Annotated in this window: 44 protein-coding genes and 2 pseudogenes (1 of these 46 running past the window's edge); 21 read left to right on the top strand and 25 right to left on the bottom strand. The window is 44.3% G+C overall.

Annotation, left to right across the window (positions count from 1 at the left end):
* Positions 1–315, bottom strand: a pseudogene (istA, locus tag OCV19_RS09600) (IS21 family transposase) (it extends 1,217 nt beyond the left edge of the window).
* A 109-nt stretch (positions 316–424) separates the two neighbouring features.
* Positions 425–1,564, bottom strand: a complete 1,140-nt coding sequence (locus OCV19_RS09595) for a hypothetical protein (protein WP_209441417.1) — start codon at positions 1,562–1,564, stop codon at positions 425–427.
* A gap of 305 nt (positions 1,565–1,869) precedes the next feature.
* On the opposite strand from OCV19_RS09595, the pseudogene OCV19_RS09590 reads away from it, so the two are divergent.
* A pseudogene (locus OCV19_RS09590) lies at positions 1,870–2,900 on the top strand (IS110 family RNA-guided transposase).
* Positions 2,901–3,281: 381 nt separating this feature from the next.
* On the opposite strand, the gene OCV19_RS09585 reads toward OCV19_RS09590, so the two are convergent.
* On the bottom strand, positions 3,282–4,373 hold the full coding sequence (locus OCV19_RS09585; RefSeq protein WP_065677646.1) for a methyl-accepting chemotaxis protein: 1,092 nt from the start codon (positions 4,371–4,373) through the stop codon (positions 3,282–3,284).
* A 686-nt stretch (positions 4,374–5,059) separates the two neighbouring features.
* On the opposite strand from OCV19_RS09585, the gene OCV19_RS09580 reads away from it, so the two are divergent.
* The 4 genes from OCV19_RS09580 (at position 5,060) to OCV19_RS09565 (ending at position 11,126) form a co-directional block, all read left to right on the top strand.
* Positions 5,060–6,997, top strand: coding sequence for a metallophosphoesterase family protein (locus OCV19_RS09580; protein WP_167352294.1), 1,938 nt, complete (start codon positions 5,060–5,062; stop codon positions 6,995–6,997).
* Positions 6,998–7,262: 265 nt separating this feature from the next.
* Complete coding sequence (locus OCV19_RS09575; protein WP_065677905.1) at positions 7,263–8,294, top strand: IS110 family RNA-guided transposase; 1,032 nt, start codon at positions 7,263–7,265, stop codon at positions 8,292–8,294.
* A gap of 956 nt (positions 8,295–9,250) precedes the next feature.
* On the top strand, positions 9,251–9,907 hold the full coding sequence (locus OCV19_RS09570; protein ID WP_048607150.1) for a 2OG-Fe dioxygenase family protein: 657 nt from the start codon (positions 9,251–9,253) through the stop codon (positions 9,905–9,907).
* Positions 9,891–11,126, top strand: coding sequence for a cysteine desulfurase-like protein (locus OCV19_RS09565; protein ID WP_065677395.1), 1,236 nt, complete (start codon positions 9,891–9,893; stop codon positions 11,124–11,126). The genes OCV19_RS09570 and OCV19_RS09565 overlap by 17 nt, the downstream gene beginning before the upstream one ends.
* Positions 11,127–11,282: 156 nt before the next feature.
* Here OCV19_RS09565 and OCV19_RS09560 read toward each other — a convergent pair whose 3' ends face one another.
* Positions 11,283–11,957 (bottom strand): type 1 glutamine amidotransferase domain-containing protein, encoded by a 675-nt coding sequence (locus OCV19_RS09560; protein WP_065677394.1) that lies wholly within the window; start codon positions 11,955–11,957, stop codon positions 11,283–11,285.
* Positions 11,958–12,190: 233 nt separating this feature from the next.
* Between OCV19_RS09560 and OCV19_RS09555 the strand changes: the two genes are divergently transcribed.
* Together OCV19_RS09555 and OCV19_RS09550 are read left to right on the top strand one after the other, a co-directional pair.
* Positions 12,191–13,075, top strand: coding sequence for a LysR family transcriptional regulator (locus OCV19_RS09555; protein WP_065677393.1), 885 nt, complete (start codon positions 12,191–12,193; stop codon positions 13,073–13,075).
* Between the two features lie 350 nt (positions 13,076–13,425).
* On the top strand, positions 13,426–14,676 hold the full coding sequence (locus OCV19_RS09550; RefSeq protein ID WP_065677392.1) for a sensor domain-containing diguanylate cyclase: 1,251 nt from the start codon (positions 13,426–13,428) through the stop codon (positions 14,674–14,676).
* Positions 14,677–14,827: 151 nt separating this feature from the next.
* On the opposite strand, the gene OCV19_RS09545 is transcribed toward OCV19_RS09550, so the two are convergent.
* Complete coding sequence (locus OCV19_RS09545) at positions 14,828–15,652, bottom strand: DUF2797 domain-containing protein (RefSeq protein ID WP_065677391.1); 825 nt, start codon at positions 15,650–15,652, stop codon at positions 14,828–14,830.
* Positions 15,653–15,956: 304 nt separating this feature from the next.
* Here OCV19_RS09545 and OCV19_RS09540 point away from each other — a divergent pair, with 304 nt between their 5' ends.
* Positions 15,957–17,252 carry a GGDEF domain-containing protein gene (locus OCV19_RS09540; RefSeq protein WP_065677390.1) on the top strand — a complete coding sequence of 432 codons (1,296 nt, stop codon included), beginning with the start codon at positions 15,957–15,959 and terminating at the stop codon, positions 17,250–17,252.
* A 250-nt stretch (positions 17,253–17,502) separates the two neighbouring features.
* Here OCV19_RS09540 and OCV19_RS09535 read toward each other — a convergent pair whose 3' ends face one another.
* The 3 genes from OCV19_RS09535 to OCV19_RS09525 all read right to left on the bottom strand — a co-directional run bounded on the left by OCV19_RS09535 (position 17,503) and on the right by OCV19_RS09525 (position 21,732).
* Positions 17,503–18,873, bottom strand: coding sequence for an SLC13 family permease (locus OCV19_RS09535; protein WP_050635108.1), 1,371 nt, complete (start codon positions 18,871–18,873; stop codon positions 17,503–17,505).
* A 197-nt stretch (positions 18,874–19,070) separates the two neighbouring features.
* Positions 19,071–19,871 (bottom strand): SanA/YdcF family protein, encoded by an 801-nt coding sequence (locus OCV19_RS09530; protein ID WP_065677389.1) that lies wholly within the window; start codon positions 19,869–19,871, stop codon positions 19,071–19,073.
* Between the two features lie 172 nt (positions 19,872–20,043).
* Positions 20,044–21,732, bottom strand: coding sequence for an NAD-dependent malic enzyme (locus OCV19_RS09525; protein ID WP_019821850.1), 1,689 nt, complete (start codon positions 21,730–21,732; stop codon positions 20,044–20,046).
* A gap of 184 nt (positions 21,733–21,916) precedes the next feature.
* Here OCV19_RS09525 and OCV19_RS09520 point away from each other — a divergent pair, with 184 nt between their 5' ends.
* Positions 21,917–24,295, top strand: coding sequence for a helicase-related protein (locus OCV19_RS09520; RefSeq protein ID WP_065677388.1), 2,379 nt, complete (start codon positions 21,917–21,919; stop codon positions 24,293–24,295).
* A 202-nt stretch (positions 24,296–24,497) separates the two neighbouring features.
* Positions 24,498–24,875: a transporter gene (locus OCV19_RS09515; protein WP_065677387.1), complete on the top strand. Its 378-nt coding sequence runs from the start codon at positions 24,498–24,500 to the stop codon at positions 24,873–24,875.
* Between the two features lie 174 nt (positions 24,876–25,049).
* Here OCV19_RS09515 and OCV19_RS09510 read toward each other — a convergent pair whose 3' ends face one another.
* The 7 genes from OCV19_RS09510 to OCV19_RS09480 form a co-directional block, all read right to left on the bottom strand.
* Entirely contained in the window at positions 25,050–26,153 is a 1,104-nt protein-coding gene (locus OCV19_RS09510; RefSeq protein ID WP_017055177.1) for a phosphoribosylaminoimidazolesuccinocarboxamide synthase, read from the bottom strand.
* 310 nt (positions 26,154–26,463) lie between these two features.
* A complete protein-coding gene (locus tag OCV19_RS09505; protein WP_065677386.1) occupies positions 26,464–26,871 on the bottom strand; it encodes a SulA-like leucine-rich domain-containing protein in 408 nt (135 codons plus the stop codon).
* Positions 26,872–27,263: 392 nt separating this feature from the next.
* On the bottom strand, positions 27,264–27,452 hold the full coding sequence (locus OCV19_RS09500) for a hypothetical protein (protein WP_017059767.1): 189 nt from the start codon (positions 27,450–27,452) through the stop codon (positions 27,264–27,266).
* 165 nt (positions 27,453–27,617) lie between these two features.
* Positions 27,618–28,703, bottom strand: coding sequence for a tetratricopeptide repeat protein (locus OCV19_RS09495; protein WP_065677385.1), 1,086 nt, complete (start codon positions 28,701–28,703; stop codon positions 27,618–27,620).
* 157 nt (positions 28,704–28,860) lie between these two features.
* Positions 28,861–29,526, bottom strand: a complete 666-nt coding sequence (locus tag OCV19_RS09490) for an OmpA family protein (protein WP_048607125.1) — start codon at positions 29,524–29,526, stop codon at positions 28,861–28,863.
* Between the two features lie 113 nt (positions 29,527–29,639).
* Positions 29,640–30,329, bottom strand: a complete 690-nt coding sequence (locus OCV19_RS09485) for a DUF2786 domain-containing protein (RefSeq protein ID WP_017059769.1) — start codon at positions 30,327–30,329, stop codon at positions 29,640–29,642.
* 208 nt (positions 30,330–30,537) lie between these two features.
* Entirely contained in the window at positions 30,538–31,221 is a 684-nt protein-coding gene (locus tag OCV19_RS09480) for a DUF3334 family protein (protein WP_017059770.1), read from the bottom strand.
* A 222-nt stretch (positions 31,222–31,443) separates the two neighbouring features.
* Between OCV19_RS09480 and ydiJ the strand changes: the two genes are divergently transcribed.
* Both ydiJ and OCV19_RS09470 read left to right on the top strand, forming a co-directional pair.
* A complete protein-coding gene (gene ydiJ / locus OCV19_RS09475) occupies positions 31,444–34,479 on the top strand; it encodes a D-2-hydroxyglutarate dehydrogenase YdiJ (RefSeq protein ID WP_065677384.1) in 3,036 nt (1,011 codons plus the stop codon).
* Positions 34,480–34,545: 66 nt separating this feature from the next.
* Positions 34,546–35,007, top strand: a complete 462-nt coding sequence (locus tag OCV19_RS09470; RefSeq protein WP_065677383.1) for a methyltransferase family protein — start codon at positions 34,546–34,548, stop codon at positions 35,005–35,007.
* A gap of 100 nt (positions 35,008–35,107) precedes the next feature.
* On the opposite strand, the gene OCV19_RS09465 is transcribed toward OCV19_RS09470, so the two are convergent.
* The 6 genes from OCV19_RS09465 to hutC form a co-directional block, all read right to left on the bottom strand.
* A complete protein-coding gene (locus OCV19_RS09465) occupies positions 35,108–35,833 on the bottom strand; it encodes a DUF3581 domain-containing protein (RefSeq protein ID WP_010438254.1) in 726 nt (241 codons plus the stop codon).
* A gap of 226 nt (positions 35,834–36,059) precedes the next feature.
* Positions 36,060–37,592: a histidine ammonia-lyase gene (hutH, locus tag OCV19_RS09460; RefSeq protein WP_065677382.1), complete on the bottom strand. Its 1,533-nt coding sequence runs from the start codon at positions 37,590–37,592 to the stop codon at positions 36,060–36,062.
* A gap of 14 nt (positions 37,593–37,606) precedes the next feature.
* Positions 37,607–39,301 (bottom strand): urocanate hydratase, encoded by a 1,695-nt coding sequence (gene hutU / locus OCV19_RS09455; RefSeq protein WP_019821879.1) that lies wholly within the window; start codon positions 39,299–39,301, stop codon positions 37,607–37,609.
* 66 nt (positions 39,302–39,367) lie between these two features.
* Positions 39,368–40,396 (bottom strand): formimidoylglutamase, encoded by a 1,029-nt coding sequence (gene hutG, locus OCV19_RS09450; protein WP_065677381.1) that lies wholly within the window; start codon positions 40,394–40,396, stop codon positions 39,368–39,370.
* On the bottom strand, positions 40,383–41,633 hold the full coding sequence (gene hutI, locus OCV19_RS09445) for an imidazolonepropionase (RefSeq protein WP_065677380.1): 1,251 nt from the start codon (positions 41,631–41,633) through the stop codon (positions 40,383–40,385). Before hutI ends, hutG begins: the two co-directional genes overlap by 14 nt.
* 113 nt (positions 41,634–41,746) lie before the next feature.
* Complete coding sequence (hutC, locus tag OCV19_RS09440) at positions 41,747–42,460, bottom strand: histidine utilization repressor (protein WP_065677379.1); 714 nt, start codon at positions 42,458–42,460, stop codon at positions 41,747–41,749.
* A 447-nt stretch (positions 42,461–42,907) separates the two neighbouring features.
* Between hutC and OCV19_RS09435 the strand changes: the two genes are divergently transcribed.
* From OCV19_RS09435 to OCV19_RS09405, 7 genes are all read left to right on the top strand, one after another.
* Positions 42,908–43,651 (top strand): sporulation protein, encoded by a 744-nt coding sequence (locus tag OCV19_RS09435; RefSeq protein ID WP_065677378.1) that lies wholly within the window; start codon positions 42,908–42,910, stop codon positions 43,649–43,651.
* A gap of 377 nt (positions 43,652–44,028) precedes the next feature.
* Entirely contained in the window at positions 44,029–45,957 is a 1,929-nt protein-coding gene (gene thrS / locus OCV19_RS09430; RefSeq protein ID WP_016768282.1) for a threonine--tRNA ligase, read from the top strand.
* Positions 45,954–46,511: a translation initiation factor IF-3 gene (infC, locus tag OCV19_RS09425; RefSeq protein WP_425598744.1), complete on the top strand. Its 558-nt coding sequence runs from the start codon at positions 45,954–45,956 to the stop codon at positions 46,509–46,511. The genes thrS and infC overlap by 4 nt, the downstream gene beginning before the upstream one ends.
* A gap of 104 nt (positions 46,512–46,615) precedes the next feature.
* Positions 46,616–46,810: a 50S ribosomal protein L35 gene (gene rpmI, locus OCV19_RS09420; protein WP_004738430.1), complete on the top strand. Its 195-nt coding sequence runs from the start codon at positions 46,616–46,618 to the stop codon at positions 46,808–46,810.
* 42 nt (positions 46,811–46,852) lie between these two features.
* The gene (rplT, locus tag OCV19_RS09415) at positions 46,853–47,206 is read left to right on the top strand and encodes a 50S ribosomal protein L20 (RefSeq protein WP_004733517.1); all 354 of its coding nucleotides are present in this window, start codon (positions 46,853–46,855) and stop codon (positions 47,204–47,206) included.
* A gap of 210 nt (positions 47,207–47,416) precedes the next feature.
* Positions 47,417–47,731: a N(4)-acetylcytidine aminohydrolase gene (yqfB, locus tag OCV19_RS09410; protein ID WP_004733516.1), complete on the top strand. Its 315-nt coding sequence runs from the start codon at positions 47,417–47,419 to the stop codon at positions 47,729–47,731.
* Between the two features lie 68 nt (positions 47,732–47,799).
* Complete coding sequence (locus OCV19_RS09405) at positions 47,800–48,249, top strand: hypothetical protein (RefSeq protein WP_065677377.1); 450 nt, start codon at positions 47,800–47,802, stop codon at positions 48,247–48,249.
* A 141-nt stretch (positions 48,250–48,390) separates the two neighbouring features.
* Here OCV19_RS09405 and OCV19_RS09400 read toward each other — a convergent pair whose 3' ends face one another.
* The 4 genes from OCV19_RS09400 to OCV19_RS09385 all read right to left on the bottom strand — a co-directional run bounded on the left by OCV19_RS09400 (position 48,391) and on the right by OCV19_RS09385 (position 53,886).
* Complete coding sequence (locus OCV19_RS09400; RefSeq protein ID WP_065677376.1) at positions 48,391–49,629, bottom strand: leucine-rich repeat-containing protein kinase family protein; 1,239 nt, start codon at positions 49,627–49,629, stop codon at positions 48,391–48,393.
* A gap of 115 nt (positions 49,630–49,744) precedes the next feature.
* Entirely contained in the window at positions 49,745–51,319 is a 1,575-nt protein-coding gene (locus OCV19_RS09395; RefSeq protein WP_065677375.1) for an ABC-F family ATP-binding cassette domain-containing protein, read from the bottom strand.
* A gap of 555 nt (positions 51,320–51,874) precedes the next feature.
* Positions 51,875–52,453, bottom strand: coding sequence for a TetR/AcrR family transcriptional regulator (locus OCV19_RS09390; RefSeq protein WP_019821901.1), 579 nt, complete (start codon positions 52,451–52,453; stop codon positions 51,875–51,877).
* A complete protein-coding gene (locus tag OCV19_RS09385) occupies positions 52,450–53,886 on the bottom strand; it encodes a coniferyl aldehyde dehydrogenase (protein ID WP_065677374.1) in 1,437 nt (478 codons plus the stop codon). Before OCV19_RS09385 ends, OCV19_RS09390 begins: the two co-directional genes overlap by 4 nt.
* A 561-nt stretch (positions 53,887–54,447) precedes the next feature.
* On the opposite strand from OCV19_RS09385, the gene speA reads away from it, so the two are divergent.
* Entirely contained in the window at positions 54,448–56,355 is a 1,908-nt protein-coding gene (speA, locus tag OCV19_RS09380; protein ID WP_065677396.1) for a biosynthetic arginine decarboxylase, read from the top strand.
* Positions 56,355–57,281 (top strand): agmatinase, encoded by a 927-nt coding sequence (gene speB, locus OCV19_RS09375; protein WP_017105806.1) that lies wholly within the window; start codon positions 56,355–56,357, stop codon positions 57,279–57,281. The genes speA and speB overlap by 1 nt, the downstream gene beginning before the upstream one ends.
* Positions 57,282–57,671 lie beyond the last annotated feature (390 nt).

Raw genomic sequence — 57,671 nt, 5'->3', positions numbered from 1 at the left:
ATGATACTCCTGCCAGAGCAGCATCTTTGTCATACCTTTACGCCTGAGTTCGACTGCGTATTGAGTGAAGTCTGGCATAACTTTATCTCGACTGACTTTCTTGCCGTGATACAGCGCCTGTGTGAGATCTGCATCGCTGCAACTGTCGGGTAGAGGCCAACCAAGTTGGCTTTGTTTAAAGCGAGTAAGGAGTTCTGATACGGTGGACGGGCCGAGTTTAAGGCAAGAAGCGATACCACGATTTGAGAGACCGCAGTCGTATTTAAGGCGTAATACCTCTTTGATTTTGTTCATTGGAGTTCTCTTTTTGGCCATTGTCGCTTCCTTTCCTTCTTGTTTAAGAAGTAAAGAATAGCGAGCTATTGATTTAAAAGAGAAAAAGGAAGGATTTCGGCCATTACGATCGCGGTTTTCGCTATTCCGATCACCGATTTCGGAGTTTGACTAAAAGTGATCGGATAATCGCGGAATCAGTGATCGGTTTAAACCGAAATGGGTGATCGGATAATCCCGAAATGACTGATCGGAATGCTCCGAAATATGCAATAACTCCACCACCAAATTCTTCCATTGGTGATGATGCTGACCACTCCTGCTCAAAGACCCTATTGTAAAAGCCAGTATTAAGTCCTTCTTTAAAGAGAAAGTCTTTAGCTTCGTAAGGACTCCAGCCTTGTTCTTTTGGCACTTCCTTTGGTTTTTTCTCAGCAGACCTAACTTTAAATATGTATTTGAAGGTCTCCAATAGTTCAGAGTGTGATTCTATATTTACTCTGCCAACTTGATTTGACCATCGTTCCAGCGAGCTAAGTTGAACATTAAACAATATTAAAGCGTAGAGTTTAGCAATCCACCTATGAAATCCACTTTTTATTTTTGAATTAAGGCTAATGAAAACTTTCTCGTATGTCGTATAAACAAGGATGACGTAAATAAATGGCAAATAACAAAGAGTCAACAAGGGGGGAACGAAGAAATCATACGCAGTTTTCTCTTTGCTAAACTCACCAAAGTTGGTCGTCAACATGTACAAAGTGTAAATGATTAAAACGACTCCAAATAAAGATAGGCAACGTTCAAGCAGAACCTTTACTTGATGATGCTTTTTATCGGTTTCAGCAATAGCTAACATGGCTACAATTAATGCTAAAACTGGAGCTAACAGAACCTCAACCCAGAGAGAGAAAGTATATACACCAACGATAAATTGAAGAATCGCTAGTAGTTTTAAGTTGTCTATGACTGACTGTTTTAAGAAACTTTTATCCTTTTTGAGCTGTTCAAGTTTAAACAACGACATGAACCCTACGGAAGCGCACCAAAAAACGGTGTTTTTGAGCTGTTCTGCATTCCATAGACCTAAATCGGAAAGCCAAGAAATGACAATCGCCATATAAGCGATCATTAAACAAAGGACAGTAATTATTTGTTTTACAAATAAAGCTGACAGCACCTCTTTAAAGCAGCTCCTGACCTCTGCCATTCTAGAAGATGACGATATGTAAATCGTAATTGCCAACAGCCACAACGAAATTGCAATTTCTCGATTGTTAAGTATATCCACGAGCTTCCTTTTGAATTTGACGCTTTCTAGGGGGCATTTCTCTACATGTGCCTTTGTTCTATCTTCCTCGCCATAGGCAAGCAACTCAAGGATTATTAGCAAGTTATGTGAGTATTGTAAGGGTGTAAGAGGTAGATTGCAGAAAGGTTCCGTATAATCCTCTTCCGCCATGCCATTACTTCTAGTAAGACAAAGAGTAATGAACAACATGTAAATGAGCTTTTACTCTAAACTGATGTATGGAATCCACTCCCTCCTCTGCCAATCTAGACTTAGGAGAGTGAGACAAATCTGAGGGTTCCAATATGTTGACTAAAAATGTTATCGCCATCGACTTAGCAAAAAATGTTCTCCAAGCCTGTCATATCAGCATTCATGGTGAGCTATTGTCCAATAGACCTCTGAGTCGCCAGAAAATGAAAGAGTTTCTGGTAAAGGCTAAGCCTTCGATTGTCGCTATGGAAGGCTGTTGCGGTTGCCACTACTGGGGACAATTAGCAGAAAAATTTGGCCATGAAGTCCGAATTATTAACCCTAAGAAGGTGAAAGGATATCTAGAAGGTCATAAAACGGATCATAATGATGCTCTCGCCATCGCTAATGCCGCAATGCAAATTGGTATCAAGTTCAGCCGTCCAAAGTCATTAGAACAACAGTCTATGCATTCTTTAGAAACCAGTCGTAGATTCTTATCTCGTAGTGTGGTTTCCTAGCGCTTCACATTCGAGGAACGATTTTGGGCTACGGCATAGCAAACCCTAGAGGTGAAAAAGGTTTAAAGGCGTCGGTTCAAACAGTGCTTGATGGTGATACTTCAATACCCGCTAATGTTGTGTCCGTTCTGTCTATGCTATGGGAGCAATATAAAGAAATGAAAGCAAAACTCATTGCATTCGAGAAAGAGAAAAATGCTTTAACGCGTCAGATAGAACCATGCCAACGATTGTTGGAAATTGAAGGTGTTGGTGAAACAACGGCCGCGATGCTCTATACAACTCTTGGTGATGGAAAGCAGTTCAAGAATGGAAGGCAAGCTTCCGCGTTTGTTGGCCTTACGCCCAAACAACACAGTTCAGGTGGTAAGGTATTTATGATTGGGATCGATAAATGCGGTGGTGTGAAGGAGCTACGCTCCCTTCTCTATCTTGGTGCAATGTCTTACGTTGGACGGCTGCCTGAAAAGCCAAGAACTCAGAAAGATGCTTGGTTGAGGAGCATCATTGACCGTATTGGCTTCAAGAAAGCCTGTATTGCATTGGCTAACAAGGTGGTACGAACTGCCTGGGCAATGCTTCGGTATGAAACTGAATACAGACCTGTTTTACTCACCGATTAATTAATAACAAATTCATAAATTTTACAAAATGATGAAGCATAAAAGGTAAGACCAACCTGCTGAAAACCTGACCATTCTGTCATGCTAAGCAAGCTGCTAACACGATAAGGACAGTAGGTGCGCAAAACATCAAAGGCTAGAAGGTAGCTCCTTCAATAAGAAGCCGAATATACGACCGCATCTTAACTTTTATTGCCAAATTACTTTGTAAATACGTGGATTCCATATACGAAATGGGGCAAAACCTTGCCAGTGCCTTTTCTAAATTAGAAAACCATCAATAACTACAGGTATGGCAAATTTACTTGTGAAGTGCTAGTGCGGTGAGTAGCATCGCGCTAGCAAAAGTATTGGGTTAGGTTAGGTGCGCACTAAGTGCCGTTACGTTAAATCACCAATAATCTCATTCATTAAATTGTCAATTTGTTCCACTACTTGTTCGCTGGCGTCTTCCATGGCGTTAATTGCAGTCACCATGCCTGCCATGTTGTCAGATTTGGCTTGACTCATTGCTTCACGTCCACCGTCATGCACGCCTTTGTGTGGTTCTTCAAGCAATGCATAGCTTCTTAAGTGGCTGTAAGCCTTGCCATCGCCGCGGTAGTACCACTGCCCCAAGCGACACTCAGAGTGGCTATTAACGGTTTCACCGAACAAGCCTTTTTGTAGGAGACGATAGATATTGTTCTTCCAAATGGCGTGGTCGAGTTTGACCGTATCCAAGAAAGCGCGTGTGGAAGCAACATGGATTACCTGTTGCATGTGTTCCGATTTCACGACCACTTCGTTGACAATAGAACCAATCTGCGCAGAAGAGGCAGACACTTCCTCAGCACAAGTTTGGTTTTTATCAATCGAGGTTTTAATCGCGTTCACTTGCGTTAGTACTTGGTTTACCAAAGAATCAATCTGCTCACTGGCTTCGCTGGCTTTGCCTGCAAGGTTTCTTACCTCATCTGCCACCACGGCAAATCCGCGGCCTGCTTCACCAGCTCGTGCTGCTTCAATCGCTGCATTTAATGCCAACAAATTCGTTTGATCAGAAATCTCTTGAATAGTCGATACAAGAAGGGAAATAGAAATGGCAGTTTTATCTAATATTTTAACAGATTCAATGCTTTGTGAGGCTTCCGTACTGATCTTCACGGCTCGGTTATCAAGACGAGCAAGAGCTTGATGAGTCTGCTTAAACATTTCATCTAGTTGTTGCAGCTCTTGGTTTTCATGCGCCATAGATTGCGCATTCTCCACCATCTCTGTTCGAATGGTTTGGAGCATATCTCCACCTTTCAAACTGTTCGACATCAACTCATCACTATAGTGGTGTTCCTGTTGAGCGGAGCGAACAAGCTGCTGAACCTCTTGGAGCTGATTTTCCAGAGCGGCAACGTCAGTTTGGTACTTCTGTTTGAGGTCTGCTAATTCTTGCTTTAGCAGCTCATTTTCTGATTTGATTCGTTTTAATCCAAACATTTAATACGACCTCGTTAATTTATGCAGCACTACAGCTTTGTTGTATGAACATATCGATTTCTAATCCGAAACCTAATCATTCTCCACTAAATGATGTACAACACCTAACAATCTGTAGCTACAGATTATTAGGTGTCGATTATTCCTATTATGTAAAATCTGTGGGTTTCCTATCAGAAACAGCCCTTAAAGCACGTCAAACGCTTTTAGCTAAGATTTTAGACGCTTAATCAAGCGATACAATTCCATACTGTCTTAAAAGTTTATAACGATTTCAGAGCGATTTATAATGCAAAAATCAGCGTGTTCATTTGGGGCAAGAATAGCACAATGCCCCCCATTTTTCGTACTTTGTGAGTTTTGGGTGTCAGATTAGTTATATTTGGTCAAAATTCACTCAATCGATAGCGTGGTTTTTTTGGCGAAACCAATAATGGGGCAAATTCCAAGTCAAGAATGGAAAAATCCCCATTCAGCTGGCGCGACAAAATGTATCAAAAAAAACCACCGTATTGATCAAGCTTGAAGAACCTCTTCAGGTGAATCATCAGGAAATCAGCGAGCGCCAATATAAAGTATAACTCACATCTATCACTTTGAAATATAAGATTAATAAAATATGAGCTTGGATGAAATATTTTATTTTTATTATACTTCTTTTGGATTTTTATATAGTAAATTTTATTGTGAAGAAACTACTTTTACCTCTGTTAATTGCGGGCGTACTTACCGGTTGCAACTCAAACTCTAACTCACCTTCCACTTCTATTCCTCAACCTCAGCTCAAAGTCGGTATTCTGCCTGATACTCAAGCAGACGGTGTCCTAGTCGCAGAGCATGCAATGAGAGCTGTACTCGACAAGCATTTGGAAAATAACGTGGATGTGGTTATTGCCGTAGGTGATTTGGTCGATAAAGGCACAAAAACCGAGTTTGAAAGCTGGACGTCGATTGCTCGCGAATACCAAGCAAAAGGCATCGAGTTTTTACCGCTCATGGGTAACCATGAAGAATCGTTCAGTTTTACAATTGATTGGATTGACTACATGTCAGAGTTCATTCCTGAAGATGCGGTACACCAACCTAAAAAAGAGTGGGTAAACTATTACGTTAAACGCGATAACGCATTATTAATTCAAATTTCCTACTGGGAGCTTGCTTTCGCATTTGAATGGATAAAACAAGTGGTCAATGAGCATCGTGATGATGTTGAACATGTTTTTATTAGCAGTCACGATGGCCTTGTCGGTGCAAAATACGGACAAACGCGAGAGCTGATTGTGGAAGGCAACAAATCAGATGTTCGAGGGCAAATGCTTGAGGAATCTTGGGATGAAATTAGAGAGTTCTTCTTCCAAAATGATGTCATTTGGAATCAAGGTCATGAGCACCTATACCAGCGTTCAACGATTAACGCACCAGAATACCTAATACCGCAAGGGTCGACTCCAACTGGTGGTAACTATCGCCTACCTATTTACACGCAAGTTATAGCAGGAAATGCATCTTATAAGGGCTATGATTTCCGATATGGCGAACGTGATTTTGTACAAAACATTATTCAGATGAAAATGGGTACCTTAGACAATGACACCTCATATCATTTAGATGTTAATGCCGCGCAATATTCTATCGATGGAAACCGCATTCGTTACGAATCGTTTGCTGCCCCGCACACCGTAGAAACGAATGAACAAGGCCCTCAAGAGTTACAGAACCCTGATTGGATCATGATCGATATGTTCGACCGCACAACAAACCGGTGTGAGAAAATCGTTGATGCAACAACGATTGCGGCCAAGATTGAGACCGGAGATGCCCGACCGGACGGCCATGATTACTCATTTAGAACAGCCCCTTGTATCGACTCAAACCAGCTTTATGCTCGAATTTTAGGCGGAGAAAATCAACTTTATAACCGCATTCAAAATGTCGAACGAACTATGGGCTGGAACAAAGACAAACGCGCGGAAGATCCGAGTGCTTTTTGGGCTCGAGCACACAATTACCTTTATCAAGGGCATGCCGCATGGTCACCTAATTTCAATGCAAAAGAGCGTGTACTGCAAGATGGGAGTAATGAAAATAACTTTATCATTCCTGTGACTTCTATGGACATGAAAAAGCACGTGACCTTAAGCTGGGATCACCAAACTTCGTCAGATATGCTGTCGGATATCTTAGTGATCTCAGGGATGACAACACATACAGGAACTTACCAAAATGCAAATGGTGGTGAGCTCGACATTGAGGTGGATGATGGTGTCAAAACCGCTGAAAACGACTGGGAAAAACCAGTAGAGCTTAATTTACCAAGCCATGCGACCAAAGAGTGGGATATAACGAAACAGGCAGCGGTCAGCTACGCCATTGAATTTGACTTACCCGAATTGGAAAGCTTAGACAGCGTCGCTTTGCACATCAAACTAGCTGATCAATGGCAAGCCATGTCTTCGGCTGAATGTATTATCAATGAAGCCTATGACGAAAGCTTCCTTGAAGCGTTAACTATGTCCGACACTGGATGCAACTCTGATGACTATATCGTAGGTTATGACGAGGATAAGCATGCATTTTGGGCGGTGTTGCATGATGATGCCGAGCTTGTGCTGATGAAACAATAAGCAAGTAATACGATTTCAAACCTCATCGCAATAAGTTAATTAGGCAACAAGCAGGGATGAGTTTCACGTAACATCGGGATTGCCATATAAAAGGGCTAGAAAAGTAATTTCTAGCCCTTTGTTGTTTCTGGATTTCGCTATCTAGAGCCGGAAATCATAACCAAAGCTTATCAACAAAAACATACGTCTTAAATGATGTATGGAATCCACTCTCTCCGCGGCTAACTACACTTTAGCCAAGGTGTTTAATAATGAGGCTTCCAGCATGCTAAATAGTAACGTGATCGGTATAGACCTAGCGAAAAATGTCTTTCAAGTTTGTCATATCAGTATCCATGGAGAACTACTGAGTAACAAAGCTATGAGCAGGCAAAAACTAAAAGAATTTTTGGCAACGGCTAAGCCTTCTATTGTGGCTGTTGAAGGATGTGCTAGCTGCCATTATTGGGGACGTTTCGCTGAACGGTTTAGTCACGATGTACGAATCATTAACCCAAAGAAAGTCAAAGGCTATCTTGAAGGTCATAAAACTGACGCGAATGATGCGTTAGCTGTAGCGAATGCCGCACTACAAATTGGTCTTAAGTACAGTAAGCCCAAAACAATTGACCAGCAAGGACTTCATTCTCTTGAAACAAGTCGTCAGTTATTAACTCGTTCTATGGTTTCCATAGGCCAGCATATTCGTGCGGTCATTCTTGAGTATGGTGTTGTTAATGCTAAAGGAGAAATCGGTCTAAAAAAATCAGTTACCTCAGTCCTTGATGGACAGGCCGAAATGCCAGCACCATTGGCTACAACGATTACAATGATGTGGCAACAATACCTCAATCTAAAATCAGAGTTGAAGAAGTTAGAAAAAACCAAAAACGCTCTTACTCGACAGATTGAACCATGTCGTAGGTTAATGGAGTTAGAAGGGATAGCTGAAACAACAGCGTCAATGCTGTATGTCACATTAGGCAATGGCGATCAGTTTAAAAATGGTCGGCAAGCCTCAGCGTTCGTTGGCTTAACTCCAAAACAACATAGCTCTGGTGGTAAAACTATAATGCTTGGGATTAACAAAACTGGTGGAGTAAAAGATCTACGCTCATTACTCTACTTAGGTGCGATGTCCTATCTTGCTAGACTTCCTGAAATTCCTACTACCCAGAAACAGGCTTGGTTAATTGAACTGGTCAAGAGGATTGGCTTTAAACGAGCCTGTATTGCATTAGCAAATAAGACGGTTAGAACCGCGTGGGCAATGCTTCGCTATGAGACAAAATATCAATCAATACCAGCAACAGTTTAAGTTTAACGCAGTACCAAATTTTACAAAATGATGATGCATAATAGGTAAGACCAACCTACTGAGAACCTGACCGAAGTGTAATGTTTTCTAAAACTGCCTAACTGAATAGGTCAGTAGGTGCGCAAACATCAAAGGTTAGGGGGTAGCTCCCCCAACAGAAACCGAATATACGACCGCATCTTAACTTTTATGGTTCGTCGCTTTGTAAATACGTGGATTCCATATACACTTCGGGGCATAAACGTGTTAAGGAAGGACGCCTTGCATTTGTAAACATATGCCTCTGTCTAGATGTTACATCCGTAACTATGTCCGATTTCAAATGCTTCATGCTCAGGCTTTCAGATACGAATGAGCAAATCCCACCCGCAACATCCTACTTCAAGCACTTTCGAAACTGAGAGAACAATCAACTCGCTCCCTCAAAAAAGCAAATTGATTTGAGGGCGGCCGAGTTCCCCCCGAACTCGACCTGTTCCAGACGCGCAAGCAAAGGCGTTTGGTTTCTGGCGTACTCATAAATTAACCAATTTCAGTTTGTTGTGTAAATAATCAATAGCTTGCCAATTGATAGGTAGGTCGTATTTCGTTGTGCAAAAGCATAGAAATGAATGATGGCGAGCGTGGTGCTTGAGTTCATGCAAGGAGGCTGGCGTATTAAAGGGCAAGGGCTGGCACAATATGAAACCTGGCTTGGTAGTTGATAATATCGTTAAATTTAAATTTGTAGGTATTTATAACTGGCTAGTGGAGTGTGCTAGTTTTAAGAGTTGGTCATCTTTTATTCTGGTGTTATACACTGCTTTTTATTTCTAGATTGGATTTAGTGTCTGAATTATTAAATCTGACGGGATAAATGATTGTTTAATGTTGATTTGGCAAGATCTTCAAGTATCCTTTATGTAAATAAAACGTTAAATATCGAAAGTTAATTAACAATCATTAAGGAGTCGATGATGTTACATGCTCACGAAAATACCCTACATATTACCCACCTCAGTAACCATGCAGTTAAGGAGTTGTCACCTTCATTCTCTAAGCTACCAAGCACAGAGCATGCAGATGGCCAGTTCCGATTGAGAAGGTACTCAGTGGTTGAATTCAGTAATGGACAAGTCGTTGAGCTAGACAAACATAACTTTGTTCAGTCTGAAGACATTAATCACTTTCAAGGTGACGTTGTTCGTCAGTTCGAGCCGATTGAAGCACAAATCCTAAGCAGCGAAGGCATGCAAGAGATGTGTGAACTGTTTATTGAAACCAACGGGCTTGAAGACGGACAAGAAATCGAAATCCATCAAATCCGCATTGCCGCTATTTTTGAAGAAACTCAGGTTGCACCAGAAGGTGTTCACCAAGACGGCTTCGACCACATCGCGATCATTGGTGTTACTCGTCACAACATCGTTGGTGGTGAAGTGATGCTTTATCAAGATAGCCACGAAGCACCGTTCTTCAGAAAAGTGTTAGGCGATGGCGAAGTGGCAATGCTTGCTGATAGTAAGCTTTGGCACAATGCACAACCGATTCGTACCATAGACCATGGCGAGATGGGCTACATGGATGTGTTTGTATTAACGGCTAAGGATGCGCGCAATGTCCTTCACTCTTAATGATGTGCGCCAACAGTTTAGCGCGTTAGGCCAATATCATAATGGCAAGCCAGTCACTTTCTTTGATGGGCCGGGTGGCTCTCAGGTGCCTGAGAATGTTTTAGCTTCAATGACCGAATACCTAGGGCATTTCAATTCAAACCTAGGTGGGCACTACTTTTCTAGCCAAAAGACCACAAGCTTAATGCAGCAAGCGCGAGAAGCGGCGCAAGCACTGCTTAATGCGGAGTCTTCTGGCAACGTTGTGTTCGGTGCGAACATGACATCGCTGACCTTCCAACTTAGCCGAGCGATCAGCCGAGATTGGAAAGAGGGCGATGAAGTTATCGTCACGGCTTTAGATCATTATTCGAATGTATCGAGCTGGCAGCAAGCGGCAGACGACAAAGGTGCGATTGTTCGCCAAGTTCGTGTAGACGAATCAGATTGCAGTTTGGATATGGCGCATTTTGAATCGCTGCTTAACGAGAAAACCAAGCTTGTCGCGGTGACGTTTGCCTCGAATACGACGGGCTCTATTGTCGACATGGCAAAAGTTATTGAGCTTGCACATCAGCATGGTGCTCAGGTTTATGTCGATGCCGTGCATTACGCGCCGCATCATTTGATTGATGTTCAGCAACTGAATTGTGATTTCTTAGCGTGCTCAGCTTATAAGTTCTTCGGCCCGCATGTGGGCATTGCTTATGTTGCACCTCAATGGCTACACACGTTAAAACCTTACAAGGTAGAGCCTGCAACCAATATCGGCCCAGGTCGTTTTGAAACAGGTACGCAAAGTTTTGAAGGCCTTGCCGGTGTGATTGCAGCGGTCGATTACTTAGCGCAGTTCGGTGATCCAACCGACTCATTGCGTTCTCGTTTAGAGCAAAGCTACGCGCTGTATAATAAGCACGAGAGCCAACTTAGTGAGTACTTCCTTAAACGCTTGTCTGATCTTGAAGGGGCAAAGCTTTATGGAAAAACCGAGTTTGACTCGAACCTAAGAACGCCAACCTTTGCGGTTACCTTTGAAAACCATTCTCCAGAGTTCATCGCCAAGAAGCTGGGTGAGCATAATATCTGTGTGTGGAATGGTCACTTCTACGCGCTAGGTTTGGTGAAGCAGCTGGGTATCGAAGAGCAGGGCGTGGTGCGTATTGGTTGTATGCATTACAACTCGATTGAAGAGATCGACTTGCTGTTCAATGTGCTTGAAGGGATCTTGCGAAGTAACTAGCCACTAGCACTTAATAGCGACAGAATTAGAAAAGAGCATACTTCTCTCATGAATATTGAGGTGTAAGTATGCTCTTTTTTGTTTCACCGCGCTTATTACTTATTTGCGTAACGCCAGTGATTCGATTAAGCCCTTGATTTAGCTAAGAGACTGATTTTAATAAGAGAGCTGCTTAACCAGAGCTGCACCTACAGCGTGTGCGCTGGTTGGGTTCTGGCCTGTAATCACTCGCTCATCAACAATCACAAGTTCTTGCCAAGGCTGAACTTTGTTGAAACGCGCAGCGCTGCGAGCAAGCGACTCTTCCAGTAGGAATGGAATGTCGTTGATGGTGCCAAAGTCGATCTCTTCTTCACGTGTAAAGCCAGTCACCGATTTAGAACTTAGTAATTTTTCACCGTTGCTCAGAACAATCGGAAGCAGCGCCGCAGGGCCGTGACATACTGATGCGATCACACCGCCATCTTCGTAATGTTTAGCCGCAATAGCTGCGAATTGCTCGTTGGTCGCTAGGTCTGAAAGCAAGCCGAATCCACCTGGGTAGAAGATAGCATCGTAGCTTTCTGCATTAATTTGGCTTACAGGAATCGTATTGTTGATGCGGTTCTGGAAATCATCATCAGTCAAGATCTCGGCGTTTACTGAATCCCCTTCAATATCGGTTCCATACAACGGGCCTTTACCACCCTTGATAGAAGCGATGTCGTACTCAAAACCCGCAGCAATGATCTCTTTCAGAGCATGAGTCAGTTCAGGCGCGTAAGTCCCGTTCGCTTGGTCTGTATCGCCTAATGTTGCGTGATTAGTTACAGGTATTAGTATTTTTTTCATGATTCGTCCCTTTGAGCACGTTTGTTGGGGTTCAGCGTCGTTGTTTAGACATCCGCGTTTTTAAGACAGACATCAGTGTTTTTAATAGAGATACCGCTGTTTCGTTACCTGTAATACTAGTAGTAAACCATTTGAGTGATAATATGCCGAATAGGCAAAACATTATTGCTATATAGCAATAGTCAGATGTGAATTAGTCGAATGTGAATTCGTTAGACGTTAACAGGTGAAGTATGGATAGCTTTGAAGGGATTAATGAGTTTGTTGCGGTAGCCGAATGTCACGGCTTTTCTGCAGCAGCAAAACAACTGGGTTGCAGTACCAGTCATGTCAGTCGCCAAGTTTCAAGGTTAGAAGAGAGAGTGGGTGTGGCACTGCTTGCTCGCTCTACACGAATGGTGAGCCTGACCGAATCGGGTCACGCCTATTATCAGCAGTGTAGAGATTTGGTCATTGGGCTTCAGCAAGCGAACGAACAAGTGACTTCTCAGCAGACTCAGCTGAGCGGTACTTTACGTGTCAGTGCGGCGGGTGCGTTTGCAGAGAATCATGTTGCAGCAGCTTTGATGGAATTTGCGAAAGACCATCCTGATCTGACTATCGAAATGAACTTCAATACCAATATGGTTAACTTCATCGAAGATGGTATTGATTTCGCGATTCGTTATGGCCGACTTGATGATTCGGGTTTGGTGGCAAGGAAGCTTGTCGATCGCCCGATGGCAGCGGCCGCGAGTCAGAACTACATCGATCAGTTTGGTTCTCCTACACAGCCTGAACAGTTGAAGTTGCACAGCTGCATTATCGCCAACAGTGATCAGTGGCTATTTGAGAAAGAGGGCAAGCCGTTAAATGCAGTGCGAGTGCATGGGCGCTGGCGCAGTAACAATTCGAGCGCAGTACTGAAAGCATGCGAAGAGGGGCTTGGTGTTGTTTACCTTCCCAAAAGCAGTTTCAATGGCGGTCTGACTAATGGAAAGCTTGTCCCGGTGCTTGAAGAGTATTGGGGAGCGGGAACCAGCAGTTGGGTCGTATATCAAAACCGTCGTTTTTTACCCCAGAGAGCACGGTTAGCGATCGACTTCTTAGTCGCTTATTTTTCGGATTGGAATGAGTAACCGAAGAGGTTTTAAGCGAACAGCCAACATGCTAGAAGTGAATAATGAACGGAATTGAAAAGAGTCGTGATTAGCGCTAGCTACCTACTTTAAGGTCGAAAACAGAAAAGCTAATTCTTACATAGATATACGTTATCTTTTTTTGTTTTTTGACGCGAGTAATAGGAATGAGAGACTTGTCTACTTTTGATAACTGGTGTTAGCGATTGAATTGTAGAGAAGCTCGCAACAGTACGATATACTAGATACCATATTAATGTCCCTAACGCGTGATAGATTCTGTGGAAGCGTTGGCAGGATTTGTTGTTATGCTCCAGTTCATGAAGTGTAGCTAGAGTGCGGAGTTGGCAATGTCTTCAATAAATTTCGAATCCACGTACGGTGTAATAACTATTCAAGATATGAATGTAGTGAGTGTTGACGCTAACTATGCTCGCATCTATGGATACCAATCGCCCGAAGAACTAGTTTCTAATATCGATAGCTTTCTAGATTTAATCTCAGAAGATTACCATGTTTTAGCTTATCAAAATTACCTTGAAACGGTCAGTGGTCAACGCGACCCTCAGGTTCACACCTATACCAATGTTGATCGTAATGGCAGAGAGTTCACCGTGTTTTCTATCGACCATGTGACGGAGTGGCAGGGAAGACCTGCACTGCAAGTCACGGTTATCGATCTTTCCCCTGCGATTCAGCTGCAAAAAGCGGTGCTTGAGCAAGATAAGATGTATCACGACATGATCATGCAATCTGGGCAGGGCATCTTGGTTCACCGAGGTTTCAAGCCGCTGATGGTTAATCAATCTTGGGTCAATATGCAAGGCGCGGCTTCCATCGAGCAAGTATTAGAGCTGGACTCTATCCTTGAACTGGTACCAAAACAGAATACCGATGGCATCAGCAAGCACTATCACGCGATCGTGTCGGGTGAGTTGTCAGGTACTAGTACCGTGGTTGAAAATATTGGCTTTGACGGCGTTCATCGGTTCTTCAATATTTACGACAATGCGATTACTTGGAAAGGTCAGCCAGCCGTTCAGGTTGTGCTCGAAGATGTGACGCAAAAGGTGATGTTGGAAAAGCAGTTGGTTCACCAAGCGAACTACGATGAAATGACCGACTTACTAAACCGCAGAGCGATTTATGAGTGGTTGAGAGAGCATATGTCATCTAATAGCTACCTTGTGTGTATGTTGCTAGATATCGATGATTTTAAGTCGACTAATGACACTTACGGTCATATGGTTGGTGATGAGGTCATTTGCGCTTTGGCTAATATTACTAAGCGCAGTGCCGAGAAAGTCGGCGGAGTAGCAGGCCGTTGGGGTGGTGAAGAGTTCATTATATTTATCCCAAATGCGTCTCTTGAAACAGCACTCCAGGTGTCAGAAGAGATTCGCCAACAGTTCAATCAAGTTGAATTCAGAATCGATGAACAGTTACGGTTTAATTCGAGTGTCAGTATCGGAATCAGTGATAGTCGAGCCTGTGAAGATGGTGTCACGATTGATGCACTCGTGAATTTAACCGATCAATCTCTCTATCGCGCGAAAGCCAACGGCAAGAATTGTGTAGACGGAGATGTGGTTGCGCTCTAACGCCTAAAATCGTCACCGAAAGCGAATAGAATCGACAACAAAAAATGCCCTCAAGTCATCACTTGAAGGCATTTTAGTTTTTGGCTATTCACTAAGCGCTTCTCACTATAAGAAACGCCTCTAACTATAAGAAACGTTTAAGTTCTACAAGTTATGCAGACACTTCCACTTCGTAAGAACCAAATTTACGGATGTTAATCACACCAGTATCCAGGATAAGGTATTGACCTTTAATGCCTTGAAGTACGCCTGTCACTTCAGGGTTCTTATCAAAGTTATGCGACAAAATCTTCACTGGGTGCTGCTCAACTGGGTAGCTCAGTGAAGTGATGTTTTCGCTCAGAATCTCGATAGCATCGTCACCAAACTTCGCTCTGATCTCTTGGATTTTATCTTCAACCAATGGCAACAGTTCTTTGGCTTTTTCTACCAACTCCATATCGTCGCCGTCGCCTTTAAGCAGCGTGCGCCAGTTGGTTTTGTCAGCAATGTGCTTTGCCAACTCTACTTCGATCAGGCCAGAAATCTGACGTGTTTTTACCTTCAAGATAGGCAAACCTTGAGTCGCGCCTTGATCAATCCAACGGGTAGGGATTTGAGTGTGACGAGTGATACCCACCTTTAGGCTTGATGTGTTCGATAGGTAAACGAAGTGATCAACCATGCAGTTCTCTTCACCCCATTGAGGCTCACGACAAGTGCCTTCATCGTAGTGGCAAGTCTCTGGCTTCATGATGCACATGTCGCAACTTGCTAGCTTTTTCATGCACACAAAACAGTGGCCTTGAGAGTAGCTTTTCTTGGTTTTCTTACCACACGAACAACAAAAAATATTACCGGTGTGAGTGAGGTTGATGGTTTTACCAATCAGAGGGTTTAGCTCTACAAACTCTTCACCGACAGGTAAACGGTAGGTAACCGCACCATCGAGCGAAGCACTCATTTTCTTGAGTGTACCTTTTGCTAATAAAGACATGACATTACTCGTTGTATTTTGATTATTATTTCGTCCACTCGCTCGCCTTGTGAACAGGCGATACGGTTAACGATGATTATGCGATGAGTATAACAAATAGGGCCTGTTTTTATACGCAATATTACTTGATTATTGCGATGGATAATTGATGAGCAAACACTCGCTCAAAATTATGGTATGACATTTTGTTCAGGCGTGATATAACGTTTTTTAGTAAATTATTGGAATTAAGATCACTAATTTACCTAACTTATTTTCTATCGTGAAATCCCAACTATAGGGACCTTAAGCCGGAAGCTTAGATGTGAAGTGGATCCATAAAATAGTCATCTTTTTAGTTATCACGACGCTGGCGATTGTCCAGTATTACCGTGTGAGTGGAAATCGTGTGATAACGGCAATTACCCCTGATAAATATGAGTTTATCGCGACCAGCGATCAAGCGGATAGAGGCGTCAGTACGTCCCAATTATCTTATCAAAATGGCCAGTATATTCTCGACTGTGAGCTTAAAAAGTCTGAGTATCCGTGGCCTTATTGCGGCCTATCGATTCGTATCAACCCAGACATTACCACTGGCCTTGACCTTTCTCAGTACCACACCTTTAGAGTCAATATTGATTACCATGCGGAGGCCGATTCTAGCGGTCGTTTGCGAACTTACCTGCGTAATTATAATCCTGCTTATTCGGTTCCTGATGACGAGTACACGCATAAATACAACGGGATGGAGTTTTCTCCAGGCGTTGATGGTGGTGTGATTGAAATCCCGATCAAAAACCTGCAAGTAATGACATGGTGGTTAGCTGATAACGACATCGCGTTAGAGCATTCGGCCCCTGAGTTTTCGAATGTGAATATGGTTGAGTTTGCTACTGCGTCTGGGGCGAAGCTTGGTCATCATAGAATCGTCATCCGCAGTATTGAGTTCGAAGGTTCGTATATCACCGCAGAAAGCTTGTTCATGATCCTACTGTTTGTGTGGGTGGGCACGGGCACCGTATTCTTGCTGTCAGAGTTAAACCGTTCAAGAAAACGCATGGTGATCGCAGAGAAAAGACATCACCACTTAAAGAACGTCAATCGCGCACTGAGAGAACAGAATTTTGAGTTTTCAGAGATGGCCCATCGTGATGAGTTAACCGGAATACTAAACCGACACGCGATTCGTGATTGGTTGAAAATGCAGTCACAACATGTGAAGCAAGGACATGGCAAGCTGGGCATGTTGTATCTCGATATCGACTACTTCAAGAGCGTGAATGACAAGTACGGACACCAAATGGGTGACCATATTCTACGTGAGTTCAGCATGGTGGTGGGCAGTTCGATCAGCGCTACCGACAAGTTGGTGAGGTGGGGTGGTGAAGAGTTTATTGTTTTTTGCCCGGAGACTGATCTTGGCGAAGCACAAAGAAAGGCTGAGAAAATCCGACTCTTAGTTAGCCAGCACCTTTGGGTTCATGGCGATCCACTGACATGCAGTATTGGTATCGCTGAGATGAAACAAGAGCGGGTGACTGAGACCATAGCTCGTGCCGATGAAGCTTTATATCAAGCGAAGCATTCAGGTCGAAATCAGGTGATCTTGAGTCACTAATCTGAAAATTGTTTTGATGAGTTTATAAGCCACATGTGCATATGTGGCGTTTTTATGGTTCTTCTCCCAAAAGCCAAAAACAAAAAAGGTAGCGCGGGGCCACCAAAAGGGAAAAGCGTTTCTTGTTTTTATGTGCCCGTTCAGTGCTTGCTTACGCTGAACGGGCATTTTTGTCTTGGTTGAACCGGGGGAAGTTCAACCAGTTTAGGGGGAGCATTCCTGTAAGTATGCGCTTATAGGACGTTCGTGCTTACCAGAAGATCCAAGCGAACAGAGTCAGAACTAGGATACAAACTAGGTTCAACACCATACCGATTCGCATCATCTCTTTCTGCTTGATGTGACCCGAGCCAAACACGATTGCGTTAGGTGGTGTCGCAACTGGCAGCATGAAGGCACAAGATGCAGCAACCGCAATCAGCGCAGACAAGATAACCGGCGACATACCCAGCGCTTCAGCAATGGTCGCGAATACAGGAACAAGCAATGCCGCACTCGCTGTGTTACTCGCAAATTCCGTAAGGAATACCACGAACGCTACCACGGCTAGAATCGTAAGCAGTACGCCAGCTGTTTCTAAAAATCCGCTTAGTGAGTGTGCTAGGAATACGCTGGTTCCTGTCGCTTTCAGAATGTTACTTAAACAGATACCGCCGCCGAACAGGATAAGTACACCCCAGTCCGTTGTTTTCTCAACGTCTTTCCATTCTACCGCTCTAGAAGCGCCAAGCAGTACAATTGCGCCAATCGCTACTAAGCTATCAAATTTAGAGAATCCGCCAATCATTGCGTTGATTGGTTTACCGAATATCCAAAGCGTTACGGTTAGAAGGAAGATAGACAGTGTGATTTTCTTGCTGTTTGTCCACTCAACTGGGGCATGGTCTAGCTCGAATTTGTGGTCAAGCTTCGGCTTAGTCATCACGTAAAGAATAATCATCGCGATTGGCAGTAAGATCATTGAGATAGGTAGGCCAAGTGCCATCCACTCTGTGAAGCTCAAACCAACTTCTGCCGCTGCAATTGCGTTTGGTGGGCTACCAACCAAGGTTGCGATACCACCGATTGAAGCACAGTAAGCGATACCCAATAGTACGAACACGTAGGTGTTGCGGTCTTTACTTTGGTCAACTTTGTTCATGATGCCAAGAACAAGAGGAAGCATCATTGCTGTGGTGGCTGTGTTTGAGATCCACATCGATAGACCCGCGCTCACACCGAACAACATGAACACAGCGACCGACATTCTGCCTTTTGCTATCAGCAGCACTTTGTCAGCTATCGCTTTATCTAGCTCTTGCTTGTTCAGTGCAGCGGCTAATGCGAAGCCACCCATGAATAAGAAGATGATCGGGTTTGAAAAGTTAGCCAGCGCTGCGGGCGTGTTGAATACACCAAACAAGACAGCCAGTAGGGGAACGAGTAAAGCGGTGATGCTGACGTGGATAGCTTCTGTTAACCATAGAATGGCAACGAACACGAGAATACTTAAACCTGTATTCACTTGCGCTTCGAATGGCAGGGTATTGAGCAAAACTGCAAATAGCGTGAAATTACCAATTAATATCATGCTGTTGCGGGTAAACAACCAGTGTTTCAGTGTAGTAACAAGTGCCGTCATAAGACGCTCCTTTTGTTTATCCTCGTTGTATTGGTGCACGACTTCATTGAGTTGTGCTTATTATTTTCGAGGTATATAGCTTGATGTAGGGTCAGACTTTGTTGGAAGAATGTTACTCAAGTTAATAAAGGAGTGTTGGTGTGTTTTTGCTTAACAATGGGGAAGTGTGAGGCAACAAATTCAAAATGTGTAGTTTTCTACACATCGGTCTCTGCTGGGTCTGCAATCGGGCTTGTTGTAGGGTCTACAGCAGGGTTTACAGTGGGGTCAGTCATAGGGTTTGGGATCGGAAATGATTCCGGTTTTGGACTGGGTTGAATCGGCTCTTTAGGTCCAAGGAACTTTGGCGTTGTCCCCATAATATACAGATCAAGGAATGCTTTGGTGCGCGCAAACACTTCACGTAAACGTATTGAGGTTCCCGAATGGTGGGTTGGCCCTGAAACTGCCAAACACTGCGCATGAATATCGTAAGAATTGGCGATGAAGAGCGCTCTTTCACAGTGGAATTTCTGAGTGATGATCAGAAAATTATCAGTATCGAATATCTTTTTAGCGCGAACAATCGAGTCCAAGGTTCTAAAACCTGCGTAATCTAGATTGATGCGTTCATCGGGGACACCCGCTTTCAACAAGTCGCGCTTCATCGTCCACGGCTCATTGTAAGAGCGATGAGCGTTATCGCCACTTAACAGAAACTGGTCGACTTTTTCACGGTCGAAGAGCTCAATCGCGGCTTCGATTCGGTGCTTATAATAATCGTTGAGTGTACGACCCAAATATTTGCTCGTGCCAAGCACAACGGCGACCTCAAGCTCGGGCACTTCATCAATATCGTAGATGATGCGATCTTCCGCTTGCCATGAAACCCAATAATCGATTGCAATAACCGCAGCGCTGCCTACTAAGAACACGAGGAAAGCGCCAAACAGAAAACCTTGCAGTTTTTTGTAAGCTTTATTTAAGTAGCTACGGATAATGTGAGAATCAAATTTCACTCTCGGTATGGTCCTTTGACTGAGCATTAATTTTTGAGTGCTCGATAATACCAAATAAAAATGAGAAAAATCAGTTAAAAAGACAAGACAGTGTAAAGAAAAAAGCCCCTGCAATGGCAGAGGCTCTTAGAAGAGGAGTTAACGCTCTTTATTCAAAGTACAGCACGCTTTATTAGAATGCCGTGCGCTTGTAGCGACGGTAAACTGGCTGCCAGAAGTGCTGGTCAATCGCTTGTTGCAGTGCTTCTTCAGTGATCTCTAGAGCAACGCCCTGTTCAATCGCCTTCTTACCAACAGCAAGAGCAATCTTCTTCGATACCGTGTGGATTTCTTCTAATGGTGGAAGTAGAGCGCCTGTGCCATTGATTGCTAGTGGAGAACACGTTGCAAGTGCACGGCTTGATTCCATTAGCATTTCGTCAGTGATGCGTGAAGCATTCACAGCTAATACACCAAGGCCAATACCTGGGAAGATGTAGCTGTTGTTACACTGAGCGATTGGGTAAGTCGTGCCATTGTGAACTACTGGCTCAAATGGGCTACCTGTCGCAACAAGTGCTTGGCCATCAGTCCAACGAATAATGTCGTTTGGTGTCGCTTCAACACGGCTTGTTGGGTTAGACAGTGGGAACACGATAGGGCGTTCACAGTGCAGGTTCATCTCTTTGATGACTTCTTTACTGAATAGACCTGGAGCACCAGATACACCAACCAATACGGTTGGCTTCGCGTGGCGAACAACGTCCAGTAGAGAGAAACCAGTGCCGTCGCTTTCCCAGTCTTTAGTGTTTTCGTTGGTTTGAACAAGACGCTGTTGGAAATCAAGTAGGTTTTGCATGCCTTCCTGTAGCAGACCCCAACGGTCAACCATGTAAACTTGAGAGCGAGCTTGTGCATCGCTGATACCTTCAGACACCATTTGAGCAATGATAGCTTCAGCAATACCACAACCTGCAGAACCCGCACCTAAGAAGGTAATACGCTGATCTGACAGTTTGCTGTTTGCTGCTTTACATGCTGCAAGTAGAGAGCCAACCGTTACGGCTGCAGTGCCTTGGATGTCATCGTTGAAACAACAGATGCGATCTTTGTAACGCTCAAGCAGTGGCATTGCGTTCTTTTGTGCGAAATCCTCGAACTGAACTAATGCATCAGGCCAACGGCGTTGAACCGCTTGGATGAACTCTTCAACGAATGCATCGTAGTCAGCACCTGTGATACGAGGGTGACGCCAGCCCATGTACATTGGGTCAGCAAGACGTTGAGGGTTGTTGGTACCCACATCGAGCACGATTGGTAGCATGTAAGCTGGGCTAATGCCGCCACACGCTGTGTAAAGTGCTAGCTTACCAATTGGAATACCCATGCCACCGATGCCTTGGTCTCCCAAACCAAGAATGCGCTCACCATCCGTAACCACGATAACTTTAACGTTGTGGTTTGTCGCATTATTCAGTAGATCATCGATACGGTCACGGTTCGGGTATGAAATAAACAGACCACGACCACGACGGTAAATATTTGAGAAGTTCTCACATGCTGCGCCAACCGTTGGCGTGTAAATGATAGGCATCATTTCAGAGATGTGGTTTTGAACTAAACGATAAAAAAGCGTTTCATTAGTGTCTTGGATGTTACGAAGGTAGATATGCTTATCCATATCACTTTCGAAGTTACAATATTGTTTGTATGCACGTCCTACTTGCTCTTGGATTGTTTCGGTTGTTTCCGGTAACAAACCTTCAAGGTTGAAAGAACTGCGCTCTTCAGCAGAGAATGCGCTGCCTTTGTTTAGAAGAGGGGTACTTAGTAGAGCAGGACCAGCATAAGGGATATATAGAGGGCGTTTATCGTTGTTCATTGGATGCCTAATATGGGAGAAAGAGTAACTGAAAAATGATAACGGTTTAGTTATTCAATTGTAAATAGTTTCTCCGCGATCTGAGCAAACAAAATGATATTCTTACCTCTGCCCCACACTTATCGAATTTCAACACGATAATTCGTTATACTTTGCTCACACTTTTTCGCGACGCTCCCTTTTTATGTCATTACTTCCCATCGATGCTTATCAAAATGTATTCCACCAACAAATCGTTAATTCTCACCTTGTAGTAGAGGCTGAAACCGGATCAGGTAAATCTACGCGGTTGCCAATTTGGGCTTCCCAACATGGGCGAGTTCTGGTGGTTGAACCAAGACGCATCGCGTGTACTTCACTGGCTAAATATCTCGCACAACAATCGGGCGAGAAGCTTGGTAGCAAAGTGGGCTATGCGATTAAGCTCGAATCGGAATATAACGAGCAAACTGACGTTGTTTTTGTGACACCCGGTATCGCGCTGCGTTGGTTATCAGAAGATGGACTCGCTGGCTTTGATGTAATTGTGGTGGATGAGTTTCACGAGAGGCGCTGGGATATCGACTTGCTGGTGGCGATTCTGAAACAAAAAGCGAGTCATCGTTTAGTGATCACATCAGCAACCATTGAGGGTGAGCGCCTTGCTCAGTATTTGGATGCGAATCGCATAAGCTGTGAAGGGCGTACTTATCAAGTGGAGATTGAGCACCGAGCGAATGAATCCAGAACACTGCCTGATAGTCGACATCTAGAACAGAGCATCGCGGAAGAAGTGAATCATCAACTGATTGCTTCACATGGCGATATGTTGGTTTTTCTGCCGGGTAAAAAAGAGATCGTGCAATGTGAACAAGCCTTGGCAAAGAATCCAGATATCCAAGTCGTTAAATTGCATGCGTCGGTCAGTGACAAGGAGCGAGATTTAGCGTTATCGGGTCGGAATACCAATATTGAAGGTGATGGTCTGAGAAAGGTCATCCTTGCTACAAACGTTGCGGAAACCTCATTAACCATTCCTGATATTGGCGTGGTCATAGATTCAGGATTGGAAAGACGCACCGTTCAACGCAACGGCAGAACCACCTTAATGTTGAAATCCATATCACGCGCTAGTGCCAAACAACGCGCGGGTCGTGCGGGTAGGGTAATGGACGGCGTTTGTGTCCGTTTGTATGGCGAACACGCAGCGTTAGAATTGGTTACGCCTCCTGAATTGCAGCGTGAAGAGCTGACCGAACCTATGTTGGCGGCCGCATGTTGTGGTGCGACTCTTGAGAGTCTGTCTTTCCTCGATCCTATGCCTGAGAAGTCGCTAAACAGCGCAACTCAAATCTTGCTGACGATGGAAGCGATTAACGCCGACCATCAAATTACCGAGCACGGCAAAAAGCTGTATCCACTGCCGATTGATGCTTTGTATGCAGACATTGTAACTCGCATCAAAACCAAAGCACTCAAAGAAGCGATGGTCGATCTCACAGCGGCGTTGTCTGTGCCTGCTCGCTTATATCAGTTATCAAACAATGCAGAACATCTAGAAGCACTGGCGCAACAAGAGAAGGAAGGGTGTGATTTAAGCCTGTTGATTCAGATTGTGCGTGGTCGCGAATATCCGCATCTAGAAATAGATCAACAAGCACTGAATGAAGCTCAAGGATTGGCGAAGCAAATGCGTGAGGTGTTTGAACTCCCTCAGTTAGAAGTCGCGTCACGTTTCCAACGCATTGAGCTGCTTAAGACTATTGTAAATCTGCATCCTGAATTGGTGTTTGTGCGCCGACTGAAAAGGAAAGAAGCGTTTGCTAATGGAGCGTTAGAGGTAGTACTTGGTCGTCAGAACCGTTTCCCAGACAATGCACAAGCGATGTTGGTGCTTGATACCCACAGCTTGCCGGGAAGAGGTGTTAAGCAGACACTGACCTTAGCGACGGTCACGGCCCCCATTCCTCTTGAGCTTATAGTAGATGCTCAGCTAGGAGAGTGGGAGCAAGGTGAAACAGTAGTAAATGACGATGGCGTATTTACCGAGATGGCGTTGGTGTACGCAGGCCGTACGATTACAACCAAGCTTGTCGCGGCTGAAGGGCAATTATCGTTAAAACCTATCGTCGACCTCGTGTTAAATGGAGACCAGCTTCCCGGTTTTGCAAAGGCTCGCACTCAAGAGATCAAACACTGGCAGCTGTATGTGAAACTCGGTCTCGACGAGCAAACACAATACACACCAGAAATTGAGAACATTAACTTTGAGCTATGGTTTATAGAGCAGCTTGAAGTGTTAGGGGTTACTGATGTCAGTGAATTGGAAATGTTTGACCACGCAGACATACCGTTCGATGGCATTCCAACTTGGCTCTATTCAGAATTTTCGGAAAAATATCCGTTTGCATTGAGCCTTGCCGACTTGCAACTCGATGTAGAATACTTGCCCGCGAGAAAGCTGATTTACGTTCACTATCAATCGGGTAGTCGAAAGTTATCGCCAAAACGTTGGGAGCTGCCGACATGGTCAGGCTGGCGTATTCAGTACAAAAAAGCGAGCCGAATAATTGATATCAAATAGATGGATAAGTTTTATATCTAAAATATTAATCAAATAGGTGCATATATGATTTTTCAGTGCTTATTTTGTTACAAATTTGATTTTTATATGCCTTTTAACCAATCAAAAGGTCATAAAAGACTATTCTTCTATATCCTATTGCTATAAAGAAAGAGTTGATAGATATTTAGTATATTGTGTTGCCAAAGTGTCGGGGGACATCATGGATAAACAGGAAGAGACGCGTGTAGAGTTCGATTACACAACATTTCTTGGCGCCTCATGCAGTAAAAAATGGACTTTTCTGGAAGCACTTACCACCATTGCGCCAGTGTTCAGTACCGTCTGGCGAGATAGCATTAAAGAGCTAGCAAGCCCTGAAGATCGTTTATGGCAGATGGCATTGAAATCAATGTCGACGCGTAAAAGTGATGAGTCGAACATTGTTACCTTACTCAAGCTTGCTAAGCTGGAAGGGATCAATGAGCTTAAAGTAGTGATGCCATATTCACTTGAAAAAGATCAGATCGAGTATATTGAATCGCGCAGTCATTTAGTGATTGCGGGTAATTCTGGAGAAGAGTTCACGATTAGGCTGTAACTTCAGTTTCGCCGATAGCCTCTCTCAGGAATAGTAAAAACGTACACGTAAAAAGGGCCTCAAATATTGAGGCCCTTTTAGTATCTAAAACTTGAGTCTACGAGCTTATTAGCTTTCTAGCTTTCTAGCTTTTTATTTTGAGATTAAGCGAATAAGCAATTAGCAATAAAGCGACTAGTCGATTAGACCGTAGTCAGCGCGTAGTACATCGATGATCTCTTGCTTAGGATTTTCGCTCAGTACGATCTCCGCACCTGTGATTTTTGCAGCAATATCAAGGTAAGTGCGAGACAAAGACATTAGCGAATCCAGTGGAAGCTCATTGTCACGAGCTAGTGCTTCACGCTCTGGCATACGTTCTTTGTTCAAAAGAATGTCGGCATCAGGGAAGTAGTTAAGCAAGAACTGACGGAAGCCTTCTTTTGAATTCTCAACGATGTTGCCGTTGTTGTATTCCTGAGTATCCCAAATGCGAGATGAATCTGGAGTACCGACTTCGTCCATGTAGATAAGCTTTTCTTTGCCTTGAGCATCGTTGACGTAGCCAAACTCAAATTTGGTATCAACAAAGGTTTGGTCTACTTTTGCTAGCGCTTGGCTGATTACGTTGAAGCCTTCTTTAAGAAGTTTTTCGTAATGCGCGATGTCGCTTGCTTGAGTAAAGTTGAATGCTGCGAAGTTATCTTCGATGTTGTTACGTGTGATGTTCACATCGTCAGCTTCTGGAACGCCAGGAATACCTTTCAGAATCCCTTTTGTTGAAGGCGTGATCAGTAGCTCAGGCAACTTCTTGTCTTTCTCAAGGCCTTCAGGCATCTCGATACCACAGAACTCACGTTCGCCGTTTGCGTATGCACGCCACATTGAACCTGTGATGTATTGACGACAAATCGCTTCGATCATGACTGGGCGAGCTTTTTGTACAATCCATACGAACGGGTGGGGGATATCAAGAATATGACTGTCAGCAAGTCCGTTGTCTTTAAACAATTTGAACCAGTGGTTAGAGATAGCATTCAGAGCCGCTCCCTTACCTGGAACACCTTTAAGATTCCCTTCACCACGCCAGATACAATCAAATGCAGAGATACGGTCACTGATCACCATGATTGCTAAAGGCGCATCTGGCGCTACATCGTAGCCTTTCTCTTTAATTAGTCGTTGGCTATCTTCTTCAGTTAACCAGTAGACCGAACGAACCTTGCCACTGTGGACAGGTTTATCAGTACGGATTGGTAGGTCATCATTTACGGCAAGAACTTGATCAGCAAGGCTCATTTAGACATTCCTATTTTTTATCAAACGTCATACAGAGAAGTGCGGTGTGCACATGATTAGACGGGCATTATACCCAATCTACTATTTGCTTCCAGAGAAAAAGCAAACGATTGCTAAATCTGTTGTTGAAATAAAAACCCCCGCCTAACAATCCGCTAAAAATTTGGCGAATTGTAGGGCAGGGGAAGGCAGTATATTTGGACTGTGTTATGGAGCTATGCTGTTAAGTTAACTTAAGTTTGTTAGCTAAAAGATTAAGCTATGTTTGTGGACCGTGTTTTTGAGCCAAAATGTTATTAAGCAATATGGCTTAGTGAATACGCTCTGAATTTGCATTCATAAAGAAGACTTCACATTGAAAGCGTAACCCTAATGTTCTTAGGTACTGTTGACTGAACTGATCAATCGATGCACTTGCAACAATCGCACTCGCATTCTTAGAACGGATTGCTTTCTCAACAGTTTCTACCTCAGTCATTTGATGAGAGGCTTTCATGTGAATAACACGGTCGCAGCACACGTTATGTTGCTTAAGCTGCTTTGCCGATGGTCTTGGTGTTTGAGCCGTAAACAGTAACCACTGATGTTGATTGGACAGCAACGCCATTCTTGCAAACAACGCTTCCTCGTTTGAATTTTTGCTTTTACGAGAAACTGATGTAAATGCGCAGTGAACTAGCGGGCTAGAGTGTTGTGCTTTAACGTGTGCTTGAATCATTTTGCTGTCCTTATATACATGCTGTATGTGTATACAGTAGTTTTAGTTGCTTATAAGATCAAGCGTTTTTTGCGGGATTATTGGACGATTTCGTCTGAGGTTATGGATGGCAAATGGTTAAGTTATTGAAAATATTCGATAAATTAAATTTGAATGAATTTGCTATTTTGTCTCATAAGTTGAAAAAATGTGAGCTTTATACAGGTGTATACAGTGGTTTTGACAGAAAAGTACTGTATACACCTGTATAGAAGAGAGAAGAGAGAAGAGAGAAGAGAGAAGAGAGAAGAGAGAAGAGAGAAGAGAGAAGAGAGAAGAGAGAAGAGAGAAGATCTAAAACCGCAGGCACAAAAAAAGCGCCTTAAGCGCTTTCTTATATTTCACGGTGTTGCTTATCTCAATGTCGCTTGGGAGAGTTTTGCTCTCATTTCCATTTCACCAATATTGAACTGGCGAACATCAATGGTTGCAATATCATTGCACTCGTTACATGCATGATGACACTTACCATCTAGGTAGTCGTGCTTTTTAACTAGGCTTGGCTTTTTGCACCAATCACAAACGCCTTCTATTGTGAACATATTCTCTCCTCACCTGTTTAAGTCAGGTGTATTTTCGGCGCAGATTATGACACAAGTAAGACCCATTAGTTAATAGTTTGTTACCCGTTTTTGAGAGGGGGATCGATTGCAACACCAATAAAATCGATATCTTTGAGACCTTGAAAAATGAAGATGTGTTTTTATTTACGGGTTTGTAACATTTTGTAAAATGGTTTTTAGCGCATTGTTCAAACGTTTCATTTCTTCGTCACATCCGTGACCATCTGGATGGTAGATCTTTGATAGTTGTTTGTATCGGATCTTGATGCTTTTCTGGTCGGGGATTGAGCTAGGTGTGTAGCCAAATAGCGCGCAGGCCACCTGCAAATTACTCAGACCTTTGCTGTTTTTCTGCTTTTTCAATTCGTGGAACATAGTGTGCAGCTGGCGTTTTTGCTGCTTAATCGTAAGGTCCTTCGAGCTAAGCTGCGCTTCAAGTGATTGTTGTTGCTGTCGCGAATCACCCGACTTTAGAGCTTGTCTTTTTCTTGAGATAACGAGCGTCGCAATGATGCTGACCATTGAAATCAACACGGCTAAGGCTGTGCTAATCAGATAGTCTGAATGCGTTAGGTTAGAACTGGAGAGGTTAGAGCGTGATGCTTGGTTAGATTGAACGTGCTTAGATAACCCCTGACTGGTGTCTATTTCAGAGTCGATGCTGTCATCGAGCTGTTCTATTGAAGAGATCTGTTTTGCACGTTGCTGGTTGAATTGTGCTTCCAAAATGCGGTTGTAGCCATCTTCTGCTTGTGGATTATCTTTTAAGGCTGCTTCATACCATAGCTGCGCTTTATCTAATGGTTGAAGGAGGTTTTGTTCTAGCGAGGATTCGTAGAGTTTTGCGACCTCGATAGGCGCGCGCTGGTTATCTTGCAACGCTGCTTTAATAAACCATTCCAAAGCAAGCTTGTTACTTTGTTCAACACCTGTACCTGCCAAGTACCATTCACCCAGTCTAAATTGCGCGTTTGGGTTGCCGTTTTCTGCTGACTGCGTGTACCAATACAATGCATCACTGATGCTAACAGGAACGTCGACACCCGATTCATAAGCTTGAGCCAATTGGTATTGAGAAACTGGATCTTGAGGTTGTGATTCTAGTGAAAATTCATCACTGCTTGCTGCGTGCACGAAATGTGTGGTGAACAACGGTATCGTGGAAAAGATGAGGGCTAGAAATAGAGTTCTAAGAAGTGATGATGGCAGAATGTTGGATAGGATCAGCAAAAGATAAGTCTCGTAAAAAAGCCCAGAATCGATATGTCAGTATGAATACGCTTTATGGTCGTTGATTATTATTATCACGTTAAATGAGTAACATAACTGATAATCAACTATATAGAGGTTATTTCAATAGATAAAGACGGACTGGGCTTTAATCGTGCTACTTAAGCGGCAAGATTTGAATTTCTACGCGACGGTTACAAGCACGACCTTGAGAGGTGTTGTTGTCACACAGAGGGTAACGCTCACCGTTACCACGAGCAATTGCACGACCTGCAGCAACGTCTTGAGAGATCAAGAATGCACGAACAGATTCAGCACGACGCTCAGAAAGGATTTGGTTCGTCGATTCGCTGCCAGTGCTGTCAGTATGACCTTCAATCACTAGGCTAGTGTCTGGGTATTCAACGAGGATGCGAGCCACGCCGCGAAGGGTGTTGTGAATGCTTGATTCCAAAGCGTACGAGCCAGAATCAAAACCGATGCCGTTTTCTAGGCGAAGTAGAAGTTGGTTTTCACCGACACGTTCAACTTGAACGCCTGAATTCATTAGCTCTTCACGGAGGGCTGCTTCTTGTCGGTCAAAGTAGTAGCCAATACCACCACCAACAGCGGCGCCACCGGCAGCACCAATAAGTGCACGTTTACCACGGTCTTTAGAGTCACCAGTTGCAGCACCAGCAACGGCACCAGCGAGTGCACCAATTAGAGCGCCTTGAGTTGCAGAGTTAGTCTCAGATTCGCCAGTTGTCGCGTTTTGGCGTTGAGTTGCCTGACAACCCGTTAAAGCGATAGTAAGCGCTAGGGCTAGTGTGATTTTTTTCAACGTATTTTCTCCATCATGTACTTCTGTCAAACGAATGAATTCGAGTGACAAACATAGTCCTGTAAATCTTATTGATGGTTTTTATCAATACGTCGAAGCAATGTAAAGTGGCTCTATGATTTAGTTATCTTTTTAGCTGCCTGGGTACCGCCAACTGGTCGGTTAACAGACAATTTACGACCTTTCTTCAAACCAACTTCATAATCGGCGGTGAGGTTTTTCATCGCTTCCCTCAGTTGCTGTTTGAACGTTTCACGGTCGATATTTTTGAATTCTTTATCAATGTAGTTATTGATCTTGTTGTTCGACTCGTCGTCTGGAGTAATGGTTGGTAGCTTTTCAAGTGCCCCTTCAACCCAGCCTGAAACAAACGAGTTCACACGGCGTGTCACTTCTAATGACCCTGTGCCAGAGCCAGCAAAGCTATTTCTGAATTGGCCTGTGTGCTCATTCAGTTCACGATAAATGATATCGAAAGCGAAGGCTGCGAAGATCGCGCGGTCGGCTTCACCAATGAACTCAACACGCTTGAGGCCTTTGTGATTCAGCAAAACGGCTTCTACGCCAAATTTGGTGTTGATACCGCGAATAACACGCAGCAGTGTAGAACTGATATTTGCAGGTAACAGGTGACTGGACTGAGTTTTCCCCATCTTGATAAATTCAATATCGTCTTTTTCGAGACCATATTTCAGCATCAAGTTATGCGCCATTTTTATCGCATTGGCAGCTTCATTGACGTTCGCAGAATTTCCAAGCTCAAGACACTTGGCAATTTTCTTTAGGGCTTTTTTCTTATCCATCGACAATTTAATCAGTACCACAAATTTTTAAAAGTCCAACATTTTACATGTTTTCGCGGGTAACAGAAAGGCAAAACTGGTTTGATGAACAAGTGAGGCGGTGAACATTGGACTGCATGAGCGACTTAGCAAAAAAAACAAAAACGCCATCAAGCGTATTGATGGCGTTAGTGACAAGATTTTTTAGAGTGATTAGAGCATTCGCAAACTAGATACCCAGTTCATCGAGTAGATCTGCTGCAGAATCATTGCCTGAGCTTTGAGCTGGCTTGTTCGCTTCTTGCATTTTTTTCTGAGTCGCTTCAAGAATGCTGTCTGGACATTCGTCTTCTGCTATTTCAAATTCTTCCAATTGAATGAATTCAGTCTTATCCATCGCAAGCTCAAGGTAGAAGATGTTGTTATTAGCGGTAGAGAAGGTCACACGACGAGCTTGTGGACGATCGAGATTAGTATCAACAGAAAGGTTAACTTGCTTGTTCAGAGCCAGCATTTTCGGTTGGTTTTGTGTGATGTTGGTTTGCAGCTCTTTGCGGATTTTGTTGGTGAAATCGCCAACCAATTGGTTCATCAACTCACCTAATACATCGCCCACTTCGTCTGAAGTATGAAGCACAGCAAGCTCGTTTTCAGGCATGCCCATATTACGCATGTAATTGGTGTAGATCTCTAGCGCTGCTTTGGACGTAAAATTGATAACAACAAGACCAGAAAAGCCGCCGTCAAACAGAACGAAGCAACCAAAATCTGGCTTTAGGCTTGTCTTGTTGATCTTTTGAACCATGGCTGAATAGGACACCTGAGAAGCCGTCGCTGAAGTCAGTACGCTTGAGACTGATTGGCATAGTTTAAGAAGGATATCTTCAGTTGTGACTGTTTTGTTTTTTTTCATTGTGATGTGCTCGTGGAGATGTCTTAAACAAAATGTTATTCAGTATATTGCTACTGAATTAAGACGAAAGTGACTATTTCTCCATTCTTGCACTGAGATTCTGATTTGATCACCTTTTTATATGATCTTAATAGTAGTAAAGTGACGAAATTCAAAGAAAATTATTAAAAATCTCAGATAACCCAATGCTGATAGGATCAGCGAAGTAGGGGCAGGAAGCAAATGTTACCAAGACTTCAACTCAATGCAGATGTCGATCCAGTTGTCGTACGCTTTTTAGATGAACTAAAAACAGCGGGCTTTACTGGCGACATTGAATCTCAATATTCTAGCCGTTTGGCTGTGGCGACTGATAACAGTGTCTATCAGCAATTGCCGCAGGCGGTCATCCTTCCTAAAACAACGCAAGATGTTGTGCTTATCGGTAAAGTGGTTTCTAAATCCGCTTACGAACGCGTGACTTTTTCCCCTCGTGGCGGCGGTACCGGAACCAACGGACAATCTTTAACAAAAGGTGTCGTGGTTGACCTGTCGCGATACATGAATAAGGTTCTTGAGATTAACGAGAAAGAAGGCTGGGTAAGAGTTCAGTCTGGTGTCGTTAAAGATCAATTGAACGACGCTGTTCGCCCTTATGGTTACTTTTTCTCTCCAGATCTTTCTACCAGTAACCGAGCAACCTTGGGTGGTATGATCAATACCGATGCTTCGGGTCAAGGGTCATTGAAGTACGGTAAAACCTCAGACCATGTATTGTCGCTGCAAGCGGTGTTCGCAGATGGTTCATGTCTAGAATCTGATTTATCACACGGCTTACCTGTTGAGGGTGAATTGGCTCACCATGCACTTGCGGTGACAGAGGCGGTTTGTCGAGACAAACGCGCTCAAATCTTAGATAAATTCCCTCCGCTGAATCGCTTCTTAACAGGCTATGACCTAAAGAATGCAATCAACGAACAAGATGACAGCTTTGACCTGACTCGCGTTCTATGTGGCGCTGAAGGCTCGTTAGCATTCATCACAGAAGCAAAGTTAAACCTAACCAAGATTCCAAAAGCGCGCACACTGGTTAACGTGAAATACAACACGTTTGATTCTGCGTTGCGTAATGCGCCGTTCATGGTGGAAGCGAAAGCCCTATCTGTTGAAACGGTGGATTCAAGAGTATTGAACCTAGCGAAGCAAGACATCGTTTGGCACACCGTGAGCGACCTGCTGACTGATGTTCCTAATAAAGAGATGCTTGGCATCAACATGGTTGAGTTTGCAGGCCAAGATGAAGCAGAAGTTGAACAGCAAGTTCAAGCGCTGACTGCACGCCTTGAAACCATGGTTGAAAGCGAAGAAGCCGGGGTGATTGGTTTCCAAGTGTGTAGCGACTTGGCGAGCATTGGCCGAATCTACAATATGCGTAAGAAAGCGGTGGGTCTGTTAGGTGCGGCGAAAGGCCGAGCTAAGCCCGTCGCTTTTGCTGAAGATACTTGTGTACCACCGGAAAACCTCGCGGACTTTATCTCTGAATTTAGAGTGTTACTCGATTCAAAAGAGTTGAACTATGGCATGTTTGGTCACGTGGATGCAGGCGTATTACACGTTCGTCCAGCTTTAGATTTGTGTGACCCTATGCAAGAAGCCTTGATGCATGAAGTCTCTGATGAAGTGGTTAAGCTGGTGGCGAAATACGGCGGCTTAATGTGGGGTGAACACGGTAAAGGCTTCCGTTCGGAGTATGGCCCAGACTTCTTTGGTGAAGAGCTGTTTACCGAATTAAGACGTGTTAAAGCAGCATTCGACCCGCACAACAAGATGAACCCAGGCAAGATCTGTACGCCTTTAGAAAGTGACGCTGAATTGGTGAAAGTCACCGATACCAAGCGTGGTTTCTACGACCGTCAGATCGACGTACAAGTGCGTGACAGCTTCAAGCAAGCAATGGAATGTAACGGTAACGGCTTGTGTTTCAACTACGATACTAGCTCGCCAATGTGTCCTTCAATGAAAGTTACGGCTGACCGACGTCACTCACCCAAAGGCCGCGCAGGCTTGGTAAGAGAGTGGTTGCGTCAACTGACTGAACAAGGCGTTGATATTCTCGACCTTGAGCAAGAAGCGTTGAAAGACAACACACCCGTTAAGACTATGATTGAGCGTGTTCGCAATACGATGAACAAACGCCATGAGTACGATTTCTCGCATGAAGTTCATGAGGCGATGAACGGTTGTTTGGCGTGTAAAGCGTGTGCGAGTCAATGTCCGATCAAAGTCGATGTACCAAGTTTCCGTTCTCGATTCTTGAACATCTACTACTCGCGTTACCAGCGCCCTGCAAAAGATTATCTAGTTGCCAACATTGAAACCATGCTGCCGCTGATGGCGAAAGCGCCAAAAGTAGTCAACGCTGCATTGGGTCAAAAGTGGATCCAAACGGCAACAGCTAAAACGGTCGGTTATGTTGATGCACCATTGATGTCGGTGCCTACGCTCAAAAATCGTCTAGCGAGTAAAGAGCTGCAACTCTTCGATTTACAGTATTTAGAAGGCTTGTCTTCTGAACAGAAGAAACAGCATGTGCTGATCGTTCAAGACCCGTTTACCAGCTTCTATGATGCCGAGGTGATTGAAGATTTCGTCACTCTGGCTCAAAAACTTGGCAAAACTCCGGTACTGCTGCCGTTCAAACCGAATGGTAAAGCGTTGCACATCAAGGGCTTCTTAAATCGTTTTGCACGTGAGGCGAAATCGACTTCGGATTTCTTGTCGATGGTGGCGGATATCGGAATTCCTTTGGTCGGTGTTGATCCTGCTCTTGTGCTTTGTTACCGCGATGAATACGTCGAGATCTTAGGTGACAAGCGCGGCGACTTTGATGTACTTACTGTGCATGAATGGTTAATGCCATCGCTAGGTGAGTTCGAAGCACGCTCAGCAAGTGAAGATATGTGGTACTTGTTTGCTCACTGTACTGAGAAAACCAAAATGCCGAACGCTGAAAAAGAGTGGGGTACTATCTTCAAACACTTTGGCGCGGCGTTAACCAGCGTTCCTGTCGGCTGTTGTGGTATGGCGGGAACTTTCGGCCACGAAGTCGATAAGCTACAAATGTCGAAAGACATATATGGTTTAAGCTGGAAGCCTCAAATGCAGGACTTACCAAAAGATCGTTGCTTGGTGACGGGCTATTCTTGCCGCAGCCAAGTGAAGCGTTTTGAAGGTGAGAAGCTTGCTCATCCATTACAGGCGCTAGCAAAAATTCTCTAATACATTTAGCCCAGCAATTGCTGGGCTTTTTTCTAAACTAACAAAGGAATGTTAATAAGGAAAAGTATGAAATTTCTAGAATTAAAAGTACCACCAGTTGCACTGTTCATTATTGTATTCGTAGCATCATACTTCTGCGCTCAACAGTTGAGCCAAGGGACACTGGCATTACCTTATGGAATGATTGTGTTAGGTATCGGGGTCACATTGAGTGGTGTGATTGGAGTATCAGGGATATTGGAATTTCGAAAACAGAAAACCACCGTTAACCCGATCAAAGTCGAAACCGCTTCAGCCGTCGTGGACAGTGGAATTTTTGGCTACACGCGAAACCCAATGTACTTAGGGTTGTTCATCCTGCTATTTTGCTTTGGTTACTTCTTCCAGAATATCTTTAGTGTATTACTCAGCTTTGGCTTCGTTATCTACATGAACCAGTTCCAAATTAAGCCAGAAGAACGCGCCCTAGAGCAATTGTTCGGTGCGGAATATGTTGATTACAAACAAAAGGTTAGGCGCTGGATTTAGTGATGATTTGAGAGCAGGCTTTAATGGCTTAGTAATCGAAATAAAAAAGCCCAGCTTGAGATTATCAAGCTGGGCTTTATTGATCTTGTTCTAGAGCTGATTAAGCAGCGGCTGCGAACTGAGCTAGAAACATTTCTTTGCGCTCGTTGAAGCGGTTTACTAGGTCGTCTACAGAAGCTTGGTCGTATGGCTTAAGGCCACTTGCTACCATGCGCTTCACGCCTTTACCTACTACTTCGCCGTCTTCTTTGAAATCGAAGTTCAGGGTCACGATGCCACGTTTGCCTTCAACATCAAAAGTCGCGCCAGAGAATTCAACTTCTGGGTGAGACAGGTCTAGGCGAGTAAATTCAACTTCCATGCTCTCGTAAATCACAAGAGGACGTTGACAGTTGATCATCATTTGTTGTTCTTCCATAAGAGGAACCATGATGTGTGGGAAGTTCATGCCAGAGAACTTAACGTAGTTTGTTACTACGTGCTCGATGAATGCTTGGTCGTGGCTCTTTTCACCTTCACAAGACATGTGTAGGTACTCTTTGCCTTTCTCGTCAACCAATGAGCTTTCTTTCTCACATTTGTTGTCAACGCTTAGCGCAATACCGTTACCAACCATACCTGAAAAATCAAAACGCATTTTTTGGCTGATGCCTTCTTTCTGCAGAAGAACTGCAAACAAAAGGTCGCCAGGCACGCAGAAGCGCTTGTTGTCTTCATCGTGAATTGGGTTGAAGTCAGCGGCTACTTTTTTAGCAAAGTGGCTAGCTTGTTCACGAGTGAATTGAAATTGATTGTCTTCAGTAGAAAAGTAAGGTGTCAGAAACATAGTATCGCTATTAGTCATCAAATCTGGGGTGGATTATAGCTAACTAACTTCGCTCTAATGGTCTATCCAGTTAACTTTGCTTATATATCAATCGATTAGATAAATACGTTGGATGGTATGTGACGATTTTAAGGGGGATATGGTCTTTTGCTCAATGCAACAAGGGCTAATCAATAGCCCTTGTTTATATAACACTCTAGTGGGTGTTGTTCAGATAGTTTCTCTCTTAAAAGCTACACAGAATACCTTCAGGCATTAGGTGATTGTGCACTGATAATTTGAGCAATAGGTTCGCTTGCTCGATATCTGGTGAGAAGTAGCGGTCTTTGTCGTAGAAGCTGACTTTCTCGCGCAGTATCTGTTTTGCTTCTTCTACCCGAGGAGAAGAGAGTTTTGGTGCTCTAAAATCCAAGCCTTGTGCTGCTGCTAAGTATTCAACAGCCAAGATGCCACGGGTGTTTTCTGCCATGTCACGCAGTCGACGACCCGCAAAGGTTGCCATAGATACATGATCTTCTTGGTTTGCCGATGTTGGAAGGCTGTCTACTGAAGCTGGGTGTGCCAGTGTTTTATTCTCGCTTGCCAGAGCAGCAGACGTTACTTGAGCAATCATAAAGCCTGAGTTAACGCCGCCGTTATCGACCAAGAAAGGTGGAAGTTTGCTTAGTGCGCTATCAATCAGTAGTGCCATTCTTCGTTCAGAAAGGCTACCAATTTCTGCAATCGCAAGTGCTAGGTTATCCGCTGCCATTGCCACAGGTTCTGCGTGGAAGTTACCACCTGAAATAATGTCGCCGTCTTCAGCAAATACCAATGGGTTGTCCGATACCGAGTTCGCTTCAAAGTTTAATGTTTCTGCTGAATTACGAATTTGCTGTAAACAGGCACCCATCACTTGAGGCTGACAACGTAGCGAGTAAGGGTCTTGAACCTTTTCACAGCAAGTGTGTGATTCACCAATCTCACTCTTTTGATCAAGCATATGGCGATAAGCAAGCGCGGCATCCATTTGACCACGATGACCACGAACGCGGTGAATTCGAGGGTCAAACGGGCGACGACTACCCAGTGCGGCTTCAACAGACATTGCACCACACACAGTCGCAGAAGCGAACAAGTCTTCTGCTGCGAACAGACCTTCTAATGCAAAGGCAGTCGATGCTTGTGTGCCGTTTAACAGCGCTAAGCCTTCTTTCGGCGCAAGTGTGATTGGTTCAAGACCTGCGATCTGCATTGCTTCTAAGCCAGTGATGAGCTTGCCGTTGTGGCGTGCTTGGCCTTCACCTAGCAAAACGGTACTCATGTGGGCGAGGGGAGCAAGATCTCCAGATGCGCCTACTGATCCTTTTTGTGGAACACACGGGTAAACCTGTGCGTTCACAAGATCGATAAGAGCATTAATCACTTTGAGGCGGATACCCGAGTAACCGCGAGACAAGCTGTTAATCTTCAATACCATCATCAAACGCACGGTTTCATCAGACATAAATTTGCCAATGCCCGCTGCGTGAGAAAGTACGATACTTTTCTGTAGAACTTCGAGGTCTTCAGGGGCGATTTTGGTATTTGCTAGTAAGCCAAAACCCGTGTTGATGCCATACACAGTGCGGTCTTCAGCAATCACTTGCTCGACAACCTGCATGCTCGCTTCAATATCAGGGATTGCTGCAGGATCCAGCGATAGGTTCACAGGGCTACGGCTGATTTTACGCAGTTCAGATAAGCCTAGTAGTCCTGGCTTAAGTAATAAATTCAACATGTTCTCTCCAGACATTAAAGGCGACGAAGTTCTTCGTTTAGCATAGGTAAATCAAGCTTCTGCTCTTTGGCACACTGCTTGGCAATATCGTAACCTGCATCAGCATGACGCATAACGCCGGTTGCTGGGTCATTATGAAGTACACGAGCAATACGCTGTGATGCATCTTCACTGCCGTCACAACAAATCACCATTCCTGAGTGTTGCGAGAAGCCCATACCAACGCCACCACCATGGTGCAGAGAAACCCATGTCGCGCCGCCTGCAGTATTTAGCAGAGCGTTCAATAGAGGCCAATCTGATACGGCATCTGACCCGTCCATCATGCCTTCTGTTTCGCGGTTCGGGCTTGCCACTGAACCTGAATCTAGGTGGTCACGACCGATAACAACCGGCGCTTTCAGTTCGCCATTTTTAACCATTTCATTGAATGCTTGGCCTAAACGTTCGCGATCTTTCAAGCCAACCCAACAAATACGAGCCGGTAAGCCTTGGAACTGAATGCGTTCACGCGCCATATCTAGCCAGTTGTGTAGATGCGGGTTATCTGGAATCAGTTCTTTTACTTTTTGATCTGTTTTGTAGATGTCTTCAGGATCGCCAGAAAGGGCAGCCCAACGGAAAGGTCCGACGCCCTCGCAAAATAAAGGTCGTATATAGGCTGGAACGAAGCCTGGAAAATCAAACGCGTTTTCCACACCTTCTTCCAGTGCCATTTGGCGAATGTTGTTGCCGTAATCGACGGTCGCAGCGCCACGGTACTGAAGATCTAGCATAGCTTGTACTTGAATGGCCATGGACTGCTTAGCGGCTTTCACTACTTTAGCTTCATCAATGGTTCGTTCTTGTGCTGCTTTCTCCATCGTCCAACCTTGAGGCAAGTAGCCGTTCAGCGGATCGTGGGCAGAGGTTTGGTCGGTCACCACGTCAGGCGTGATATTACGTTCAACAAGCTCTGGGAATACGTCTGCGGCGTTACCTAATAAGCCAACAGAGATTGGCGTGCCTGACTCTTTAATCATTGCCATCGCTTCATCTAAGCTGGTGGCTTTTTTGTCTACATAGCCAGTACGTAAGCGGTAGTCGATTCGTGATTCATCACACTCCACGGCGATCATTGAGAAGCCAGCCATCGTTGCAGCAAGAGGTTGAGCACCGCCCATGCCACCAAGACCACCCGTTAGAACCCATTTACCGTTCGCTTCACCTTGGAAGTGCTTCTTCGCAATCGCGACAAAGGTTTCGTAAGTACCTTGAACGATGCCTTGAGAGCCAATGTAAATCCAGCTGCCTGCTGTCATTTGGCCGTACATCATCAAGCCTTCTTTATCGAGCTCGTTGAAGTGCTCCCAGTTAGCCCAATGTGGAACAAGGTTCGAGTTAGCGATCAGAACGCGAGGTGCGTTTTTATGAGTCGGGAACACGCCTACAGGTTTACCTGATTGAACAAGTAACGTTTGGTCGTCCTCTAAACGCTCCAATACTTCCACAATCTTGTCATAACATTTCCAATCACGCGCAGCGCGACCAATACCGCCATAAACAACCAGTGCATGCGGGTGTTCTGCCACATCAGGGTCTAGGTTGTTCATCAGCATACGCAGCGGTGCTTCTGTTAACCAAGATTTAGCGCGCAAAGTGGTGCCATGAGGTGCGCGAATTTCGCGAGTCGTGTCGAGACGAGGGTCACTGTTGTGGTGTTCCGTCATTTTGGAATTCCTTCTGTTTCACGTTATATCGTTGTAGTTGTAGTTGTAGTTATCGGTATAGCTGGATTAGTCGCTGGCCATTGCACTGGCTATATCCCAACATAAACGAGCCGCCAATCGAGCCGTTTGGCCATCAACGTCATAGTCTGGGTTGTATTCCGCAATGTCCGCGATAATGAGTTTTTCACTGTGTTGGAAAATCTGTTCTAGAAAAGGAGCGAGCGCTTCATAGCTCACGCCTCTTGCCGCTGGTGCACTGACGCCCGGCGCAGTAGTTGCGGGGAAAACATCGAGGTCGATAGTAAGATAGAGGTAATCACACTCAGCGATGAATTGTTGCAACTTAACCAGTTGATCGACTTGATTCACTTGAGTCATGTTGCGGTCGTGTTCATACCACACGCCCAGTTGGTCAGCTTTGTGAAACAGCGCTTTGGTATTACTAGCCGCGCTAACGCCAAGACAAGCGTAATGAAACGGCCATTGATGTATGTGGCAGTAATCACTTATCTGGTTAAAAGGCGTGCCTGAGCTCGGTTTAACATCGGCGATGTCGCTTTCAAATTCACGAAGATCAAAGTGAGCATCAAAGTTGACGATGCCGATCTTAGGTTTGTGTTCTGATTGAATGTTATTTAGGTGCTCAGCGAGACCTTGAAAAGATGCCCAAGCCACTTCGTGACCACCGCCAAGGGTAATCACTTTGTTAGTTGATAGAGCATTGGCAATCACAGATGCACACTGTTTTTGGCTTACTTCTAATTGATCGTCATTGCATTCGATATCACCGAGATCGGCGATGCGTGCGTCACTATGCCAAGCCATATTCGCCAGAGCTTGGCGTATCAAGTTAGGTGCTTGTTTCGCGCCTACGCGTCCTTTATTTCTTGCAACACCGGCATCGCTGGCAAAGCCAACCAAGGCGATAGCGCTGTCAGTCAGCTCGTCACTTAAGCCACTACTTTGTACTTGCTTGGTAATGTGATGAACGCGAGTACCGAGTGCGCCATCTTCAAGATCATTACGCCCTGTCCACACAAAGTTATGCATGGTTGTTGCGTTCTCTTGGATACCGTTGGATTTAGATTGAGTCATGACACACCTCGCCATTAACAATGCGTTTATGCAGATGAGGAACACCGACTTGATAGCTTAGATCGGCAGGGTGGTCGATGTTCCAGATAGCCAAATCTGCGGCATAACCGATTTCGACTTTGCCTTTGGTTTGTGACTCACCAATGGCAGCGGCAGCGTTACAAGTTACACCGCGTAGCGCTTCTTCAGGCGTCGTACCAAACAGGGTGCAGCTCATGTTCATCATCAGCGTTAAGTCAGCAAAAGGGGAGGTGCCGGGGTTTAGGTCGGTCGCGATCGCCATTGGGATTTTGTGTTCACGAAGTAAAGCAACAGGTGGCTGTTGAGTCTCTTTCAAGAAGTAGAAAGCACCGGGTAATAAGGTGGCGACTGTGCCTGATTCTGCCAGTGCTTTTACTCCGGTCTCATCAAGATATTCAACATGGTCGACAGAGAGTGCACCGTATTTAGCTGCAAGTGTGCTGCCACCCATATTTGAAAGTTGTTCAGTGTGGCCTTTAATCGCTAGCCCATGTGCTTTGGCAGCTGCAAAGACATGTTCGGTTTGTTCTAGGTTGAAGCCGATAGATTCGCAAAACACGTCAACGGCATCGGCGAGCCCTTGCTCTGCAGCTTTAGGAATGATCTCTTGGCAAACCAGATCTATGTAACGATCTGGTTGTTCTTTGTATTCTGGCGGTACTGCGTGTGCTGCAAGGAGAGTGGTGGTGATCTTAATTCGGCGATGATTCTCTAACGCTTTGGCTGCACGTAACATCTTGAGCTCATCTTCAAGCGTTAAACCATAGCCAGATTTTACTTCGATGCTGGTTACGCCACTTCTTAATAGTCCATCGAGTCTAGGTAGTGCCATTTCAACCAGTTCAGATTCTTGGGTTGCGCGTGTTGCAGTGACTGTCGCCAGAATCCCACCGCCTTGCTTGGCGATATCGGTGTAAGACACACCATTCAAACGCTGTTCAAATTCGTTGGCGCGATTGCCTGCAAATACGAGGTGAGTGTGGCAATCAATCAGACCTGGGGTAACGAGCTTGTTTTTGCAATCATAGGTGATGTAATCCGCAGAGTTATCAGTGCTCGGTTGTTCTACCTCATAAGCATGAGCCTCATGGTTTGAACAAGAGATAGACACGATCTTACCGTCTTCGATAACGATATCTTGAGGGGAAGAGGGCTGATAACCGTCGGCTCCCGAACTCATGGAGACCACTCGTGCGTTTTTGAGGATCAAATTCATAATCACCTAGATCTTTGCTAAACATTAAATGTATATACAAATAAATAGGCTAAACGCTGATCCGAATCAAGTTGATGTTGCAAAAATGTGATCGGCGATCAGGATGATGTTCTTTAATCTAGACGTATCTTGGAGCTTAATTTGTACTTAGAACCAGGATGGTAGAGCAATGCAAAGCTGATGAGACGTTCTTTGCTCCATGTTCTTCTATTCAAAAGTAGGCAAGGCTCTGATTCAGAAAGTTTTAGTGACGTTCTAATTTGAGAGTCAGGAATAATGGCTTCAACCGTATGCTCGATAGCACTCAACGGGCAGCTTTTTGAAAGGTATTCATTGGGGGTAGAGGTTGAAAAGTCTTGCTCTAGGTATTTTGGAACGGCTTGAGAATTCACCCAGCGCGCTTCCAATTGTATCGGTGTGTTGTCAGCAAAGTGTATGATTTCACTATAGAACACCTCTGCGTTAATCATCACACCTAACCGTGTAGCCGTGCTTTCATCAGCCTTGATGCTATCGTGCTTGATAACTTGACTAGTATACGTTTGGCCGCGGTCTTTGATCTCTTGCGCGATGTTGTTGATATCAAGCAGCGGAGATTGCGCCTTTTCATCTGGTTCACAAACAAAAGTGCCAAGTCTTGGCTTCCTGATGAGCTTGCCTTCAGACACAAGATCGCGAATGGCTTTATTGACTGTCATTCTACTCACATTGAACTGCTCAGTGAGTTCAAGTTCGGTGGTGATTTGATAACCCACCGGCCAGTGACCATTGGTAATTTTGTCATCTATGAACTGTTTTATCTGAAGGTAGAGCGGCGCTTTCGACATAATGAAACCTTATTTGACTATACAAATAGAGTAACGGATTTTTTCACGATTTCAACATTTCCTCGGGCAATGTGACCTTATTCAACATAGATGGGGCAAATTGCTTGATTCTGTGAGGCAAGTGTCGCAAATTGTCACGCAATAACTAGTAGGGCATGTTGATCTTTCGAGCTGGTTTTTGCAGCGAGTTGCTGGGTATTTATACAAGGCAGAGGCTTTGATGTGTAGCTAGCCTACATGAGAAGCCGATAACGCAGTAGAAATGACCAGCAAACGCTGCCCGAAGGGTTCGGCTAAAAGCGTTTTACTCTTTGTTGAGGGAGATTTGCTTAGAATGACTAGGCTACTTCTCCCTCGCCGCGATTAAAACGCTTTTATCTCGAACAAAACTCAACCACGAAAGGTCAACACGCCCTAGCTAATCAGATAATTAGAAAGGGAAATAATATGTTTAAGAAATTAAAGGCCTCGTTGGGCATCGGTGCAGCAAAAGTTGATACCGTCTTAGATAATATTGAAGTTTTCCAAGGTGGAGAGTTGTCGGGCAATGTTCACATTGTTGGTGGCGACGTTGAGCAACAAATCGACCTGATTAACTTGGTTCTCAACACAGAAGTAAAAGTTGAAACGGAAGACAGCACCAGTTACGAAACCTTTTCACTGGGTCGTATTCAAGCCGTAGAGCCTTTCGTTATCCAACCGGGTGAAACCAAATTGGTGCCATTCCGTCTTAAACTGAATGATGAAACGCCAGTCACTGCGTTGAACGCACAAATGAACCAATGCCATGTATGGGTTGAAACTAACCTAGATATCGGTTTCACGATTGATCCTAAAGACCGTGATTTCATTTCCGTTCATCCACTGCCAACAGTCGCTAAAATTATCCAAGGTGTGGAAGCATCGGGTATGGCAATGGTGAAAGCGGACGTAGAGAAGGGCTTCTTGAAAGGCAACAGCTTTGCTTCTCGCTCTGGCTGTTACCAAGAGATTGAATTTCGCAGCGGCGGCTTTATGAATAACAAAGAGATCGAGCTGTCATTCATCGTTGAAGGTTCAATGGTTCACTGCCTAGCAGAAATCGACCGCTCAATGAGCTTCCGTGGCGACCAATACATCTCATTCAGCTTGCCAGCTAACGCTGCCGACTCAGACATCCGCAACGCTGTATCAAGAATCATGAGTGCGTAGTTACCTCTCTGTTAGTAGCTGCTCTTCTATTAATAGAGACAATTCGATTTCTAAAGTCGAACTTAACCGTTCGGTTTTTTTGTATTGTAGATAAAGCCAACGAATTACTGATTGAGCTATGGGTTAGGCGTTAGAAGGATCTATATAGAAGAGACATTTCAGTCATATAGTTTTGTGGTGCTGCGGGACTAACATTGTCATTTCATATTATTTCGTTACAATGTTTGGCTACTCACAAATGGGGCATCTGTATTTGCTTCTATGTGAGTATATTTATTATGCATATATCCCCAATCAGCGTACTCGTTGATTGAAAGACATATATTAAACATTTTCATGTGTTGCTTGGTGTGCAACACCACTGTAAAGGACAAATAATGCCAATTATTACTCTTCCTGACGGTAGTCAGCGTCAATTTGACAACCCTGTATCAACTCTAGATGTTGCCCTATCAATCGGTCCTGGTCTTGCGAAAGCAACCATTGCTGGTCGTGTAGACGGCGAGCGTGTTGATGCTTGTGATCTTATCGAAAACGATGCAAGCCTTGAAATCATCACCGCTAAAGATGAAGTTGATGGCCTTGAAATCGTTCGTCACTCTTGTGCTCACCTTTTAGGCCACGCGGTTAAGCAGCTTTTTCCAGAAGCGAAAATGGCGATCGGTCCTACTATCGATAACGGTTTCTACTACGATATCGACCTTGAGCACTCTCTAACGCAAGAAGATCTAGAAAAGATCGAAAAGCGCATGAAAGAGCTAGCGAAGACCAAGTACCAGGTTGTTAAGAAGAAAGTTAGCTGGCAGGAAGCGCGCGACGCATTCGAAGCTCGCGGCGAGACTTACAAGATTGAAATCTTGGACGAGAACGTTTCTAAAGACGATCGTCCAGGCCTGTACCATCACGAAGAATACATCGATATGTGTCGTGGTCCACACGTGCCTAACATGAGCTTCTGCCAGCACTTCACTCTACTTAACGTAGCGGGTGCATACTGGCGTGGTAACAGTGACAACAAGATGCTTCAACGTATCTACGGCACTGCATTCCACGACAAGAAGGCACTTAAAGCTCACCTTGTGCGCCTAGAAGAAGCGGCTAAACGTGACCACCGTAAAATCGGTAAAGCGCTTGACCTATTCCACATGCAGCAAGAAGCACCAGGCATGGTGTTCTGGCACCACAACGGTTGGACTATCTTCCGTGAGCTAGAAGTATTTATTCGTCAAAAACTGACTGAGTACGATTACCAAGAAGTTAAAGGCCCATTAATGATGGACCGTGTTCTTTGGGAGCGCTCTGGTCACTGGGATAAGTACGCTGAAGCGATGTTCACTACTTCTTCAGAGAACCGTGAATACGCTATCAAGCCAATGAACTGTCCTGGTCACGTTCAAATCTTCAACCAAGGTTTGAAATCTTACCGTGATCTACCGCTACGTATGGCTGAGTTCGGCTCATGTCACCGTAACGAGCCGTCTGGCGCACTTCACGGCATTATGCGTGTTCGTGGCTTCACTCAAGATGATGCTCACGTATTCTGTACTGAAGACCAAGTTCAACAAGAAGTTAAAGCTTGTATTGAAATGGTTTACGATACTTACACAACTTTCGGCTTCGAAAGCATCGTTGTTAAGCTATCTACTCGTCCAGAACAGCGTGTAGGTTCAGACGAAATGTGGGACCGTGCAGAGGCTGACCTTAAGCAAGCGCTAGAGGCAATGGACATTGCATACGAGATTCAAGAAGGCGAGGGTGCGTTCTACGGACCTAAGATTGAATTTACTTTGCATGATTGTTTGGACCGCGCTTGGCAATGTGGTACAGTGCAGCTCGATTTTGCATTACCAGAACGTTTAGGTGCTACTTACGTAGGTGAAGATAACGAGCGTCACACGCCAGTTATGATCCACCGCGCGATTTTAGGTTCACTAGAACGCTTCATTGGTATTCTTATTGAAGAATACGCTGGCTTCTTCCCAACGTGGTTGGCGCCAGAACAAGCAGTTGTAATGGGCATTACAGATAAACAGTCTGAATATGTACAAGAAATTACGAAAAAACTGCAAAAAAGTGGATTTAGAGTCAAAGCAGACTTGAGAAATGAGAAGATTGGCTTTAAAATCCGCGAACATACTTTGAAACGTGTACCGTTCATGCTTGTGTGTGGTGACCAAGAAATGGAAGCCGGCGAAATTGCAGTACGTACACGTAAAGGTAAGGACCTTGGCAAATTTAAAGTGGATGACTTTATTTCATACATCCAAGCCGAGGTTTCAAGCCGTAAGCTCAATCTGGAGGAATAGCTATTAAAGGCGGAAGACGTGGCCAACAACCGGCCAAACAAAACCAGCACCGTTTAAACGGTGACATTCGTGGCGTTCGTGAAGTGCGTCTAACTGGCGCAGACGGCGAAGCTGTTGGTGTAGTATCAATCGCTGAAGCGATGGAAGCTGCAAATGAAGCTGGTATGGATCTTGTAGAGATCAGCCCTAACGCCGAGCCGCCAGTTTGTCGTGTGATGGACTACGGTAAGTTCCTCTTCGAGAAGAGCAAAGCTGCGAAAGAGCAGAAGAAGAAGCAAAAGCAGGTTCAGATCAAGGAAATTAAATTCCGACCTGGAACTGATATTGGAGACTATCAGGTAAAACTACGCAACCTGACTGGTTTCCTAGAAGACGGCAACAAAGTGAAGGTAACAATTCGCTTCCGTGGCCGCGAAATGGCTCACCAAGAAATCGGTGTTGACGTTCTTAATCGTTTGAAAGTAGATACTGAAGAATTTGCAGTTGTCGAATCTTTCCCAACGAGAATTGAAGGTCGCCAGATGATCATGGTGTTGGCCCCTAAAAAGAAGTAATTAACGGCTTTGCAAGTAATTAAACCCTGCAGCCTCAGGTTGCGGGGTTTTATTCGCCCTAATTACTATGTTATTAACAACTCAACAATGCGGAGTTATTCATCATGCCTAAGATGAAAACCAACAAAGGTGCTGCTAAGCGTTTCCAGAAAACTGCTGGTGGTATTAAGTTTAAGCACGCTGGTAAACGTCACATCCTGACTAAGCGTACTACTAAGAACAAGCGTCAGCTACGTCCGAACTCGATCCTTCCTAAATGTGAAGTTGCTCAAGTTCTACGTATGATGCCATACGCTTAATTCTTTTTAGTTTATAAATTCGTTTAGTTTAGGAGAAGCATAATGCCTCGCGTAAAACGTGGTGTACAAGCTCGTGCACGTCATAAGAAAGTTCTAAAACAAGCTAAAGGTTACTACGGAGCACGTTCACGTGTTTACCGCGTAGCTTTCCAAGCAGTTACCAAAGCTGGTCAATACGCTTACCGTGACCGTCGCAACAAGAAACGTCAATTCCGTCAACTTTGGATTGCACGTATCAACGCGGCATCTCGTCAAAATGGTCTATCTTACAGCCGTTTCATCAATGGCCTTAAGAAAGCATCTATCGAGATCGACCGTAAGATTCTTGCTGACATCGCAGTATTCGACAAAGCAGCATTTGCTGTTCTAGTTGAAAAAGCGAAAGCATCTCTATAATTTAGAGTTAGCTTAAAGGTTTAAGAAAAGGAGAACTTCGGTTCTCCTTTTTTATTGCCTGTAATTTGGCTTTGTCATATTCTCTCGCATCTCGCATCTCGCATCTCGCATCTCGCATCTCGCATCTCGCCCCTAATTTTTATTCGCTTGAACACGCATTCTGGTATATAAACATCTACCTAACCTTTAAATGTTAAGCGACCGAGATAAATGACCGCACCGACCACTATGACGTTCTTCGAACGTTTTGAAACTGACATCCTTTCTGGCAAGAAGACGATTACTATTCGCGATGAATCTGAACGTGACTACCAGCCAGGTAGTGTTGTGGAAGTATCGACGCTAGAGCAAGGCCGTGTGTTCTGTAATCTTAAGATCATCAGCGTTGAACCAATCCTATTTGATGACTTAGGTGAGTTCCATGCTCAGCAAGAGAACATGACGCTGCAAGTACTGAAAGACGTGATTCAAGATATCTATCCAGGTATCTCTCAGCTGTATGTTGTTTCTTACGAGCTTGTGTAGCCCGCTTTAAATAGAATTGGTTGATCAATACCACGTCTAACGCAGAGCAATGAGAAAGGGAAGTCACAATGAGTGAATTACAGAGCGAAACAGTTCAGCAAATTCTGCTTCAACTTTATTGTCGTGAGCAAAATGAGCAGCCGTTAATCTCTAGAACTGATCTCGACATTGCTCTTTATGATAGCGAAGGCTTTCTAGCGTGGCGTGATACAAAGCGTGACTTCATTGTCAGTGATATCGATAATCGAGTTTGGGTGAAGAGCTGTCCCGGTGGTTACATCACTGAAGTGCACTTCAATGCTGACGGTTCTTTGATTGAATATCGTTTGTTCGACCGATTTGAAACAACAGGGCAGTGGCAACTAAAAGACGGTTTGTTACACGTCGAGATTTTAAAGGGTGAGAACTGCTACCAGTTTGCTGTTGTGGCTCGTGCTGATCTTAATATTCACTCTGCAGTGGAATATAAAAATGGTGAGCTGCACTCGTATCTGAAATTGGTGCAGGCTGAGCGTTAATCCCTTTTAGCCAACCTTGCTTGTCCATTAAAATTAGTGATATTCCAAGAACAACAAAGCCAACAGTGATGTTGGCTTTGTTGTTTTCAATTCGACCGAGTACTTCTAATCAACGCGCTATTAAGCTATTCAGTTAAGCCATTAAGCTTTGAAGTTCGCTAGTTGACTATAAAGCTCGCTGTCTTGATCTTGCTTTGCACAAATCGTCAGTAGGTCTTCAATAAAGTACTTTAATGCGCGAGCTTCGATACGACGAATGCCTTGTTGCTGCTCTTCAGTTAGGTAGCCGTAGATAGTTGCCGCTCCAAAGTCGCCAAAGATCATCTGACCTTTTTCGTTCACTAAAGTGTTGTGAGCGTATAGATCACCATGACAGACTTTATTGGCATGAAGGTGTTCAAACACATAAACCATCTGTTCGGTAATGCTATTAATCTGAGCAATTGAAAGCTCAAAGCCTTCATTGAACGTATCGCGAGTACAGCTTTCAAGAGTAGGAGGCAAACCTAGGTTGTAATAGTTGCTTGGGATAAGCTCCATCACTAATGCGAGGTAGTCTTGTTCATCTACTTGAGCTATCGACTTCACTAGGTTGTTATGATGACCAGCCTGCAGACACGCTTCGAGTTCATCGTGTGGGTAACCGTCGCTTGTCACTTCTCCTTTAAATACTTTTACAGCGACTTCCTGTGGGAAATCAAAATCACCGTTCAACCAGTTAGCATGTGAAATTACACCAGACGCACCTTGACCAAGTACTTGATTCAGTGAGTAGCATTGCGAGCTTACAGCAGGTACGCTATCTAAGCTGTTAGGGTGTTTGCAAAACGGGTTACCCGCAAATGCTAACCAAGCCAGCTTTGGTAGCTTAATAAGGAATTCAGGGAATTCAGTCAACTGGTTTGCAGATAGGCGAACTAGCTCAAGGCTTGATAGGTTTTCCATGCTTTCTGGTAACACGCGAATCTTGTTACCCGCCAATGCCAGTTTCTGTAGTCGTGGTCTTTCACCTAGTGAGCTTGGCAGAATCTCAATCTCATTGTCGGTCAGGATTAACCAACGTAGTTGAGTAGGCAGAGACTGCTCGCTAACGGTTTTGATTTGGTTGGTTTTGAAGCCAACCATTTCGAGTTTAGGAAGTGACCCTAGAACATCAGGCAGGTGCGTAAACAGGTTATTCGACGCAAAGATAATACGCAGATTGGTAAGCTGTGATAACTCGGTTGGTAGATCTGACAGCTGATTGCCTGAAAGGTCTAGGATCTCAAGAGAATCTGCAAGCTCTATGATTTCTAGAGGAAACTCGGTGAGACTTTCCGACAGTTTTAAGCGCTTAATACCTTTAAGTTGCCCTGATTTTAATTGTTCTAGAGTATGCAAACCTTAGCCTTATGAATAGATGTTCGAGGCGCGTAGTTTACTTGTCTCAATCAAGAAAGGCGAGTATCCGGAAGAATACTCGCTTAACTAAACTAAGTGAACGAATTTACGAAGGTTAAAGCTGGATATGGTTTTGGCTAACGCCGACCTCCTCAACAAAATCGCTATCATGACTGACCAAGATGAATGCGCCTTGGTATTCACGCAGAGCCGAAGCCAATATTTGCTTCGAGTCTATGTCCAAGTGATTGTCTGGTTCATCGAGCAAAAGAAGTGGGGCATCCTGTTTATGGCTGACGATCAACATCGCCAGCTTCATTTTCTCGCCACCACTGAGGTGAGCGACTTTTCGATATACTGAGTCTCGCCTGAATCCAATTCTCGCTAGCAGGGTTCGCGCGTCGCTCTCTGTTAATCCAAAGCTATGCGTTATTAAACTATCGAACATCGTATCGTTGGTGTCTAACAGGCCAAAGTGTTGATCCAAATAGACGGTCGCCCCCAAGCGCTTGATCGAGCCTTTATAATTGGCGTGTTGACCGTGAATCGCTTTTAACAGTGTCGACTTTCCACACCCATTAGCACCGGTTAGATAACACCGTTCCCCTTGTGATAAAGAGAAACTGATTGGCGCACCTGAGCCGTAAATAAGGCGGCAGTTTTCAACGGTTAACAAAGAGCTCTTTTTACTGCTATTACTTTGCTGTAGATACAAAGCTTGTGGTTTCAGCCGTTCCTTCAGTTCTTTAAGCGACTGAAGTTTATGTTGGTTTTGGTCAATGAGGTTCCTTTGGCTTGTCGCAGACGCGGCTTGGCTTTGTCCTGCTTTATCTTTCATCGCATCCAATAAGATCTTGGGTTGGCTACCTGACTTTCTGAGTCGGTTTCCCTGAGATTCTCGCTGCTGCGCCTTTTCCTTGTTGGCTTGAGCTTGACGCTCGAGTCGTTTCTTTTCGGACTGATGATGCGCGATCTGTTTGTTGAGCGCTTCGCTTTGGCTAGACACTTGTTTGAAGTAATCATCATAATTTCCTTTATAGAAACGTACGCCCAAGCTATTGAGATGGTAGATCCCGTCCATTTGTCTCAATAAGCTTCGATCATGGCTGACGACAAGCACTTTGCCTTCAAACAACTGGCACTGTTCGAGTACCCAATTGCGTCCATCGTTATCCAAATGGTTCGAAGGCTCATCGAGGATCAGTATGTCGTTATTTGATACGAATAGCCGATGAAGCTGTAACAGGGCAAGTTGCCCACCACTCAAAGAGCAACAAAGCGTGTTCAAATCACTAGTGATTTTGAGTGTACCTAGCAACTGCTGGGTACGTGTCTCTAAATCCCAATCATCTCCAACGATATTGAAGTGCTGCAGTTCGCAGCTACCTTGCTCTATCGCTTTTAATGCATCTAACTTTTCGGTGAGCCCTAAGAAGTCAGCGATGGTGGTGGCGGAATCCAGTAGCGTTGATGGCAACTGAGAGTAAAAGCCGATCGAACCTTGGCGAGAAATACTGCCTGTTGTGGGCTGTTTTTGCCCGATCAGTAACGAAAGAAGTAGTGACTTTCCAGCCCCATTCCTTCCGACTAGGCCGGTGAGGCGAGTGCTCAAATTAAAGGTGATGTCTTTGAATAACCACTCACCAGTATCGAGTTGGAATGAGAGATTGTTGGCTAATATAGTAGGCATAAAAATACCTCCCTTTACGTGTAAACGAGTAAAAGGGGTGAGGCGCTTTTTCTATATAGAACCCTACATAGAATTCTATGTATAGATCGCCAAAGACGTTACTTAGGTAGCGTACCAATCAAAGATAGGAAATAGAGTGCTGATCTGATTTCTGTCTTTAACGTACTGATCTTAAAGATGTAGCTTGTCAAAAAACGGATCTTTAAGAGCTTGATTTGTCGCGAAAATAGATGACGAAGTAACGCCCACTAACCCCGAGTGTCCAAATGATTTTTATAAAAATAAATCGGATGTCAGGATGTTAGTACTTCATTATGGCGTTATTCTCTTTTGAAATGATGGTGGGATGGTACTGAAAGAAAGTACTCTGAGTCAATATGTTGAGGTGATTAAATTGTGTTCAAATAATTAAAGCGCCTGTGTGGCGCTTTAGTGATCATTATTGGAGGTAAGTTGAGTCTAGAACTTATATCTTTGGGTTTAGAGTTTAGAGTTTAGAGTTTAGAGTTTAGAGTTTAGAGTTTAGAGCTTAGAGCCTTGGGCTTAAAGCTAAAGCTACTTGTTTTGCCCACCAACGGCGCGCCAACACATATCAAAGCTATCGTTGATGTACTTCGATGTTTGCTCTGGTGGAGACTCGCTTTGTTCAATCAGCCAGTTTGCACAAATCAGAAAGTGGCTATGGATGAAGTGCCTCACAAGGTTAATGTCTAACACCATTAATTCACCATCCTCTTGCCCTTTCAAAATGATCTCGTCTAACGATGCGAACATCTGTGAAACAATCATTTCTCGAGTTTGAGTCGTTGGGTCGAAATGAACATTGGTGAAGAACTTCATCGCAACTGGATTCTCTAATGCCCACTCAATCCCTGAGAACCACATGAACTTAAAGGCTTGGTAGCGATCTTCTACTGCCACATCAGTGTGCGGTTGAAGGGTCGAGAATAGCTCTAACTTCAGCTCGCGAAACAGTTCATCAATCAATAGAGATTTGTTTTCGAAGTGGTGGAACAGCGTCGCTTTCGCCACACCAGCTGTTTTCGCTATTTGTCCAGTAGATGTGCCCTCTAGCCCCTGTTGAGAGAATAGCAAGAGTGCAGCATCTAGGATTTTTTGTCTTTTGGTGATCATCTATTGAGTACTTTGAACATCAGTTTTTTGATTGGGTTGTTGTAAGGAGGATGCATTAACTTGGTGAAGTTGATTTTTCCTCTGCTTAGAACGGTTTTGGCATGGCTAAAGGTCTTGAAGCCTTCAATGCCGTGATAGTGTCCCATGCCTGAAGGGCCAATGCCACCGAACGGCGCGTCTTCTGCTGCCACATGCACTAGCGAGTCGTTAATACAAACACCGCCAGAATGCGTATTCGATAAAAACTGGTCTTGGGTCTGTTTATCATGGCTCATCAGGTACAGAGCCAGTGGGCGTTCTCTGGTTGTGATGTAGCTTATTGCTTCTTCAATCGAATCATAAGGCACGATAGGAAGCACAGGGCCAAACAACTCTTCTTGCATTGCCACCATGTCGTCATTCACTTCGGTGAGAAGGTGCGGCGTCATTCTGTGGTTCACGTCGTCTTGTGCTTGCTCGGTGACGGTGTGAATAACCGCGCCTTTGGCTTGTGCGTCTTCGATGACACCTTTCAAGCGATTGTATTGGCGCATGTTGATCACTGAAGTTAGGTCTTTGCTCTCAATACCTGCTTTATACAGCTTCTTGAAGTAGCGCTTGTAAGCCGTGATAAATGCATCAACTTTTTCTCGTGGTAGCAAGATGTAATCAGGCGCTACACATATTTGGCCAGCGTTTAAGCTCTTGGCAAACAGGATACGTTCAACAGCGTCAGCCACATCAAAGTCAGGGGCAATGATGGTTGGAGATTTGCCGCCTAATTCCAGGGTAACTGGTGTTAAGTTGTTAGCCGCTGCTCTCATAACGTGTTTACCCACAGCGGTTGAGCCTGTGAATAGGATATGGTCAAACGGCAGTTGGCTAAATTTAGCGGAAACGTCAGCTTCGCCTTCGATAACAGCGACCTGATCTTCACTAAAGCCTTCGGCCAACATCGCTTTTAAAACTCGGTTGGTCGCTGGAGTAAACTCCGACATCTTGAGCATCGCCGTGTTGCCCGCTGCTAACGCTGTGATCAGAGGGCCTAAAGAGAGCATGACTGGGAAGTTCCATGGAACAATGATACCCACAACGCCCACTGGTTGATAATGAACCGTGATCTTTGCTGGCGTTAGCATCAAACCAGCTTTGCGGCGTGATGGCTTCAACCACTTCTTAAGGTTCTTCACGCTGTAATTGATCTGGTGAAGAGAAGGGGTGATATCAGCAATCAAGCTGTCGTGCTTTGCTCGATGGCCATAATCTTCAGATACTGCCTCAATCAATTGCTCTTGATAGCGCATTAACAACGCTTTTAATACTGAGAGGTTTTCTCTTCTCTGCTCAAGCGTAGGATTAACGTTATTGCGGTAGTGACCTTTTTGTCGGTTGAACATTTGATCCATGTCGTTGGTGCTCGACGTGTTTGGTTCAAGGTCTAGATTATGGCTCATAGTATCCCCTAAATTCGAAAGCTGACCGATTGGTTGGTCAGTTAAAATTACAAGAAGATTGAACCGAATACAAGATATGTGCGAGAAAAGTTCAATTATTGAGCGGTTGCAACATTGAAGTGAGCGACTTTTAGTTGGAAGAATGAAGTGTTAATCGGTATTGAATCGCGGGGTACAAACTGTGTTGGTGATAGTGAGAGTTCGGATTGTGAAGTGCTTATATTTGTCACAACTCTGACTTAACCTCACTCAATTTACTAAAAATCTTATGGTTCCTGCACATTTTTTCTCCCTAATTTAATGTGAGAAATTGCTTTATATTTAATGCGCTTCAGCCTGTTTTTTACCCTAAAACCTTGTAATTCCTTACCTGTCACTTTAAGTCGATCTGTCGATAAAAAAACGTAATCGTAACCACAAATATCAATGGTTGGACTTGCTCTTAATAATATCGGTTAATGCAGCCAACAAATCGTTTTTGAACGCTTTTTGTTGGGTTATACCTCGCTATTCCAAAGAGGTATCTTCTGTCGATGGCCCTATAGTGTGAGGTCTCTAGAATTGGAAAATTCGGTTAATTTGGAACGCATCCGTGCTGAGTATAATGTAAAGCACTGGAGCCAAGGTTTTTATGGAATTGATGATAACGGTGAGGTGTATGTTTCACCGAGCGAAACCGATCATCAAGTTCCGCTAAGTCAGATCGTACAACAGTTAGAGCAGCGAAATATTGGTTTGCCTGCTCTTGTGCGTTTTCCTCAAATAGTGCATCAACGTGTGCACAATATCTGTAACGCATTTAACCAAGCGATCGACGAATATCAGTACGACAATCGTTACCTACTTGTTTATCCGATTAAAGTTAACCAACAAAAAGAAGTGGTTGATGAAATCTTAGCGAGCCAAGCTCAATTAGAGCAAAAGCAGCTAGGACTAGAGGCGGGCAGCAAACCTGAACTATTAGCGGTATTGGCGCTGGCTCAAAAAGCGAGCTCTGTGATCGTGTGTAACGGTTACAAAGACAGAGAATACATCCGTCTTGCGCTGATTGGCGAAAAGCTAGGGCACAAAGTATTCATCGTTCTAGAGAAGTTGTCAGAGCTTGATCTTGTTCTTTCTGAAGCGAAAGCGCTTGGCGTGAAACCTCGTTTAGGTCTACGCATTCGTCTTGCATCTCAAGGTGCAGGTAAATGGCAAGCAAGTGGTGGTGAGAAGTCGAAATTCGGTTTGTCTGCATCACAAGTATTGACCGTTATTGAACGCTTGAAAGCAGAAGATCAACTGGATGTTCTAGAGCTAGTGCATTTCCACCTTGGCTCGCAAATGGCGAATATTCGTGATGTGCGAAATGGTGTGAGTGAGGCGGCTCGTTTTTACTGTGAACTGCGTGATATCGGTGCTCAACTGAAGTTCTTAGACGTTGGTGGCGGTTTGGCGGTCGATTACGACGGCACACGCAGCCAATCTTCAAACTCAATGAACTACGGCTTGCTTGAGTACGCTCGCAACATCGTGATGACAGTAGGGGATATTTGTAAGCTCTACAATCAACCACAGCCTGTGATTATTTCGGAATCTGGTCGTTCACTGACTGCGCACCATGCAGTACTAGTGACTAACGTGATTGGTACCGAAAGCTACTCGCCAGAAGATATGGCAGCGCCAGAAGCAGACGCACCACTGTTGCTAAACAACATGTGGAAGAACTTCTTGGAGTTAGATGCAGGTAATGATGACCGTGCGCTGATTGAGATCTACAACGACACGCAAAGTGATATCGCAGAAGCACACAACCAATTTGCGACAGGCATGCTGAACCTTCAGCATCGTGCTTGGGCAGAACAGATGTCTTTGCGTATTAACTATGAACTCAGCTCTCGTATGAGTACTAAGAACCGTTACCACCGTCCTATTTTGGATGAGTTGAGCGAGCGTTTGGCTGATAAGTTTTTCGTGAACTTCTCGTTGTTCCAATCGCTGCCAGATGCTTGGGGTATCGATCAGGTGTTCCCTGTATTGCCTCTAAGTGGTTTGGACAATGCGGACGAGCGACGCGCAGTAGTACTGGATATCACATGTGATTCTGACGGTACGATCGATCAGTATGTTGACGGCCAAGGCATTGAAACAACGTTACCAGTGCCTGCATGGAACCCAGATGAACCCTACCTGATGGGCTTCTTCCTAGTAGGGGCGTACCAAGAGATCTTGGGTGATATGCATAACCTATTTGGTGATACGCACAGTGTCGTGGTCAACGTTGATGAGAGCGGAAAAGCGAACATTGACTACATCAACGAAGGTGACACAGTAGAAGACATGATGCGTTATGTTCATATCGATATGGACCTAATTCGTCAGAACTACAAAGAATTGGTAACGGCGAAAGTACCAGCGCAAGAGCAGCAAAGCGTACTTGAAGAGTTAGAGCAAGGCTTGATGGGTTACACCTATCTTGAGGATTTTTAATGAACGATCTATTTACGAAACCAGATTACTCGCTGTATTCCAATGCGATGACGTTTATGCGTCGTCCATTGGTGCAAAACCCAATCGACAACGATGCTGATGTGGTTGTGTTAGGCGCGCCGCTAGATATGGCGACGTCTGGTCGTCCGGGGGCACGTATGGGACCGGATGCGATTCGTCGTGCGTCAGTTAACTTGGCGTGGGAAGGTAAAAAATTCCCTTGGGACTTCAATGTATTTGAACACACCTCAGTGATTGATGCTGGCGACCTCGTGTTTGATTGCGGTGATGCAGAAGACTTAACTCAACGGTTAGAAGCGGCTGCTGATGCGATTCTAAATAGTGGTAAAACTCTGTTAGGTTTAGGTGGTGATCACTTCATTACACTTCCTTTGCTTAGAGCATACGGTAAGAAGTACGGTGAGATGGCTCTGATTCACTTCGACGCGCACACTGACACTTACAGTCAGGGCAGTCGTTACGATCACGGCACTATGTTCTACCATGCGCCAAATGAAGGTTTAATTTCGCCTGAACATTCAGTGCAAATTGGTATTCGTACAGAGTACAAGCAGGAAGGACACGGCTTTAACGTTATTAACGCGATGCAAGCGAACGACATGAGCGTTGATGAGATCATTGCTCAAGTGAAAGGCATTGTCGGTGATAAGCCAGTTTACCTAACGTTTGATATCGACTGTCTGGATCCTGCGTTTGCTCCGGGTACAGGTACTCCGGTATGCGGCGGTTTGAATTCAGACAAAGTTCTGAAAATTATCCGTGGTCTCCAAGGCATCAACATGGTTGGTATGGACGTTGTAGAAGTTTCTCCAGCTTATGACCAAAGCGAGATTACAGCGTTGGCTGGCGCGACGATTGCTCTAGAGCTGCTTTACGTTTGGACGGCGAACCGCCTCGCTAAATAGTAGTGTGTCATTGCTAACAGCATAACGCTACATACTGATTTTAAAGCCCACTAAGGTTTAACTTAGTGGGCTTTTTTTGGATTCCTCGAAATATCCATTTGTAACTTCTACGCATTGTCCCTGCATACCCATTCAATACTCCAGCAGTTGTATATGTAATAGACGCCATATATGGTGTTTGAACAGTTTCTCATCAGCTTTATGCTGCACCTTGTCTCAAATATGGGATTTAGTTCTTCTTTGGGGTTTAGGTATATATCGACCCTATCAATCGCCCATAAATCCTAATGATTTATCAACTTTATTACTGTATATATTTATAAAATTTGAGGTGTAATTAAAGTGTGCGTTTTATTGCATATTAATCAACACCCTATAAACTTTTGCTTA

Source organism: Vibrio celticus (genome assembly GCF_024347335.1).
GTDB lineage: Bacteria > Pseudomonadota > Gammaproteobacteria > Enterobacterales > Vibrionaceae > Vibrio > Vibrio celticus.
Note: the sequence above shows the minus strand (reverse complement) of the source record. Positions and strands in the feature narration are given on the sequence as shown.

Excerpts from the sequence above, each read along its gene's own strand:
- speB (WP_017105806.1), top strand. The coding sequence starts at position 56,355 with ATGAACGATCTATTTACGAAACCAGATTACTCGCTGTATTCCAATGCG.
- OCV19_RS09545 (WP_065677391.1), bottom strand. The coding sequence starts at position 15,652 with ATGTCTTTATTAGCAAAAGGTACACTCAAGAAAATGAGTGCTTCGCTC.
- OCV19_RS09465 (WP_010438254.1), bottom strand. The coding sequence starts at position 35,833 with ATGTTTCTGACACCTTACTTTTCTACTGAAGACAATCAATTTCAATTC.
- OCV19_RS09555 (WP_065677393.1), top strand. The coding sequence starts at position 12,191 with ATGGATAGCTTTGAAGGGATTAATGAGTTTGTTGCGGTAGCCGAATGT.
- hutU (WP_019821879.1), bottom strand. The coding sequence starts at position 39,301 with ATGACGGAACACCACAACAGTGACCCTCGTCTCGACACGACTCGCGAA.
- thrS (WP_016768282.1), top strand. The coding sequence starts at position 44,029 with ATGCCAATTATTACTCTTCCTGACGGTAGTCAGCGTCAATTTGACAAC.
- OCV19_RS09505 (WP_065677386.1), bottom strand. The coding sequence starts at position 26,871 with ATGATTCAAGCACACGTTAAAGCACAACACTCTAGCCCGCTAGTTCAC.
- OCV19_RS09515 (WP_065677387.1), top strand. The coding sequence starts at position 24,498 with ATGGATAAACAGGAAGAGACGCGTGTAGAGTTCGATTACACAACATTT.
- OCV19_RS09470 (WP_065677383.1), top strand. The coding sequence starts at position 34,546 with ATGAAATTTCTAGAATTAAAAGTACCACCAGTTGCACTGTTCATTATT.
- OCV19_RS09385 (WP_065677374.1), bottom strand. The coding sequence starts at position 53,886 with ATGAGCCATAATCTAGACCTTGAACCAAACACGTCGAGCACCAACGAC.
- ydiJ (WP_065677384.1), top strand. The coding sequence starts at position 31,444 with ATGTTACCAAGACTTCAACTCAATGCAGATGTCGATCCAGTTGTCGTA.
- OCV19_RS09525 (WP_019821850.1), bottom strand. The coding sequence starts at position 21,732 with ATGAACAACGATAAACGCCCTCTATATATCCCTTATGCTGGTCCTGCT.
- yqfB (WP_004733516.1), top strand. The coding sequence starts at position 47,417 with ATGACCGCACCGACCACTATGACGTTCTTCGAACGTTTTGAAACTGAC.
- OCV19_RS09510 (WP_017055177.1), bottom strand. The coding sequence starts at position 26,153 with ATGAGCCTTGCTGATCAAGTTCTTGCCGTAAATGATGACCTACCAATC.
- OCV19_RS09435 (WP_065677378.1), top strand. The coding sequence starts at position 42,908 with ATGTTTAAGAAATTAAAGGCCTCGTTGGGCATCGGTGCAGCAAAAGTT.
- hutC (WP_065677379.1), bottom strand. The coding sequence starts at position 42,460 with ATGTCGAAAGCGCCGCTCTACCTTCAGATAAAACAGTTCATAGATGAC.
- OCV19_RS09395 (WP_065677375.1), bottom strand. The coding sequence starts at position 51,319 with ATGCCTACTATATTAGCCAACAATCTCTCATTCCAACTCGATACTGGT.
- OCV19_RS09575 (WP_065677905.1), top strand. The coding sequence starts at position 7,263 with ATGCTAAATAGTAACGTGATCGGTATAGACCTAGCGAAAAATGTCTTT.
- OCV19_RS09565 (WP_065677395.1), top strand. The coding sequence starts at position 9,891 with ATGTCCTTCACTCTTAATGATGTGCGCCAACAGTTTAGCGCGTTAGGC.
- OCV19_RS09390 (WP_019821901.1), bottom strand. The coding sequence starts at position 52,453 with ATGATCACCAAAAGACAAAAAATCCTAGATGCTGCACTCTTGCTATTC.
- OCV19_RS09535 (WP_050635108.1), bottom strand. The coding sequence starts at position 18,873 with ATGACGGCACTTGTTACTACACTGAAACACTGGTTGTTTACCCGCAAC.
- OCV19_RS09500 (WP_017059767.1), bottom strand. The coding sequence starts at position 27,452 with ATGTTCACAATAGAAGGCGTTTGTGATTGGTGCAAAAAGCCAAGCCTA.
- OCV19_RS09520 (WP_065677388.1), top strand. The coding sequence starts at position 21,917 with ATGTCATTACTTCCCATCGATGCTTATCAAAATGTATTCCACCAACAA.
- hutI (WP_065677380.1), bottom strand. The coding sequence starts at position 41,633 with ATGAATTTGATCCTCAAAAACGCACGAGTGGTCTCCATGAGTTCGGGA.
- OCV19_RS09585 (WP_065677646.1), bottom strand. The coding sequence starts at position 4,373 with ATGTTTGGATTAAAACGAATCAAATCAGAAAATGAGCTGCTAAAGCAA.
- rpmI (WP_004738430.1), top strand. The coding sequence starts at position 46,616 with ATGCCTAAGATGAAAACCAACAAAGGTGCTGCTAAGCGTTTCCAGAAA.
- OCV19_RS09560 (WP_065677394.1), bottom strand. The coding sequence starts at position 11,957 with ATGAAAAAAATACTAATACCTGTAACTAATCACGCAACATTAGGCGAT.
- OCV19_RS09480 (WP_017059770.1), bottom strand. The coding sequence starts at position 31,221 with ATGAAAAAAAACAAAACAGTCACAACTGAAGATATCCTTCTTAAACTA.
- rplT (WP_004733517.1), top strand. The coding sequence starts at position 46,853 with ATGCCTCGCGTAAAACGTGGTGTACAAGCTCGTGCACGTCATAAGAAA.
- hutG (WP_065677381.1), bottom strand. The coding sequence starts at position 40,396 with ATGACTCAATCTAAATCCAACGGTATCCAAGAGAACGCAACAACCATG.
- hutH (WP_065677382.1), bottom strand. The coding sequence starts at position 37,592 with ATGTTGAATTTATTACTTAAGCCAGGACTACTAGGCTTATCTGAACTG.
- OCV19_RS09485 (WP_017059769.1), bottom strand. The coding sequence starts at position 30,329 with ATGGATAAGAAAAAAGCCCTAAAGAAAATTGCCAAGTGTCTTGAGCTT.
- OCV19_RS09405 (WP_065677377.1), top strand. The coding sequence starts at position 47,800 with ATGAGTGAATTACAGAGCGAAACAGTTCAGCAAATTCTGCTTCAACTT.
- OCV19_RS09550 (WP_065677392.1), top strand. The coding sequence starts at position 13,426 with ATGTCTTCAATAAATTTCGAATCCACGTACGGTGTAATAACTATTCAA.
- OCV19_RS09570 (WP_048607150.1), top strand. The coding sequence starts at position 9,251 with ATGTTACATGCTCACGAAAATACCCTACATATTACCCACCTCAGTAAC.